A 57,188-nucleotide genomic window follows, 5' to 3' on the forward strand; every position below is an offset into this window, starting at 1 on the left:
TTTGTGGATCAGGTTGGTGTTCATCGCGTAGCGCCGGGCAACCTGCGCAACCGAGACCCCAGGAACCCCCGCCTGCGTGCAAATCGACCGCTTCTCTTCGTCCGACCAAACCCGCTTCTTCTGGCCTTTCTTGCCCGCCATCGCTCACCTCAAGATGTCCACTATCGATGGTGGACATCTAGCAGGCACTCCATCACGCCGTCAGAGCGGGGACACCGGACGGATACGAAGAGATCTTCATTTATCATGTCTCGAAAGACATGTGGAACAACCCGGGTCATCGTTGCCTCCTGCTCACCAACGAGGGTTATTTTCCCAGATGGCAGCATATCTCGAAGGCAAGCAAGATGCGCAGCCTTGGTGTAAGTTCTCTTCACCATAATTCCGTTGAAACTGCCGCGAAAATCACGATTGGTCTCTTGGAAGCAAAAATACCCATTGCGGATTTCGTCCAACAGCTGCCGCCTCTCCAGAGAGTGCCGCAGCTTTTCCTGAACGCCGTCTGGGATAGGAGTGATGTTGTTCGGGTCAGCTTCAAAGGACTTCAGAACCCGGCTCGAAAACACGCGCCATTGGCTTTCTGCGCTGGCAAACAATGCTGCTTCGTCAAAGCGACCGCTTGGCCGCTGAAAATGTAGGAGTGGCGCCGTGAAAGTCTTCCCTGACTTCTGGACATACTCTTTGCGGAGATTTTTCAACTCTCCGTCTTCAGACATGTAGTTTTCTTCAAAGAACTGGACCGGATCCACCCGCGGATCGAAGTTGGCATCCATCCTAAACACATACCCCGAACGAATGTCAGCGCTGACCGAGCATTGAAGGCCTGTCAGACGCTTGTCCTCGCGGCTCTCCCAATTGACATTGATCATTATGTCATCATGCGCAACGCGCATATGACGGAACTCTCCTGCGGCCTCCTGCTTGGCCTTCCATTCTCTGAGCTTGGCGCGCTCAAATGCAAGCAAAGTCTTTTCCAGCCAGAAAATTCGATTGTATACGCGACTGACGCCGCAGAGCTTTCCAGTGTCGGGGTCTGCCAACAACCTGCGCAAGCCGACGATGCTGGCGTCATTGACCAGCGCACGCAGCAGGCGAACATTGTCGTGTTGATTTTTCTGGTTCTGGTGATCGAGAGAAACCGACAGTCTCGCTCCAGGCTTTCCCTTGCAGGGCTGATGGATGATCCGAAACGCGGCAGGTTTCGGTTTTCTGCGGTTCCCTCCGACAGGTATCTTGCCATGAGTGCCGTTGAAGATGAACTCCTCCGGGTGCTCCAAGTATCGTGTCCCACAATTCCCACAAACCGGCCCCTCAAGCTTCCCGCTTTGGGTTTCTAAGCGGTCGAACTCTTCCTCGAAGTGTGAATTGGACAGAAGGTTGAATGAAATCTCGCAAGTGCGGTTTCTCTTCTTGTGATGGCAAATCAATTGCCGGCCATCGTCCCATTGCGCTGGATCATCCTTGTATTCGAAGGCTTGGGAAACACGTTGGTTCCTGTCATCAGCGCTGAGCGTGTAGTTTCCGGCCCCACTGACGAGCGCAGGAATTTTGGTGGATGCGACGAGTTTTCGCTGTGCCGCGTTCGGCCCTTTGAAGACTGGGATGGAGAAATCCGGCCCAACACCATAGTTGCCGCAATCGGGATCGGCACAGGTATTGAGGTTGATTTTTGATCCGGCTGGAGGATACACTACCTCCAACGAGAGTTGTGGAATAAACTTGACCACGAGAGAGCCCTTTTTCCTCTTTCGTTCTGACAAGACGGCCTCCACGAGCCAACAGAGACATTGGCCAAAAGTTGCAAAACCAAAGTCTCGATTTCATTTTTCTGCGATATGTTGCTCCGGGACAAAACTCCCACAAAGCTGCTGATCGCTTATCAAATTTTCTCATTAAAAATCAAACCCCTGCCGAGGAAAATCTCAACAGGGGTCAGCTTTGTGTCCCAAAACCCGGAATGCTTCAGCGTGATGCACCGGGGTCCCTTTTGATCAGACGCCGCACCCCACGTGGGGCGATCTGACCCAAGTTACAGCTGTCGCGCCAAGGCCAGCGCGGCCAAAGCCGGCAGGGTCAAGACCTCTTGCGCCAGTGCAACCTTTTGCGGTGTGTAGAACTGCTCTTCGTGCAGGATATTGATCGTCGCGATCAGCTCCCCCTTGTTGAGGATCGGCAGGTTCACCACCGAACCGCAGCCCAGTTCCCCGATCAGCTCATAATCACCGAACACTTTAGAAATATCCTCTAAGGTGTTGGCAACAAACGTCTCATGCCGTTTGTGGACCGATTGAAACCAGTCATCAAAAACGATCGGCTTGGTGCCCGATGTTGGGTAGGCATTCGGCCGGTTGGTATAGGCGCGCCGGGCCAGCAGCGCCTCCATATCCACGGTCATAATGGTAAACAGCTTCACCCCAACGGTCGCGGCTGTCAGCGCGGACAGGGCGTCATAGGCTTCGGCCTCAGTGGTCGCTCTGCTGAGGTTTTCGGTAAATGTCGCAAGGGCTGCGGTGATCTCAGGGGTACTCATTTCACGTCCTTCATACGGCCTCTGCGCCGCTGGCGGCATAGAGTTCACGGGTATAGTCATGTGAGAAGTCGCCGCTATGCAATTGTTTTGCATCCGCAATTTCGACAATCTCACCTTTGTTCATCACAGCCATACGGTCACACATGAAGCTGACCACAGGCAGGTTGTGGGTGACCATCAGATAGGTCAGCCCCTGTTCAGCGCGCAGGCGTTTCAACAGGTTCAGGATTTCCGCCTGCACCGAAACATCCAGGGCGGAGGTCGGCTCATCCAGCAGCATCACCTTGGGTTCCAGCATCAGCGCGCGGGCAATCGCCACCCGTTGACGCTGACCACCGGACAGCTGATGCGGAAACCGGAAGCGGAAGCGCTGGTCCAGCCCAACGGCATTCAGCACCTCAGCAATGCGGGCATCGCGGTTGCCCAGCCCGTGCACTTTCAGCGGTTCCCGCAGCACGGCATCCACCACTTTGCGCGGATGGAGGGAGCCATAGGGATCCTGAAACACCATCTGACAGGTCTTGGCAAACCCGCTGTCCGGCCCGTGGCCGCGCGGCTGGCCCAGCACCGATATCTGACCGGTCCAATCGGGCGCAAGCCCGGCGATGGCCTTCAACACCGTTGATTTGCCCGAACCGCTTTCGCCAACAAGTGCAAAGCTTTCGCCTTCGGCGACAGACAGGTTCACATCGCGCACCACCTTGGTGGAGCCATAGGAAATATCCAGATCTTTCAGCAGTATAGCCGGATTACCCATCTCAAGTGCCCCCCCATTGGCTGCGGTCCAGCACGGGCAGAACCTCACGGGTTTCTTTCATTTGTGGCACCGCCGCCAGCAGGCCACGTGTGTAAGGATGCTGCGCTTTATGCAGATCCTTGGCCGCGCAGGTTTCCACCACCTGGCCCGCGTGCATCACCATGATCCGGTCGCAATAACGCGCCACCAGATTGAGGTCATGGCTGATCAGGATCAGCCCCATGCCCTTTTCACGCACCAGCTCATCAATCAGATCCAGCACCTGCCCCTGCACCGACACATCCAAGGCCGAGGTAGGTTCATCCGCGATCAGCAGATCGGGCCGTGGGATCAGCATCATGGCGATCATGATCCGCTGCCCCATCCCGCCCGAGACCTGATGCGGGTACATCTGCGCCACCTGTTCAGGATCGTTAATGCGCACCGCCTGCAGCATCTCAATCACCCGCGCCTGCACGTCGCGCCGGCTGAGGTTTTCATGGGCTTTCAGCGCTTCGGCAATCTGGTAGCCGATAGTCATCACCGGATTGAGCGAAAACTTTGGGTCCTGCATGATCATCGAAATCCGCGCCCCGCGCAGATCACGCATCTTGCGTTCGCTCAACCCCTGCAGCTCAACCCCGTCGAAGGCCAGCCGATCCGCGGTCATCTTGCCGGGTTTGCGGATCAGACGCAGGATGGCACGGCCGGTCATCGACTTGCCCGATCCACTTTCTCCAACAATCCCAAGGCGTTCCCGGCCAAGGCTCAGGTTCAGACCTTTCACAACCTCCACCGGTCCTGTCGGTGTGGGGAAGCTGACGCGCAGATTTTCAACATCCAACAAAGGTTTTGTCGCAGTCATGATTTGCCCCCCTGTTTCGGGTCCAGCACATCGCGCAGCCCGTCGCCCAAGAAACAGAAGCCAAGGCTGACCAGGATGATGGCAAAGCCCGGCATTGTGGCCACCCACCATTGATCCAGAATAAAGGTCCGACCGCGGGAAATCATCGCCCCCCATTCCGGCAGTGGCGGCTGCGCCCCAAGGCCAAGGAAGCCAAGCCCAGCCGCGGTCAGAATGATCCCGGCCATATCCAGCGTCACCCGGATGATCATCGATGAGGTACACAGCGGCAGCACATGCTGCACGATGATCCGGCTGTGGGAGGCCCCCAGAAGGCGGGTGGCGGCGATGAACTCGGAATTGCGGAAGGTCAGCGTTTCCGCCCGCGCTATCCGCGCATAGGCCGGCCATGCGGTGATGGCAATCGCGATGATCGCGTTTTCAATACCCGGCCCCAGCGCGGCCACAAAAGCCAGCGCAAGGATCAGCTTGGGCATCGACAGGAACACATCAGTCAGCCCCATCAGCACCTTATCGGTCCAGCCACCAAAGTAGCCCGAAACCGCCCCGATGATCAGGCCCAGCGGCGCGGAAATCAGCGCGACCAGCGCCACGATCACCAGTGTGATACGGGCGCCATAGACCACCCGGCTGAAGATATCGCGACCCAACTCATCCGTGCCCATCCAATGTTCGGCCGATGGCGGCAGCAGGCGGGCCTCCAGATTTTGGCCCAGCGGGCTTTCCGGTGCGATCCAGGGGGCGAAGGCCGCGGCAAAGATCAGGGTCAGGATGATGATCCCGCCGATCACCGCCAGCGGGTTGCGCATCAGGGCACGCAGCATGCGATAGGCCCGCCCGGCATTGGCCTGCAGCCGTGACGTAGGCGAGTCAGCGAGAAGCCAGTCAATCGTCGTCATGATTTGCTCCGCGGGTCGAGGACGCGGTAAAGCACGTCCGAGATTTTGTTGATGAAGATGAACACAGCCCCGATCACCAGCGTGGCGCCCAGCACGGCATTCATATCCGCGTTCAGCAGCGCGTGGGTCAGGTAGTTGCCAATGCCCGGCCAGCTGAACACCGTCTCAATCATGACGGAGCCTTCAAGCAGCGCCGCATAAGACAGGCCGATCACGGTGATCAGTGGCACCCGGATCGGTTTGAACCCGTGGGACCAGATCACCTTCCATTCCGAAACGCCCTTGACACGGGCGGTGGTGATGAACTCCTGCCCCAGCTGGTCCAGCATGAAACTACGGGTCATCCGCGCGATATAGGCAAGGCTGAAGAAGCCAAGGATCAGCGACGGCAGCACCAAATGCGACAGGGCGTTCCAGAACACCTCGGTGTCGCCAATGAGCAGCACATCGATCAGCAAAACGCCTGAAACTGGATCGACCAGGCCCTCGTAATAGATATCCACCCGGCCCGGTCCCGCGACCCAGCCAAGGCCTGCGTAAAACACCGCCAGCCCCACCAGACCCAGCCAGAAGGCCGGCACCGAATAGCCGAGCAGCGCAAAGACACGGATGATCTGATCCACCCAGGTGCCCTGTTTGGCAGCCGCCCAAACACCGGTCGGCACCCCCAGCACAACACCGATGATGATTCCCAGGGTGGCCATCTCCAGCGTGGCGGGAAAGACGCGGGCCAGATCCTCAGCCACCGGGCGGTTGGTGGAAATCGACATGCCGAAATCACCGCGCGCCACATCTGTCACATAGGTCAGAAACTGCCGCCACAGGGGCTGATCCAGCCCCATCGCAATGCGCGCCGCATCATATTGTTCCTGCGTGGCGCGATCACCGACCACCGAAAGCACCGGATCGATTGGCACCACGCGACCAATAAAGAAAGTGATCGCAAGCAGGCCAAGAAACGTCAGCACCACCACAAAGGCGAAACCGGCGATTCCCGTCAGCAGGCTCAGCAGCTTACTTTTGGAATTTCCATTGTTGGACAAGAGGTTCTCTCCTCTGATCTGTCTTGTCGACGGGCACGCCCTGCCCTGCAGGATGCATCATTTTCTGCGCCGTCCATAAAGTTCTTTGCAAAGTTTGGCAAAAAATTTTTGCATCACAAAAATTTTTTTACTAACCTCTGAGTCGAGACGGAGGACCCCATGGCAGAGCAAGACCCAAAAGCGACCCCACAAGCGACACCTCAGGCGCCGGGCAGCAAAGCCGCGAAAACCGGCCCCAAGCTGGGTGCGTTGATCCGCAAGCGGCGCAAACAGATGGGGCTGACCCTGCAGGCGCTGTGCAATTCGGCGGGGCTGTCGGTGGGCTATCTCAGCCAGGTGGAACGCGACAATGCCACACCGACGCTGGGCACGCTGGCGCAGATCGCCGCCGCGCTGGAGGTTGATCTGGAATATTTCGTGGCGACCCCGAAACCCTCTGACGCGCTGACCCGCCACGACACCCGGCCGCGGTTCAATGTGCCGGGGTCTGACACCACCTATGAGGCGCTGAATGCCGAATTCCCCGGTGCCGAGCTGCAAAGCTACATCCTGCATGTGCCCGCAGGGTTCGCATCAGAAGTGGTCAGCCATGAGGGCGAAGAAATCATCTATGTGCTGGACGGCGAAATTGAGCAGATGCTGGACGGCCAGACCTTCCGCCTGCGCGCCGGCGACAGCCTGCATTACAGCGGCCAGACGCCCCACGCCTGGTCCAACCCCACCGCCCGCGATGCCCGGATCCTATGGACCGGCACCTTGAGCGTCCTGAAAGGCAAATCACGCATGGACCTGCCGGAACTGGCAACCAGCGACGCCAAACCCTGAATAAGCCCGCCCTGATGCCGCAGCACCTTCGCGGCCTCAGGCGCCAACAAAACATAACGAACACCCTGGAGGAGAAAGACATGAAACTGTTGAAGTCTGCCCTTTTGGCTTCGGTCATGGCGATGCCGATGGCTGGCGCTGCCCTGGCTGACACGCCACCCAATGCGCTGATTGTGGCGCAGAACATTGACGACATCGTCGCCATAGACCCGGCTCAGGCCTATGAGTTCACCTCGGGCGAGCTGGTCACCAACATGTATGACCGTCTGGTGCAATATGACGCTGAAGACCCGACCGTACTGGCCGCCGGCATCGCCAGCGACTGGCAGATGGATGCAGCAAGCCGCACCATCACCTTCACCATCCGCGAAGATGCCACCTTCCATTCCGGCAACCCGGTCACCCCGGCTGATGTGGTTTATTCGCTGGGTCGTGTGATCAAGCTGAACTTGACCCCGGCCTTCATTCTGGCCCAGCTGGGCTGGACCCCGGAAAATGTGGACCAGATGGTCACCGCCGAAGGCAATGTGGTCACCGTGAAATACGAAGGTGACTTCTCACCGGCGTTTGTTCTGAACGTTCTGGCGGCGCGCCCGGCCTCGATCGTGGACATGAAAACCGTCATGGCCAACGAAGTTGACGGCGACATGGGCAACGCCTGGCTGAACGCAAACGCTGCGGGTTCTGGCCCGTTCAAACTGGACGCCTACCGCCCGGCACAGCTGGTGCGGATGTCGGCCCATGGCGACTACTTCAAAGGCGCCCCCAAGATGGACAGCGTCATCATCCGCCACGTCGCCGAGAGCGCCACGCAGGAGCTGATGCTGGAAAGCGGTGACATCGATCTGGCCCGTAACCTGACCCCGGATCAGATCGCCGGCCTCGACGCCAGCGCAATCAAAGTGGATACCTTCCCGCAGGCAGCGGTACACTTCCTGTCGTTCAACCAGAAAACCGACAGCCTGACCGACCCCGCCGTTTGGGAGGCCGCGCGCTACCTGGTTGACTACAAAGGCATGACCAACTCGATCATCAAAGGTCAGATGGAAGTGCACCAGGCCTTCTGGCCCAAAGGCTTCCCCGGCTCCTACGATGAGACTCCGTTCAGCTATGATCCTGCCAAAGCCAAGGCCATCCTGGCCGAAGCGGGCATCGAAACACCGATCAAGGTGGAACTGGATGTGATCAACGCAGCACCTTTCACCGATATGGCGCAGTCGCTACAGGCCAGCTTTGCTGATGCGGGCATTTCCTTTGAAATCCTGCCCGGCACCGGCAGCCAGGTGATCACCAAATACCGCGAACGCACCCATGAGGCGATGCTGCTCTATTGGGGCCCGGACTTCATGGATCCGCATTCCAACGCCAAGGCCTTTGCCTATAACTCCGACAACTCGGACGGCTCCTATGCGGCGACCACCACCTGGCGCAATGCCTGGGCGGTGCCGGATGAGCTGAACAAGAAGACCAAGATGGCACTGACCGAAAGCGATCCGGCAAAACGTCTGGAGATCTACCGCGATCTGCAGGCCGAGGTTCAGAAGGAATCGCCCATCGTCATCATGTTCCAGGCCGCCTATCAGGTTGCTATGGACACAAATGTCAGCGGCTACGTGAACGGCGCCACCTCTGACTTTGTGTTCTACCGTCTGGTAGACAAAGACTAACCGACATAAGCTCCCCGTCGGCAGGGTCGCTTGGGGAAACCCTTGCGGCCCTTTTTCCATTTCGCTCAAGAGGACAATCTGATGAGCCTTTATGATGACCGCCTCGCCCGCCTGCGGGCCCGCATGGCAGAAACCAACACCGATCTGGTCGCGCTGGGGCCGTCGAGCCATATGATGTGGCTGTCCGGCGTGAACCCGCATGGCGATGAACGCCCGGTGATGCTGCTTGTCAGCCAGAGCCACGCCGGTTTCCTGATGCCCGCGCTGAACGCGGATGCTGCCCGGCAGGCGACGGATCTTCCGTTTGAACCCTGGTCCGATGCCGAAGGTCCGGCAGCGGCGCTTGACCGTCTGCTAGAGGCATGCGGTGCCACAAGCGCCGGCCTCAGCGTGGTGCTGGACGAAACGATGCGGGCGGATTTTGCCCTGCGTCTGCTGGATGCCATGGACAGCCCCAGCCGCCGCTTCACCGAAGATACGGTGGGCCGGTTGCGCGCAATGAAAGATGACGCGGAATACGACGCCATCAAAGCCGCGCATCTGCTGAATGATGAGGCCGTAAAAGCCGCCTTTGCCAGCCTGAAAGCCGGGATGAGCGAGCGCGATGTGCAAAACGTCATTCGCGATCACTACAAGGCGCATGGCGCCACGCCCGAATTCACCATCGTCGGCTTTGGCGCCAATGGCGCCTTCCCGCATCACCACACGAGCGACGCCACCCTCAGCGACGGTATGGCCGTGCTGATCGACACCGGCTGCCGGTTGAACGGCTATCCCTCGGACATGACGCGCTGCGGCTTCTTCGGCACACCCGATGCGGCCTATAAGGAGGTCTTCGACACCGTGGAGGCTGCGGTGCAGGCCGCTCTGGCCGCCGCCAAACCCGGGGCTACTGCGGGCGATATCGACAAGGCCGCCCGCGATGTGATCACCGACGCAGGCTACGGCCCGCAGTTCCTGCATCGCACCGGCCACGGTCTGGGGATCGATGTGCATGAACCGCCCTATATCAGCGGTGGCTCTGATCATGTGCTGGAGGCGGGCAATGTCTTCTCAATCGAGCCGGGGATCTACATCAACGGCAAGTTTGGGGTCCGTCTGGAAGAGATTGTGATCCTGCGCGACGGCGGCAATCAGATCTTTTCGGAACTGCCGCGTGACATGTTCTGACGAAGACATCACCGAAAATGAAAAAGGGCGCCGCATGGCGCCCTTTCTTTATCAGCCGTTGACCCGGATGGTTTCGTTTTTTGGATCATAGGGGCTGTCACAGGTGACCGTGGCATCCCACAGCTTATCCTGAATTTTCACCTTCAGCTTGGTGCCTTCCACCGCCAGTTCCGGCGTGACGTAGCCCATGCCGATCGATTTCTCAAAGGCCACCGAATAGCCGCCCGAGGTCAGGCGCCCAACGCGGGTGCCATCCTCGGCGTAAAGCGCCTCGCGGCCCCAAGGGTCGGCATCCTCTGGCCCGTCGATCAGCAGGGTGCAGCATTTCACCCGCACACCTTTTTCCAGCATCGCCTCTTTGCCGTGGAAGTCTTTTTCCAGATCGATGAAGCGCGGCAGATCAGCCTCAGCAGGCGTCGCATCACGCCCCAACTCGGTGCCGAAGGCGCGGTAGGATTTTTCCTGACGCAGCCAGTTTTGCGCCCGCGCGCCCACCAGTTTCATACCGTGCTTCTCACCGGCTTTTTCCAGCAGGTCGAACAGGTAGTTCTGCATCTCAATCGGGTGATGCAGCTCCCAACCCAGTTCACCCGTGTAGGCCACACGGATCGCATTCACCGGACACATGCCCAGTTCGATCTGGCGCGCCGACAGCCAGGGGAACCGCTTGTTACTGAGCGCGGTTTCGGGGTCTGCATCGACGATTACTTCTTTCAGCACGTCGCGGGCCTTGGGGCCTGCGATGGCGAAAACGCCCCACTGGGTGGTGACATCCTGGATCTCAATGTAGCCGAACTCTTCCATCTTGTCTTCGGCCGCTTTGCGCAGGAAATCGGCGTCATATTCCGTCCAGGCCCCTGCGGAGACGAGGTAATAGTTATTCTCGCCATTGCGCACGATGGTGTATTCAGTGCGGGTGGTGCCGTGGCTGGTCAGCGCATAAGTCAGGTTAATGCGGCCGATCTTCGGCAGTTTGTTACAGGTGAACCAGTCCAGGAACTGGGTGGCACCGGGGCCTTTGACCACATGTTTGGTGAAGGCGGTGGCGTCGATCAGGCCCACACCTTCGCGGATCGCTTTGGCCTCTTCCACGGCATATTGCCACCATTTGCCACGGCGGAAGCTGCGGCTTTCCTCATCGAAGTTTTCTGGCGCATTGAGCGGGCCGTAGTAGTTCGGACGTTCCCAGCCGTTGACCCAGCCAAACTGCGCGCCGCGTTCTTTCTGACGATCATAGGCCGGCGAAGTCCGCAAAGGCCGGGCAGCAGGGCGCTCCTCATCCGGGTGGTGCAGGATGTAGACGTGCTCATAGCACTCTTCGTTTTTGCGCGCGGCAAATTCGGTGGTCATCCAGTTGGAGGAGTAGCGTTTCGGGTCAAGCGAGGCCATGTCGATCTCAGCCTCCCCGTCCACCATCATCTGGGCGAGGTAATAGCCGGTGCCGCCCGCCGCGGTGATCCCGAAGCTGAAACCTTCGGCCAGCCACATGTTTCGCAGGCCCGGAGCCGGACCCACCAGCGGGTTGCCATCCGGGGTGTAGCAGATCGGGCCGTTGAAATCGTCTTTCAGGCCGGATTCCGCGCAGGACGGCACCCGTTCGGTCATCTTCATGTACTGTTCGGCAATCCGGTCCAGATCCAGCGGGAACAGATCGGCGCGGAAGCTATCGGGCACACCGTGTTCAAACCGAGCTGGCGCGTCTTTCTCATAGATACCCAGAATCCAGCCGCCCCGTTCCTCACGGGCGTAGGACTGCGCATCCGCATCACGCACAACGGGGTGTTCGGCATTGCCCGCTTCGCGCCATTTGACCAGCTCAGGATCCTGATCCATCACGATGAAGGTGTGTTCCACCGGGATCGCCGGCATCTTGATGCCCAGCATCTTGGCGGTGCGCTGCGCGTGGTTGCCCGAAGCGGTTACGACGTGTTCTGCGGTGATCACAACCTTTTCGTCGGATTCCACCAGGTTGCCACCCTTTTCCACCATCTTGGTGCAGGTGACCTCCCAATGGGTGCCGGTCCAATGAAAATCATCGGCCTGCATCTTGCGGTGGATCTCCACCCCGCGCTGACGGGCGCCTTTGGCCATCGCCTGTGTCACGTCAGCCGGGTTAATGTAGCCATCTTCAGTGTGATAGATCGCGCCCTTCAGATCAGAGGTCTCAATCAGCGGCCAGCGTTCCTTGATCTGATCGGGGCTCAGCCATTCGTATTTCACGCCACAGGTCTCGGCGGTGGAGGCGTAAAGCATATACTCATCCATCCGCTCCTGCGTCTGCGCCATCCGCAGGTTGCCCACCACGGCAAAACCGGCGTTCAGCCCGGTCTCTTCCTCCAGCGTCTTGTAGAAATCCACCGAATACTGGTGAATGTGGGTGGTGGCATAGGACATGTTGAACAGCGGCAACAGGCCCGCAGCGTGCCAGGTCGACCCCGAAGTCAGCTCATCGCGTTCGATCAGCATAACGTCATCCCACCCGGCCTTGGCCAGGTGATAGGCGATCGAGGTGCCAACGGCGCCACCGCCGACAACAAGAGCTTTGACTTGGGTTTTCATAGGCGGGCCCCTCCGATGGACACAGCTGTGCAATTTGATTTTCCGCGATCATGCCGCGTTCTGGCAAGCCGCGCCTGACCCAGCCGACCTCTGATCGTGCGAAACCGACACGCGCTTGCAAAGTGCGGTCGCAAACAGGCAGCGATCCCCATTGCGAAACCCAATTGCAAAATGCGACGTAACGTCCGCCCCCTTGCCGCGCCGCAGCAAGCACCGTAAATATACGGTAAATCCAATCGGGGGAGATTGGAGAGGATCAAAGGGGGGCGTGGCGTGAAGATCTGCCGCACAGTCGAAGAAACCCGCGCCGCCGTTGCCGCGCTGAAAACCGGCGGCAAGCGGTTGGGATTTGTGCCGACCATGGGCGCCTTGCACGACGGGCATATGTCGTTGGTGACCCTCGCCCGTGAGGTGACAGATTTTGTCGCAGTGTCTATTTTCGTCAATCCCACCCAATTCGGTGAAGACACAGACCTGCAAAACTACCCCCGAAATGAAGCCCGCGATCTGGCGATGCTGCAAGCGGCCGGCGTCGACGTGGTGTTCCTGCCCGAGGTGGAAACGATCTACCCGCCGGGCCATGAAACCATCGTCGAAACCACCCGCCTGGCCAATATCCTGCACGGCGCGGTCCGTCCCGGCCATTTTCGCGGCGTGACTTCCGTGGTGACGCGTCTGTTCAATATCGTGCAGCCCGATGTCGCTGTGTTTGGCGAAAAGGACTACCAGCAACTGCAGGTCATCAAACGCATGGTCGCGGATCTGCATGTGCCCGTCACGATCCTTGGCGGCCCCACCCGGCGCGAGGCCGATGGGCTGGCCATGTCGTCGCGCAACGCACGCCTCACCGATGCTGACCGCGCCGCTGCGGTTGTGTTGAGCAAAGCACTGAACGCCGCCGCGGATCTGGCCCAGACCGGCACCAGCGTCGCGGCGATCCGCGCTTTGATTGAGGCGATCATCGCCTCTGAGCCACGCGCCAGCCTCAAGGGCCTCGACACGGTTACACCCGACACATTGGAGCCGGTCGAAGGCCCCCTTACCCAGCCGCTGGCGGTGATGCTGTCGGTGCAGTTTTCAGATATCCTCCTGATCGATCAAAAGGTGATCCAGCCATGAGCAGCCAAACCCCTATTCGCCGCACCACCGTCCCGCAGATCAGCGCCCGCAAAGGCGGCGAACCGATTGTCTCCCTCACTTCCTATCACGCCCATACGGCGGCGATTGTCGACAAATACGCCGATTTCATCCTGGTTGGTGACAGCCTGGGGATGGTGATGCACGGCATGGAAAGCACCGTCGGTGTGCCGCTCGATCTGATGATCATGCATGGCAAGGCGGTGGTGCGCGGCACCCAGAAAGCACTGGTGGTGGTCGATATGCCCTTTGGCACCTACGAGGAAAGCCCCGCCGTCGCCTTCCGAAACGCCGCCCGCATCATGAAGGAAACCGGCTGCGGCGCGGTGAAACTGGAGGGCGGTGCCCGCATGGCCGAAACCATCCGCTTTCTCACCGAACGTGGCATTCCGGTGATGGCCCATATCGGCCTGACCCCGCAGTCCAGCCACGTCATGGGCGGGTTCAAAACCCAAGGCCGCGAAGAAGACAGCTGGCCCCAGCACGAAGCTGACGCTGCAGCCGTGACCGAGGCAGGCGCCTTCGCGCTGGTGCTCGAAGGCATGGTGGAGCCGCTGGCGGCCAAGATCACCAAACAGGTCGCGATCCCAACCATCGGCATCGGCGCCTCTGCCGAATGTGACGGTCAGATCCTGGTGCTGGAGGACATGCTGGGCCTCAACGCCTGGACACCGAAGTTTGTTAAACAATATGGCGATCTGGGCCCCGCCATTGACCGCGCCGTGTCAGACTACGCTGATGAGGTCAAAACCCGCGCCTTCCCCGGACCGGAACACACATACAAGTAAACCCAATCAGCGGCGCATGGGGCGCTGCCCCGCCCGACTACATCGGCCTCCCCGGAGTATTTTCGGCAAGATGAACCGCCCTTTCATCGTTCCCTAAATACTCCCGCCGGAGGCCCCCCGAGGCCCCACAAGGGCCGAGAGATCCAGCGCGCCGCAGGCGCACAATTGACCTGCGCATTAACGCACAGACTCGGTGGAGAAACGGGGATTTGTCACCCGGCGCATCAGGGCCATATCCTTGGCAAAGCTAAGGAGACAGCCCATGACCTTCAGACCCGTTGTAGCCACCTCGAAGTCCCAGCCCGCCATGGAAGGCGCCGGCGTGCATTTGCACCGCGTTTTTGGCTTTGATGATCCCAGCCTGACCGACCCTTTCCTGATGATGGATGACTTCCGCAATGATGATCCGCGGCTGTATTCCAAAGGCTTCCCCTGGCACCCGCATCGCGGCATTGAAACCATCACCTATGTCCTTGAGGGGGAGGTGGAACATGCCGACAGCCTGGGCAACAAGGGCATTCTTGGCCCTGGCTCCATCCAGTGGATGACCGCAGGCTCTGGCATTGTGCATCAGGAAATGCCGATGGGGGATGCCAAGGGGCAAATGCATGGGTTTCAGCTCTGGGCCAATCTGCCGCGTGATCTGAAAATGACCACACCGCGGTATCAGGACATCGGTGCCAGTGATCTGCCAGTGGAGGTGGATGATGACGGCACCGTTGTGAAGGTGCTGATCGGATCGTTCTGGGGCAAGAAAAGCCCGGTGGATGGCATCGCTGCCAACCCGATGTTGCTGGATATCTCGGTCCCTGCGGGTCGGCGCAAGACATTCAAGGTCGACACCCGCGCCAATGCGCTGGCCTATGTCTTTGCCGGATCGGGCCGGTTCCGCGATGCCTCCGATCCCATCGGTATTCAGGTGGAGAAGGAATATCAGGGGCAGGAACTGGCCTTCCGCGATCAAAGCGGCAACCGGACGCTGGTGCGCTTTGGTTCCGGCGATGAAATCACCGTGCAGGCCGGCGATGAGGGGCTGCGCTTCCTTTTGATGACAGGGCGCCCCATTCAGGAGCCTGTGGCCTGGCACGGCCCCATTGTGATGAACACACAAGCCGAGCTGATGCAGGCCTTTGATGAATTGAACAAAGGCACCTTCATCAAACATGACGCCGGGGCGTGAAGGCCCTGACGCCACTTCTTGTCTGGTCCGGGTTTAATTCCGGGCCAGATGCTCCAGCACCGCTACATAAGCGCGATCCCGGCCATTGGCGATTTCCTCAGGAATGACCGGCGCCGCGATGTCCACCGGCACGCCCTGCCCTTCGAAATTCTGCCCGGCTGCGTTCAGGTAACGCTCGTTTGACAGGGACGCTGCCCAGCCGTTTGGCAGGGCCAGAAAGGACATGTCAGACAGGATGCCATTGCTGGGGGTGCCCACCACAGTCACATTGTCAAAATGCGACAACGCGAGGGCAAAGGTTTCTGCGGCGGATATCGTCACGCCGCTGGTCAGCAGATAGACAGGCCCATCCCAGATCGCCCCTTCTTGCCCCGGCTCAATCCGCAGCGCGGTGTCTGCCAGCCAGTGTCCGTCTTGCCAGACGGCTTTGCTGCCAATTTCCACTGGTTTTTGGGTCAACTGCGCCGCCAGGGCATAGCCCGCCAGATCGCTGCCGCCGAAATTGACCCGGGTGTCGATCACCAGGGCCTTCATGTCGGGATGGTTGGCCAGGAAGTCCCCCATGATCGACGCCATCGACAGATCACCTGCCACCAGCGCCTCATCAAAATTGATCAGCGTCATGTAACCTAAGCCATCCGCCGTCATCCCCAGCCCCATAGAATCCGCGGGCCTGCTGTCCTCGGGCACATGCAGCGCAAAGGCGTTTCGCATGACATCCACCATGCCCTGCGCGCCGAGGCCCTCGGCCCAGTCGGGCAACACATCATCGGCGATCTGACCCTCAGGGGTGATCAGCGACACATGACCATCGCGCAGCGGCCCCAGCATCTGGATGAAGATGTTGAGCAGGGTTTCCGGATCCGTCTCGGCTGTGACATGCGGCCGGTAGGTTGCACGCATCTGATCCCAATCCACACCGCGCAAGTCGAAATAGGCGTAATGTTCCTGAAACCCGTGCCAGAGCATGTCAAAACTGGCCAGGGCATCCGTGCTCAGCGGCGTATCGCAGCTGGCAGGCAAGGCCTCTTGCCGGGTGAAGGGGATGTGATTGGTCTTGGCCAGATCCAGCAGCAGAATGTCGCCCTGTAAGGCCAGTCCGCCCTGCAGGGGCCCCAGCAGCGCCCCCGCGCCGCTGACGACGATGTCATGCAAATCCGCGGTCAGACCGTCGCGGTGCATCGCGCCAATTTCAGCCATTTCAACGCAGCCCGCCGCGGTGACCTGATGCAGCTGTGCCTGATCGCCCGCAAGGCTCAGCCAGAAGCCGTAGCCTTCGGATTTCCAGATGCCATCAAGGGTATCGGTTGCAAAAGCCGGCTGCACCATAGCCAGGGTTGCCGTCACAACGGCAGGAAAAACACGCGTCATCAAATCACTCCGCAGAAATGCAATCTGTGCGTGAGATAGGCACGCGAACCGGGGCACATCAAGTGAAAACGGGGCGACAGTTTCCTGTCACCCCGTTTCAGCACTCATTGATTTTTGGAAAGGCCAGATCAGTCCAGCAAGATCAGTCCAGCGCTTGCAGCACCAGATCCGGCGGACGGTGGCCATCCGCAAAGGTTTTCACGTTGATGATGACTTTTTCACCCATCTCAACCCGGCCCTCTTCGGTGGCCGAGCCCATATGCGGCAGCATCACCACATTCGGCATGGCGCGCAGATCCGGGTTCGCTTCGGAACCATGTTCATACACATCCAGACCTGCGCCGGCCAAAGCCCCCGATTTCAGCTGACGGGTCAGCGCGTTTTCATCAATCACCTCCCCACGCGAGGTGTTCACGATCACCGCCGAAGGCTTCATCAGCTTCAGACGACGTGCGTTCATCAGGTGGAAGGTCGAGGGCGTGTGCGGGCAATTGATCGACAGGACATCCATCCGCGCCACCATCTGATCCAGGCTCTCCCAATAGGTGGCCTCCAGCGCTGCCTCGGTCTCTTCGCGCAGGCGGTGGCGGTTGTGGTAATGAACCTGCATGCCAAAGGCGCGGGCCCGGCGGGCAACGGCCTGACCGATACGCCCCATGCCAAGGATGCCCAGACGGCGCCCGGCCACCCGGCCACCAAGGAACGCCGTGGGCGCCCAGCCATCCCATTCACCGGTCTGCATCGCCGCCAGACCTTCGGGAATACGGCGAGTGACCGCAAGGATCAGCGCCATGGTCATATCAGCGGTGTCATCAGTCAGCACGCCGGGGGTGTTGGTCACCTGGATCCCGCGCTGACGGGCGGTGGCCACATCGATGTGGTCCACACCGGCACCATAGTTGGCAATCATGCGCAATTGCGGCCCGGCCTGAGAAATCAGGCTGTTGTCAATGCGGTCGTTCAGCGTGGGAATCAACACATCCGCCTCTCGCAGGGCGGCAGCGATTTCATCACGGCTCATGGGGGTGTCATCGGCGCGCAATTTGACGTCGAACAGCTCCATCAACCTTGTTTCTACCACGTCGGGCAAGCGTCGCGTCACAACAACACTCAGACGTCCAGATGCCATCTTGGCCTTCCCCTTCTTCAAAAACCGGCGCGTTGATGGCACAGTGCGGGATAACGCGCCCGGCCACAAGGGGGGCGCAATAATATTTCACGAGCAGTCGAGGCGATCGCAACAATGCGCTGCCGCCTCGCCCAAAATGAGGACAGATCTGCGATGTTTCGCCGTTCCCTGGTGTCCGCCCTGTTGGGCGCTGTTATGCTGTCTGGTCTGCCTACACTGGGCGGCGCGCAAGAGCGTGGACCGGTGACCAACCTGCCACTGCCGCGCTATGTTTCGGTCAAGGCGGCGGAGGCCAATGTGCGCCGCGGCCCGTCGCTGAGCCACCGAATTGACTGGGTGTTCACCCGCCGCAACATGCCGGTTGAGATCACCGCCGAATATGGCCACTGGCGGCGTGTGCGGGACCGTGATGGGGCTGGCGGCTGGGTGCATTACGCGCTGCTGTCCGGCATGCGCCATGTGATCGTGGATCAGGACATGCTGGCGCTGCATGTCCGCCCGGACGCCAAGACCGCCATTTCCGCCCGGCTGGAACTGGGCGTGATCGCCCGGCTGGAAAAATGCGGCCCCGAATGGTGCCGCCTCAGCGCCGGGGGCTATCGCGGCTGGGCGAAGAAAAACGCCATGTGGGGCGTCGGACCGGAAGAGCTGAAAGAGTAATCGCGCCAGGCTCAGGACCCATTAATGTTTCTGCACCGGCGCCAAAATCGCAAAATATCAATGGTTTGAGGTGCGCTGGAAAGAGTGGCTCTCTTTTCAAGCACCTCACGCCCTTGAGAGTGAGGGGGCAAGCGCCACTGGTCCGAGCACGCGCCCGAACCGATTTTGACGTCTTCGATTTCGCGGGTTTTCGAACTTAGCGGCGTCATATGGACTTGAAATAGATCACTATTCCTACGGCCATATTCCTTGTCAGGTTAAAAATCTGCCAAACCGGTGTTGGAACATTAATGGGTCCTGAGCCTAAGGTCGCAGACGATCTAGGCTTGCCACGCAATAAGGCGCCCGCTTAGGCTGGCGCCATATTTTTCCTGCTTGCCCCACTTGGCTGATTGATCTGATGACTGCGCTATTTCGTTTACTGGCTGCTCTGGCCTGTCTTGCTACCGTTTCACTGACCGCCCCCACATCCGCTGTTGCCCAAAGCGGCAGCGCCCCGGTGGCCGATCAACCCTCCGGCCCGATCTCAGTCGAAGACAGCGCTACTCAGGACGCGGCAATCGCGGTGCGGATCCGGGATATTCTGGGGGAGCTTGACGGCTATGAGGATGTCACCGTCACAGTCACCTCAGGCATCGTCACGTTGAAGGGCACCACCCTCAGCAGCGATCTGGCCGAGGCGCTGAGTGAGCTGGTCACCCGCGTCGACGGCGTAGTCGCCATCCGCAACGACGTGGTGGAGACCACCGATGTGGCCGAACGGCTGAGCCCGGCGATGGAGCGGTTCCGCCAGCGCATGGGACAGGTTGTGGCCTACCTGCCGCTGCTGGCTGTGGCGGTGCTGGCCTTTGCGCTGATCTTTGGTCTGGGTCTGTTGATCGCGCGGGTGCGCCAACCCTGGGACCGGCTGGCGCCAAACGCTTTTATCGCCGATATCTACCGCACGGTTGTGCGGCTGGGTTTCCTGATTGCGGGCCTAGTGCTGGCGCTGGACATTCTGGGTGCCACAGCACTGCTCTCAACCATTCTGGGTGCTGCCGGGATCATCGGTCTGGCGATTGGTTTTGCGGTACGTGACACGGTGGAGAACTTCATCGCCTCCATCATGCTGTCGATCCGCCAGCCGTTCCGCCCCAACGACACGATTGAGATCAACGGAGATGAGGGCAAGGTCATCCGCCTGACCAGCCGCGCCACCATCCTGCTGAGTTATGATGGCAACCACATCCGCATTCCAAACGCGACCGTGTTCAAATCCCGTATCGTCAATTTCACCCGCAACGCGGAACGCCGGTTCCTGTTTGACGTGGGCGTCGCACCGGACAGCGATCTGGCACTGGCCCTGCGACTGGCCGAGGACAGCCTGGCCGCCCTGCCCTTCACTCTGCAGACGCCCGCCCCTTCGGCCTGGATCCAGGAAATCGGCGACAGCACCGTCACTCTGCGCATGACCGCCTGGATCGATCAGCGCGAAAGTGGCCTGCTGGCGGCAAAATCCGAATCCATCCGATTGATTCTAAACCGATTCACAGAATCCGGCATTGCCATGCCCGAACCCACCTACCGGGTGATTGACCTGGCCGGCTCCAGCCCAGACACGGCATCTGATTCCGCCGCCGATTCCGCCAAATCCCCCGTGGCGCCCCCGCCTGCCGCAACGGTTAAGGAAGATTTGCGCGATGTGCATGCCCACGATCAGGACGCGCTGTCCCAGATGGTGGCGGAGGAAAGGCAAGAAACATTGGGGGATGATCTGCTGGAGAAACACGCACCAAGCGAGTGAGAAAAAAACTGTCACGTTTTCTTAAAAGAGGTCTTGCGCCTCCACGCTGCCTTCCTTAAATACCGGCTCACAAGTTGGGGTGTAGCCAAGTGGTAAGGCACCTGTTTTTGGTACAGCGCATCGTAGGTTCGAATCCTACCACCCCAGCCAACTTCCTCCTCTCAGACTGAATTGTGCCGCATACGATGGCTGTTGCTGTTGGTTAACGTAAGCAGCGCATGTGCATTATTCGGCCTTTGGCCTCTCAGGCCCGGATCAAGATAGTTCACTGAACCGAACCACTATCTCCACATCCCCCCTTGCACCTGCCTCCAAGGTTCCTTAAACACCGCCGCACGTTGGGGTGTAGCCAAGTGGTAAGGCACCTGTTTTTGGTACAGCGCATCGTAGGTTCGAATCCTACCACCCCAGCCAACGTCCCCTTGAAGCTCAATGCATTACGCCGCGCCTTACGCGGGCTGAGCGGGCACATTCGGCGCTTGGTGCGTTGCTGCACAGGCGGCTGATCATCGCATTTGTTGGACATCTTTGCGCATCGGTGTAGAGCGGATTCATGCGCGATATTGATCTGACACGCGGCCCGATCTCGGGCCATTTCCGAACCCTGGCTGTCCCTGCGGCGATGGGGATGCTGTTTTCCACCCTCTATAACGTTGTTGACGTCTATTTCGCCGGTCAGATTTCGACCGATGCGCAGGCAGGGATGGCGATTGGGTTTCAGGCCTTCTTCATCATGATGTCGATGGGCTTTGGCATCGGGTCGGCAATGGGGGCCCTGGTGGGCAACGCCCGCGGTCGCAAAGACGATGCGGAATCGCGCCAATTCATCATGCAGGGCCTGTCCTTTGCCACGGTGACCACGGTGTTGCTGATTGGGATCGGTGCCCTGATCGGGCCCTATCTGATCCAGCTGGTGTCTGAACCCGGCGCCTACCGCGATGCGGGCACGGGGTATTTCTATTGGCTGCTGGCGGCCCTGCCCGGGTTCCTGCTGGCGTTTTCCGGCAACGGGATCCTGCAGGCCCATGGTGACAGCGTGACCATGCAGCGGGCGATGATGGGGGCGTTTTTTGCCAATATCGGGCTTAATCCCCTGTTTATCTACGGCATTCCCGGTCTGATCCCGGGCATGGGGTTCAACGGTATCGCGCTGGCCACCATCCTGTCGCAAACCGGCGTCATGCTGTTTGTGCTGCGCGGGGTGCTGCGGGTGCGGGTGATGCAGGCGGCCCGCCTGTCCGAGCTGCGGCCCAATAGGGCGGCCTACCGGGCGATTCTGGCGCAGATGGCGCCAACCTCCCTGTCCTTCACGGTGTTGTTCTTTTCAGGCTTTGTGGTGCAATTCGCGCTCAGCCAGTTTGGCGGGCAAGCCATCGCGGCCTATGGCATCGCCCTCAGGATTGAACAGATCCTGCTGCTGCCGGTGCTGGGTATGACAGGCGCGCTGCTGCCCATCGCGGCGCAGAACTTTGGTGCTGCTGATCATGACCGCGTGCGCGAGGCCGTGTGGTTCTGTTGGAAGACCGGGATCCTGATGACCGTTGGGGCGGCGCCCATCCTGTGGTTCGGCGGCGGGCTGGCCATGTCTGTCTTCACCGATGATGCTGAGGTCATTGCCATCGGCCACAGCTATCTGCGCGTCGATAGCTTCCTGTTTGTGGTCTATATGATGCTGTTTTCAATCAACTCTTTCCTGCAGGCGATGAAACGCCCGATCTGGACGCTGTGGATTTCGATCTACCGGCAGGGGTTTGGCGTTGCCTTCTTCAGCTGGCTGCTGATCGCTGTCTTCGGCATGGATGTCTGGGGCGTCTGGCTGGGCATCGGTATTGCGGTCAGCACCGGGTGGCTGATCGCCCTGGCCATCACCCTACGGGTGGCACGTCAGGAAATCGGTGGCCTGCGCGCAGCGAAGGCATAAGCCGCCGACCTCAATCACAGCACCCTACGAAAAAACCCTCCCCGATCCGGGGAGGGTTTTGTGTTTCAGACCTCTAAACGGGGTTTAGAAGTGCATCGACTTGGCGCCAGCAGGAACCTGCAGAGGCGGTGCAAATTTAGTCAGGTCGATGCCTTCCACCGCAGCTTTGTACTCTTCCAGGGTCGGGGTGCGGCCCAGAATGGCAGAGAGCACAACCAGCGGCGTGGAGGCCAGCAGCGACTCACCTTTTTTCTCTGGCAGGTCGCCTACAACACGGCCCTGGAACAGGCGGGTCGAGGTGGCCAGAACAGTGTCACCTTTGGCGGCTTTTTCCTGGTTCCCCATGCAGAGGTTACAGCCGGGACGCTCAAGATAGAGGATGTTCTCATACTCGGTGCGGGCCTTTTCCTTCGGGAACATGTCGTCAAAGGTGAAGCCGGAGTAACGCTCCAGGATTTCCCAGTCGCCCTCTTCCTTCATCTCATCGATGATGTTGTAGGTCGGCGCGGCCACAACCAGAGGAGCCTTGAACTCGACTTTGCCGTTGGCTTTTTCAAGGTTCTTCAGCATCTGAGCAACAATTTTCATGTCGCCCTTGTGCACCATGCAGGAGCCTACAAAGCCCAGATCCACTTTCTTTTCAGCGTTGTAGTAGCTGATTGGTCGGATGGTGTCGTGAGTGTAGCGTTTGGATACGTCGTCGTTGTTCACGTCCGGGTCGGCGATCATCGGCTCAACAATCTGATCCAGATCCACCACCACTTCGGCGAAGTACTTGGCATCCGCATCGGGTTTCAGCGCCGGGTTGGCGCCGGATTTGATGTCGGCAATCCGCGCGTCGGCCTTTTCAATCAAGCCCTTCAGCAGCGCTGCCTCGTTGTCCATGCCTTTATCGATCATCACCTGAATACGGCTCTTCGCCAGCTCCAGCGAGCCGATCAGCGTCTCATCGTTGGAGATACAGACGGAGGCCTTCGCCTTCATCTCGGCGGTCCAGTCGGTGAAGGTGAAGGCTTGGTCGGCCAGCAGGGTGCCGATGTGTACTTCGATCACGCGGCCCTGGAACACGTTGTCACCGTGCTGATCCAGCATCTGTGCCTGCGTGGCGTGTACCACGTCACGGAAGTCCATGTGGTCAGCCATCTGACCTTTGAAGGTCACCTTGACCGACTCAGGGATCGGCATTGCCGCTTCACCGGTTGCCAGTGCCAGCGCCACGGTGCCCGAGTCTGCACCAAAGGCCACGCCTTTGGACATACGGGTGTGGCTGTCGCCGCCCACGATGATGTCCCAGTCATCCACGGTGATGTCGTTCAGCACCTTGTGGATCACGTCAGTCATCGCGTGGTATTCGCCCTTCGGATCACGCGCGGTGATCAGGCCGAAGTCATTCATGAACTTCATCAGTTTCGGGATGTTGGCCTGTGCCTTCTTGTCCCAAACCGATGCAGTGTGACAGCCCGACTGATAGCCCACGTCCACCGACGGGGAGATCACGGTGGCCGCCATCGCTTCCAGTTCCTGTGCGGTCATCGGACCGGTGGTGTCCTGCGAGCCAACAACGTTCACCTTAACGCGCACGTCCGAACCGGCGTGCAGCGTGGCGCCCGGGGTGGTGCCCAGCGCGTTGCGGTTGAAGATCTTCTCAACCGCGGTCAAGCCCTGACCTTCGACCGAAACCTCTTTCGACGGCGCATAGGCGGATTTCAGGTCCTGACCCAGTGCGGCGGCCGCAAATGTCTGCAGTTTCTTACCAAAGACCACCGCGTAGGACCCGCCGGCCTTCATGAACTCAACCTTCTGCGGGGTGAACGCGGCCGAAACGTCTTTCAGAACGTTGCCGTCTGAATCCTGCAGGGTTTTGGTTTTGGTGTTGATGGTCAGCACGGTGCCGGTGGCGACCGAATAGGCCTCTTCCAGCACGGCTTCGCCATCTTCATCCACAACCACGTTACCGTCGGCGTCGGTTTTCTTGACCCAGTTGTCCAGATCGATACCGATGCCGCCGGTCACACCAACGGTGGTCAGGAAGATCGGCGAAATGCCGTTGGTGCCGGCCACAACAGGGGCAATGTTGATGAAGGGCACATAGGGCGATGCTTTCTTACCGGTCCACAGCGCGACGTTGTTCACACCCGACATACGGGACGAGCCCACACCCATGGTGCCTTTTTCGGCGATCAGCATCACGCGGGCATCGGGGTGCTGTTTCTGCAGTTCCTGAATGGCCACCTGATCTTCGGGCGAGCACATGCATTTGCCGTGCAGTTCACGGTCCGCGCGGCTGTGTGCCTCGGCACCGGGCGACAGAAGGTCAGTCGAGATATCACCGATACCGGCAATATAAGTGACAACTTTGATCTCTTCTTCGACCTCTGGCAGCTTGGTGAAGAACTCGGCCTTGGCGTAGCTTTCCAGCAGATCTTTGGCGACGGCATTGCCAGCCTTGAAGGCGGCGTCCAGACGATCGGTATCCGCTTCATAGAGGAACACCTGCGTTTTCAGAACTTCGGCAGCATCGGCAGCAATCGCTGCATCCTCGCCCAGCGCCAGATCCAGCAGAACCTCAACCGAGGGGCCACCTTTCATGTGCGACAGCAGTTCAAACGCAAAGGTCGGGGTGATCTCTGCGACCGAGGCCCCACCCAGAATGATCTCTTTCAGAAAAGCGGCCTTAACACCCGCAGCACTCGTGGTGCCCGGCAGGGTGTTGTAGATGAAAAAGTTCAGTGAGTCGGCGCGGTGTTCGTTGCCCAGATCTTTGATCTGCGCGATGAGCTCACTTACAAGGGCGCCATCATCGATGGGTTTGGGGTTCAAACCTTGCTCTTTACGAGTGGCAATCTCATTCAGGTAGTCGGTGTACAAGCTCATGACGTTCCTAGCGATTTGAAGTTAGCGTAAGCCCAATCCACAAGGGTCCGAAAACCCTGTGGCAAGCTGGGGGCAGGCTTATTGTATGCCGCTGTATACCAAATACTTCCGAAGTGCAAACGCTTCGACCACCAGATCTGCCAAATCACTACAAAAAAGGCGCGGTCATCGTCGGGACCGGATACAGGCACCGGACATGCATCTGGCCCCAAAAGGGTACAGGCTGCGTGCTGTTAGCCGAGTTTATCACGTTCCCAAAGAAGACAAAACGCCTCAACACTTCTATTGCGGCGCTTTCTGGTCTTGTGAGGATGGATTTCGCCAAAAGGCTTAGCTGTGATTCCAATCGTCCGGATCAGCAGAATTGTTCGGCGACAGGCCCAGCACATCCCCTTTGGTCGAACAGCCCAGACCCAGAACCGTGCGGTTGGCGTAGCTGAAATAGGCGCTGACCTGATTGATCTCCAGAATCTCGCCATCGGACCAGCCTGCATCGCGCAGGGCGATGACACTGTCTTCTTGCAGACCACCGGGATCGCGCGTCAGCGCCCGCGCATAATGCATTGCCGCGATTTGGCGTGCATCCAGCGGGGCCTGTGCGGGATCGCGCGCCTCAATCGCCGCCCGAATGGCCAGCCCGCGTGGTTCATCCGCCAGCAGGCGCTGCAAACCGGCAAAGTGATGTTCAACACAATAGTCGCAATCGTTCAGCCGGCTGACCCAGACCCCCAGCACCTCCAGAAACCATTTAGGGATCGTATTGCCCGAATGATGCAGCACGTATTTATAGATCGCCATATGCCCCTCCATCGAATGGGGCCGCAGCGAGTGCATCATCATGATATTATCAACGTTATCATCCGGTCCTTTGACCCGATCATAAAGTCGCTTCAGCTTGCTGTCGGCCTCTTCATAGGCAACTGTCTTGATCCAAGCCATGGTCCCTCTCCCTTCGCTCGCGTGGCGGTCAGGCTAGCGGCGACAGGGGCGGTGTCGATCCTCAGCAGTGAGGAGAGGTTAGGCCCATCGCGACGGGCCCAACCAGCAGCATCCAAACGCAGCCTTACTTGGCCGCAACCACGATCACTTCAACCAGATAGTCCGGTGTGGCCAGCTTGGATTCGCCAGTGGCGCGCGCCGGGGCGTGGCCTTCCGGCACCCAGGCGTCCCAGACCGCGTTCATCTCAGAGAAATCCGCCATATCGGCCATCCAGATGGTGGTCGACAGGATCTTGGTCTTGTCCGAGCCTGCTTCGGCCAGCAGCGCATCCACCTTATCCAAGCAATCCTGGGTCTGCTGCGCGACCGAAGCCCCCGCGGTGCCGACCTGACCGGCCAGGTAAATGGTATCGCCATGGATCACCATCTGGCTCATGCGGGCGCCGGTGTGTTTGCGAATGATTTCAGCCATGTGAAAGCCTCTCCGTTAGTCTTTGATAAATCTATGCGGCGTCAGCGCCGACAGGATGGGCGCAGCTAACCCGGGATCAGACCCGGTGACAAGCGCCTCTGTCAGCGCCGCCAAGGCCGGGGCGGTCTGCACGCCATATCCGCCCTGACCGGCCAGCCAGAACAGCCCGTCTGCCTGTGGATCAAAGCCCACAACGGGGCTGCGATCCGGCACGAATGTGCGCATGCCCGCCCAGCTGTGCTCCACCCGCGTGACCTCCAGCGTGACCATCCGCTCAAACCGATGGATCCCTTCGGCCAGCACCATGTCTTCAGCCCAGACATCATGCGGTTCAACCGGGTCCTCATCCGCTGGGGAGACCATCAACTTGCCCGCCTCGGGCTTGGCATACCAGGTCTCACTGGCGGAACAGACCATCGGCCAGGCCATGACATCCGCTCCCACCGGCCCCGGCACAATCGCGGCGGAGCGCCGGTAAGGCGTCAAAGGCACCGCAACCCCGCCGGCCATATGCCCAATCGCGCCAGCCCAGCCGCCTGCAGCGTTCACCACCACCGGGGCCTGATAGCGCTGTCCGCCAGCCGTCACCGTCCAGACACCACCCGCGCGGCGCATTTCCCCAACCCGCGCTTTGGTCACCAGGGACCCTGCAGCATGGCGAAGCTGACGCAGATAGCCTGACAGCATTCGGTCCACATCAATGTCCTGCGCATCCCATTCGATCATCGCCCCCGCAATCCGGTCGGGACGCATCATTGGGATCAGCTCCACCACCTGCTGCGCGCTTAACCGCTCCAACCCGTCCGATCCCGCCATATAGTCCTCAAACACAGGCAGTTCTTCATCGGTGGCGACCATCACCTCACCGCGCGGCGACAAGAGGCTGCTGTCAGAAATCCCGTCGGGTGCTTCCAACACCGGGGCCGAGGCCGCGTTCAGCGCACGCAGGGTCTCATTGCCATAGTTGCGCACAAATATCGCGGCAGAGCGCCCGGTGGAGTGGTAGCCATGCTGCGCCTCAGCCTCCAGCACCACAACCGTGCCATGGCGCGCCAAATGGGCCGCCGCCGAAATCCCGGCAATGCCGCCGCCGATCACAATAAAATCCTTAACGTGCATAGCGCCCTCCCTATTCGCGCCACTGGAACGCGGCCCGCGCCAAAAGTAAAGAGCGCCCCGCAGCCGGGACGCCCTTTCATCTTGCCCAAAATACTCTGGGGGTGAGGGCGGTAGCCCGAGGGGGCAACGCCCCCGCCCCGATCAGATCAGATCATACGGCTTCCAAGGCGATCGCGATGCCCTGCCCCACGCCAATACACATGGTCGCCAGCGCCCGCTTGCCGCCTGTCAGCTGCATCTCCAGCGCAGCCGATCCGGTGATCCGGGCACCCGACATGCCCAAGGGGTGGCCCAGTGCAATTGCACCACCATTGGGGTTCACGCGCGGATCATCATCGGCAATGCCCAGATCGCGCAGCGTCGCCAGACCCTGGCTGGCAAAGGCTTCGTTCAGCTCGATCACGTCGAAATCTTCCTGCGTCAGGCCCAGACGGTCCATCAGCTTCTTCGACGCCGGCGCAGGGCCAAAGCCCATGATGCGCGGGGCCAGACCAACCGAGGCGCCACCAAGGACCTTGGCAATCGGTTTCAGCCCGTGTTTTTCAACCGCTTCGGCTGAGGCAATGATCAGCGCCGCCGCCCCGTCGTTTACGCCCGAGGCATTGCCCGCCGTGACCGAGCCGCCTTCACGGAATGGCGCGCGCAGCTTGGCGAGGTTTTCAACCGTGGTCGCGGGGCGCGGATGTTCATCCCTGTCCACCACCACATCGTCGCCTTTGCGCTGCGGGATCACAACGGGGGTGATTTCCTTGGCCAACCGGCCGTTTTCCATCGCAGCACCTGCCTTTTGCTGCGACCGTACGGCGAAGGCATCCTGATCTTCGCGTGAAACGTTGAAATCCTCAGCCACGTTTTCCGCCGTCTCCGGCATGGAATCGATACCGTATTGTTTCTTCATCAGCGGGTTCACGAAGCGCCAGCCGATGGTGGTGTCAAAAACCTCATTGGCACGGCTGAAGGCGGTGGAGGCTTTAGGCATCACGAAAGGCGCGCGCGTCATGCTTTCAACACCGCCGGCAATGATCAGATCGGCCTCACCACATTTGATCGCGCGGGCAGCGGCAATCACCGCATCCATGCCCGAGCCACAAAGGCGGTTCATCGTGGTGCCTGGCACGGTTTCCGGCAGACCTGCCAGCAGGGCCGCCATCCGCGCCACATTGCGGTTGTCTTCGCCAGCCTGGTTGGCACAGCCGTAGATCACCTCATCCACGGCGGACCAGTCGATGTCATGACGGCCCATCAGCGCCTTGATCGGCACAGCGCCCAGATCATCAGCCCGGACCGAGGCCAAAGCCCCACCGAAACGACCAATCGGAGTGCGCACGTAATCGCAAATATAGGCTTCCTGCATGTCTCTCTTCCCTTGTGTTACAGATCCGGCGCGATCAAATCGCCCACCGGCCCGTTCGTTGTCAGCTCTGCCCCCGTGAGGGCCTGTAAGTTTTCCATGGTGATGACGGGGAGTTTTTCGCGCAGGACAAATCGCCCGGCTTCGACGTCCACCACCGCCAGTGAGGTGTAAATCCGTGTCACGCAGCCGACGCCCGTCAGCGGCATGGTGCAGCTGGCCACCAGTTTGGGATCGCCTTTCTTGGTCACATGGTCGGTCAGCACGGCGACCCGTTTCGCCCCATGCACCAGATCCATTGCCCCCCCTACCGCGGGCACGCCGCCACGCCCGGTAGACCAATTGGCCAGATCGCCGTTTTCCGCCACCTGATAGGCGCCCAGAATGGCCACATCCAGATGACCACCGCGCACCATGGCAAAACTATCGGCATGGTGGAAGAAGGCCGAACCGGGCTTCAGCGTGATCGCCTTTTTGCCAGCGTTGATCAGATCCCAGTCTTCCTCACCCGCCGCCGGGGCCTCACCAAAGCCCAGCACCCCGTTTTCGGTGTGAAAGATCGCTTCGCGCCCCTCGGGCTGGAACTTCGCCACCATCTCGGGAAAGCCGATGCCGAGGTTCACATAGGCGCCGTCTTCGATATCCTGCGCCGCGCGCCAGGCGATCTGGGCGTTGCTCAACTTAATTTCGGCCAATTGTTCCATCGTCATCTTGCTCATGGGTAAACGGCCTCCGCCCGGTTCAACGCTTCTTCCTGTGCGGGCTCTGCCACCGCGACCACGGAATTCACAAAGATGCCTGGGGTCACCACCTGTTCCGGATCGATGCCGCCCAGGGGCACCACACGCGAAACCTGCGCAATTGTGTGGGTCGCTGCCGTCGCCATCAAAGGATTGAAGTTCCGCGCCGCCATCCGGTAGCTGAGGTTGCCCATCGCATCGCCCAGCTCGGCCTTGATGAGGGCATAATCCGCCTTCAGCCAGCGTTCCTGCACATAAGGCTTGCCATCAAATTCGGCGGTCGGTTTGCCCGCCGCCAGCTCGGTGCCATAAGACGTAGGCGTGTAAAAGGCCGGGATGCCCGCGCCACCGGCACGGATCCGTTCGGCCAGCGTGCCCTGCGGCACCAGCTCCAGCTCAATCTCACCGGCCAGGTACATTTCGGTAAAGACCCGCGGATCGGCTGAGCGTGGGAAGGAACAGATCAGCTTCTTCACCCGTTTCTGTTCGATCAACGCCGCCAGCCCGACATGGCCGTTGCCTGCGTTGTTGTTCACTACGGTCAGATCCCGCGCGCCACTGTCGATCAGCGCATGGATCAGCTCAATTGGCGCGCCGGAGCCGCCAAAGCCGCCAATCATCACGCTGGCCCCATCGGGAATGCCTGCGACCGCTTCGGCCAGAGTTGCAACCTGTTTATCCATAGAATGTCCTTAGATCCGTTTGCCCGCGATAGACCAGAGCTAAACCGACCCCATGGTCGGTTTCCAACAGATTTGTGCGCATCTTGACATTTGTTCACATCACGTGAATTTCTGTGCGCATGGTGAACAAACCAACCGATACCATCGCCTCTTTCGCCAAAGGCTTGCGCGTGATCGAAGCCTTTAGCGCCGATGCCCCGCGTCTGACCATCACAGAGGTGGCAGCCCAAACCGGGCTGGACCGCGCAACCGCGCGGCGCTGCCTGTTGACGCTGCATCACGAAGGCTATGCCGATTATGACGGCAAGTTCTTTGCCCTGACCCCGCGTGTTCTGCGCCTTGGTCTGGCGGCGCTGTCCTCCATGCCGCTGCCACAGGTGGTTCAACCCTGGCTGGATCAATTGTCCGAACAGATTGGTCACAGCTGCTCCGTCTCAATCCTTGAAGGGGATGAGATTGTCTATATCGCGCGGGCAGCGCAGAAACGGCTGATGTCCATTGGTCTGATGCCGGGCTCACGGCTGCCGGCCCATTGCACCTCCATGGGGCGGGTGCTCCTGGCTGCCCTGCCTGAGGCCGAGGCCCGCACGCTGCTCGAGCAGACAGACCTCAGCCCGCGCACACCACAAAGCCTGGCCGACATTCCCAGCCTGCTGCAGGAATGCGCCAGAATACGTCATCAGGGCTACGCATTGGTTGATCAGGAGGTGGAGCCGGGCCTGCGGTCGCTTGCCGTGCCGGTGCTGAACCACCGCGATCAGACCATTGCCGCGCTGAACATCGGCACGGCCGCCACCTCACCAGACCAGCAGGAAATTGTGCGCGCCTACCTGCCGGCCCTGCTGAAGGTGCAGGACAGTCTGAAACGGGTTCTGAACTGATCCGCTCACCCGGCCAGCAAGGCCCGGCCCGCCATATAGACCAGCCGCAGCGCCACCAGCGCCAGAACCACGCTGAGCACCCGGTGAAACCCGCGGTCACTCATCCGGCTGAGGATCAGCTTGCCAGCCCAGGTGCCTGCAACACCGGACAGAACCAGCGCTAGGATGAAGCCGATCCACGGCGCCAGCGCAAAACCCAAAATGCCGAACATCGCCACCTTCAGCCCATGCTGAAAGGTCATGAACATCGCATGGGTCGCCACCTGATCATGCCGCGCCATTTTGCGTGGCTTCAGGTAGGCCGCCACAAACGGGCCGGTGGCACCGAAGAACATCGTCAGAAAGCTGGACACCAACCCGCTCAGCCAACCGGCATAGCGCAGCCAGCGTGGCGGCGTTGCGACAAGCGTCCAGAGGGTAAACAGCCCCACGGCCAACTGCATGTAGGCGGGAGGCAGGCTGACCACGATCTGCCCGCCCAGTGCCACACCGGCCACGGTTCCGATCACAAACCCCGGCACCAACGCCCACTGAATGTTGCGCCACATCATGGCAGCCCGTGCCACGTTTGAGCCCAGCTGAACCCAGCCATGCACCGGGATCAGCGCCGCCGGCGGCAGGGTTGCTGCCAATAGGGCCAGCATCACCAGCCCGCCCCCCAGCCCGAAGGCCGCGGAAATGGCTGAGGTGACAAAGCTCGACGCGACCAGCACCCCTGCCGTCCAAAGCGACAGGTCCGCAGGCAATAGGGTCAACAGCAGGTCTGGCATCGCAAAAGCTCGATCTTTGAAGATTGGTATACCTTTGCATACCCAATCACAGACATACCCGCAACATCGGCAATACGTTACACCTTCAAGCTCCATCATCACAAAAGGTAACATTTTTCTTGCCTCGAATCGTCGCCCGTACTATCCCTAACCGTACGGTCAGCTTTGCCCGAACAACGGCACCGCGACCAAAAGACAATCATATCGGCCCCAAAGGCCATTCTGGGAGGTCCCTGCCATGTACGCGCAAATGGTCAAATCCACCGGCTCCGGCGCTAAGTCGCGCGAAGAGATGACGCCTGACGAGGCGGCCTTTCAGGACAAAATTGATGCTGACATCAAAATTGAGCCGCGCGATTGGATGCCCGAGGGCTATCGCAAAACCCTGATCCGCCAGATCGGTCAGCACGCACATTCCGAAATCGTCGGCCAGCTGCCCGAGGGCAACTGGATCACCCGCGCGCCCACGCTGGAGCGTAAGGCGATCCTTTTGGCCAAGGTGCAGGATGAGGCGGGCCATGGCCTTTACCTCTATTCCGCCGCCGAAACCCTGGGCATCACCCGTGATGAGATGACCGAACAGCTGCTGGACGGGCGCGCCAAATACTCCTCGATCTTCAACTATCCCACGCTGAACTGGGCCGATATCGGTGCCGTAGGCTGGCTGGTCGATGGGGCCGCGATCATGAACCAGGTGCCGCTGCAGCGGACCTCTTACGGTCCCTATTCCCGCGCGATGATCCGCATCTGTAAGGAAGAGAGCTTCCACCAGCGTCAGGGCTACGACATCGTGATGAAGATGGCGCAGGGCTCCCCTGAGCAGAGGAAGATGGCGCAGGATGCGTTGAACCGCCTGTGGTACCCGTCGCTGATGATGTTCGGCCCCTCGGACAAGGACTCGGTCCATTCGGCGCAGTCGATGGCGTGGAAGATCAAGATCAATACCAACGATGAGCTGCGCCAGAAGTTTGTGGACCAGACCGTGCCGCAGGCCGAATTCCTGGGCCTGACCATTCCGGATGAGAACCTCAAATGGAATGAAGAAAAAGGCGGCTACGACTTCTCCGAACCCGATTGGGGCGAGTTCTTTGACGTGCTGAAAGGCAACGGCCCCTGCAACCAGGACCGCATGGCGACCCGCAACAAGGCCTGGGACGATGGCGCCTGGGTCCGTGAAGGCCTGATGGCACACGCCGAGAAAAAACGCGCCGCCAAATTGGCTGCACAGCAAGCGGCTGAGTAAGCCGCCCTTACCGATATATCCAGCCACCCCACCAGATGCGCTGCGGGTGTGCGAGACAGGAGGACAGAACATGTCACAGGAATGGCCCCTCTGGGAGATTTTCATCCGCGGCCAGCACGGCCTCAGCCACCGTCACGTCGGCAGCCTGCATGCGCCGGACGCCGAAATGGCGATCAAAAACGCTCGCGACGTCTACACCCGCCGCAACGAAGGTGTGTCGATCTGGGTTGTCGAGGCGAAACACATCTCGGCCACCGCGCCGGGCGAAAAAGGCCCGCTGTTTGAACCTAGCGAGAGCAAGGTCTACCGCCACCCGTCGTTCTTCGACATCCCCGAAGAAGCGGGGCACATGTGATGGGCGCGGCAGAGAAACTGGCTGAGATGACGCAGGAGCAGCTGGTGCAATACCTGCTGCGTCTGGGCGACAACACCTTGGTGCTGGGTCACCGCGTCAGTGAATGGTGCGGCAAATCACCGGTGCTGGAAGAGGACATCGCGCTGGCCAACACCGCGCTGGACCTGCTGGGCCAGACCCAGCTGTGGTTGGGCCGTGCGGCCGATGTGCAGGGAGAAGGCAAATCAGCCGATGATCTGGCCTTCCTGCGCGACGTCTGGGATTTTCGCAATGTACTACTGGTAGAACTGCCGAACGGTGACTTTGGCCAGACCCTGATGCGCCAGTTACTGTTTGATGCCTATCATGCGGTGCTGCTGGCGGAGCTGGTAAACTCCACCGATGCCACCATTTCGGCGATTGCCGAAAAGGCCAGCAAAGAGGTTGCCTACCATCTGGAACGGTCCCGCGACACGGTGATTGGTCTGGGCGACGGCACTGAGGAAAGCCACAACCGGATGCAGGCAGCGCTGGATCTGCTCTGGCCCTATGTGGGTGAGATGTTCCATTCTGACGCTGTGGATGCCGCTGCCGTTGCCGCGGGTATTGGCCCCGATCCAGCCAGCCTGCGCCCGGGTTTTGACGCCATCGTCACAGCCGCGCTGGCAGAGGCGACACTGGTGAAACCCGACAGCGACTTTGCCCATAAGGGCGGCCGCACCGGCGCCATGCACACCGAACATCTGGGCCACATGCTTTGCCAGATGCAGTGGCTGCAACGCGCTTATCCCGGCAATAAGTGGTGATCTAGCGATGCCTTTGCGTTCATCCCTTAAAGGCTGTGCCCGACCGCGGGCGGAAGCAAAGCGCCCGCCCATGGGGGCGGTCGAACGCTGCCCGGCGTGCCGCCGGACGGGAGAATGCACATGACGCTTCCCTCAACAGATCAGGTCTGGGACTGGCTCCATCAGGTGCCGGATCCTGAGATCCCGGTGATTTCCCTCACCGATCTGGGCATCATCCGCGATGTTGCCTTTGAGGGCGAAACCTGCGTGGTCACCGTGACCCCCACCTATTCCGGCTGTCCGGCCACTTCGATCATCAATCTGGATATCGAAACCGCCCTGCGGGACCATGGCCTGCGCGATATTGAACTGCGCCGCCAGCTGTCACCCGCCTGGACCACCGACTGGATGACCCAAGAAGGCCGCGACAAGCTGGCCGCCTATGGCATCGCACCGCCGCAACCCGCCGGGGGGCCGGACAAATGCCCCCATTGCGGCAGTCATCATGTGGAGCGGCTGAGCCAGTTCGGCTCAACCCCCTGCAAGGCGCAATGGCGCTGCACCGACTGCCTGGAACCCTTTGACTACTTCAAGTGCATCTGACGGAGCCCGATCATGCCACGTTTCCACGATCTGGAAGTCACCGACATTCACAAAACCATCCGCGACGCCGTAGTCGTGACCCTGAAACCGGTGAACGGTTCGGCGGCGGAGTTTGACTTCACCCAAGGCCAATATCTGACCTTCCGCCGTGATTTTGACGGGCAAGAACTGCGCCGCAGCTATTCGATCTGTGCAGGCAAAAACGACGGTGTGCTGCAGGTCGGCATCAAAAAGGTCGATGGCGGTGCCTTTTCAACCTGGGCCAATGAAGACCTGCGCGTTGGTGACCGTCTGCAGGCCATGCCGCCGATGGGCAACTTCTTCACCGCGCTGACACCTGAGGCAGATAACAGCTACCTTGGTTTTGCAGGTGGCTCTGGCATCACCCCGGTCCTGTCGATCATCAAAACCACGTTGGAGGCCGAACCCAACGCCCGTTTCACGCTTGTCTATGCCAACAAAGGTGTGAACACGATCATGTTCCGCGAGGAGCTGGAAGATCTGAAAAACACCTATCTGGGCCGGTTCAGCGTCATCCACATTCTGGAAAGCGACGCGCAGGAGATCGACCTGTTCACCGGCCTGGTGACACCTGAAAAATGTGCCGAGCTGTTCGGCTCGGGCTGGGTGGATGTGAAAGCCGCCAAAACCGCCTTTATCTGCGGGCCGGAGCCGATGATGCTGGGCATCGCACAGGCGCTGAAAGATCACGGGATGGATGAGGCGCAGATCAAGTTTGAACTGTTTGCCGGCAATCAACCGGGCCGCGCCCCCCAACGGGCCGCCGCCGCAGCTGCAACCGGTGCCGCCAAAACCGCAACCATCACGCTGGATGGCGCCACCCGCACGGTGGAGATGGACGCCGGCAAAACCGTTCTGCAGGCCGCGCTCGACAACAATCTGGACGCGCCCTACGCCTGTAGCGCCGGTGTCTGTTCGACCTGCCGCTGCCGGGTTCTGGAAGGTGAAGTGGAAATGGCCACCAACCACGCGCTGGAAGATTACGAGATCGAAAAAGGCTATGTGCTGTCGTGCCAGGCCTTTGCCATCTCGGACAAGGTGGTTGTCGACTACGACCAATAAAGCGATATGTTTCAATGAGCTAAACGCGCCTGAGGAGGGTGGGATATGACCAGCGACACGATGAGTATCGAGCGGTATCTGGCAGAGGGTGGCAAGCTGAGCGCACCCGAAAACACCCCACCCCGCTACCGGGCGGAGCTGATGAAACTGATGGCAAGCTTTGTTGACAGCTCGCTGGCGGGGGCTGCGGGTTTTGCCGATGTGATCAACGCAGGCCCCGGCATCAAAGAACGTATCGCCGCCGCCAAAATCGTGCTGGAAAAAATCGACAACGCCGACAAGGTGCTGCGGGTCATGGCCGATTTCGGCACCGATACCGCACGTTATGCCAATGCCCACCCCTGGGCCGCGCGCCTGCCGCGTGACTCCGATATTGGCGCAAAACGCACCGATCAGGACATGCGGCTGGCCGTCTTTAACTACCCGTTGCAGGGCTGGGGTGACGCTGTGGTGATGAACCTGTTGATGGGGTTGGCCGTGGGCGTGCAGCTGGAAGAGCTGTGCCGCGTTTCCTACCAACCGCTTGGCGATGCCTTTCGTGAGATTGCGCCGATTGAACGGCACCATGTGGATCTGGCGATTGAGGGAATGGAACGGTTGACCGACAGCGCGGATCGGGCCGAACTGCAGGCCTCGCTCAGCTATTGGCGGCCCAGGGTGGCGGCCTCATTCGGGCAGGAGCAGTCAGATAAATTCGCCCGTCTGCAAAGCCTTGGCCTGCGCCATCAGGACAATGCCAGTCTGCGTCAGATCTGGCAGACCCGCACCGATGAAACGCTGGCTGCCCTGGGCCTAACTGCATGAGCCTTGATGACACCCCCCTATCGCCCTTGATGGCGCCGCTGTTAACCGCTGGACCGCTGAAGGTCTGGTCGGTCGCGGTCACTATTTTGGGGGATGCCTGCCAGACGCCGCAGGATTTCATTCTGGGCCGGGGTCTGGATCAGCTGATGCGCCCCTTGGGGATCACCAATCAGGCGCTGCGCGTTGCGCTGCACCGGCTGAAACGTGACGGCTGGGTCGAAGCAGAAAAACAGGGCCGCAGTTCGGCCTATCGGCTGACGCAGCAGGGCTGGGCCTCCACCGAAGGGGTGCGGCCCCGGATCTATGGCGCCGATGTGCCTGCACAACCGGTCTGGATGGCGCTGGCCCCGCCTGACCTCAACAGCGCCGAGATGGAAGATCTGCTGCCCGCTGACGCGCTGCGCCTCAGCCCGCGCAGTGCAATCCTGGCCGGGCAACCTGAGGGTTTGGAAGAGTGGGTGCTGACCCCGATGCAAGCCACGCCGCCCAAATGGCTGTATGAGGCTTTGGTGCCGCAAGAATTGGCGCAGGATTATCAAACGCTTGCCGCCGCTTGCCCCGACCTGATGGCGGCGCAGGCCCTGCCTGAGGAGACACAAGCCGTCTTGCGGCTGTTGATCCTGCACCATTGGCGTCGCCTGCGGCTGCGTCACGGGGCCTTGCCGGATCTGATGTTGGGCCGGGACTGGCCGGGGGCTGAGGCTGCGCAGCGGATCATGCCGCTGCTGACCGCCCTACCCCGCGCGGATCTAAACCGCCTGAACGCAGCTTAAGCGCCTTAGCCACAGCAACCGCTGGTGCAGGTCTTCTCAACCGGTTTCAGGTCATCCTCAATCAGTGGCAATTCGCCTGTCAGCGCCTGCACCGGGATCTGCAGCACATGGGCCATCCGGTCCAGCGCCAGTTCAGACACGGCAACTGGTACCTTGGCGGTTTCCAGCTTGGTCAGCTGGCGCTCCGTCAGCCGCGTGCCCTTGGCCAGCTTCGCCCGGCCAACTTTGCGCGCTTTGCGGACGGTTTTCAGACGCTGCGGGTCAATCAAAACTTCGGTCATTCTATGTCCTTCACGGGCCAGGGGTTGCAGCATCGGATAGTATGTCGCGTCACAAATGCCAAGCAGACCCGATCTGATATTCTGGGTATGACAAAATGAAAAAGCCGCCCAACAAGGGGCGGCTTTTGATCTTTGCTAACGCTCAGCCTTAGCCGTCGATGATCGCGTTCAGTGTGGCCGAGGGGCGCATCACTTTGGCTTTCAGCTCAACGCTGGGGCGGTAGTAGCCGCCGATTTCGGCTGCTGGGCCTTGGGCCGCTGCCAGCTCGGCCAGGATAGCCTCTTCACCGTCCGCCAGTGCTTTGGCAACTGGGGCAAACTCAGCCGCCAGATCAGCATCGTCAGACTGTGCCGCCAGCGCCTCAGCCCAGTAACGTGCAAACCAGTAGTGGCTGTCACGGTTGTCCGGCTGACCTACCTTGCGCGAGGGGCTGCGGTTGTCGTCCAGGATGCCTTGGGTCGCGGCCTCAGCTGCGACACCCAGCACGCCGGCTTTGGCGTTGCCTTTGACGTCGGCGAGGAAGTTCAGCGATTCACCCAGTGCACAGAACTCACCCATCGAGTCCCAACGCAGGTGGTTTTCTTCCACCAGCTGCTGCACGTGTTTCGGCGCCGAGCCACCCGCGCCGGTCTCAAACAGACCACCGCCCTGCATCAGCTTCACGATCGACAGCATCTTGGCCGAGGTACCCAGTTCCAGGATCGGGAACAGGTCGGTCAGGTAGTCACGCAGCACGTTGCCGGTGATGGCAATGCTGTCGTTGCCTGCGGTGATGGTTTTCAGCGACTGAGCCGTCGCTTCACGCGGCGCCATGATCTGGAAAAGGTCTGCCTTGCCAGCAGCTTCCAGTGCGGGCTTCACGTATTTGATCAGCTCAGCATCATGAGCGCGGTTTTCGTCCAGCCAGAAGATCGCTTCGGAACCGGTCAGGCGCTGACGGTCCATCGCCAGTTCGATCCAGTTCTCAATCGGGGCTTTCTTTACGGTGCAGGAGCGCCAGATGTCGCCGGTTTCCACCTCGTGGCTGTGCAGCGTCTCACCGTTGGCCAGAACCACACGGATGGTGCCGTCTGCCGGGGCTTCAAAGGTGGTCGGGTGCGAACCGTATTCTTCGGCTTTCTGAGCCATCAAACCAACGTTGGCCACCGAACCCGCCTTGGTCACGTCCAGCGCGCCGTTCGCTTTGAAGAAGTTGATGCTTTCGTCATAGATCGAGGCGTAGCAACGATCCGGGATCACACAGTTGGTGTCACCTTTTTTGCCTTCGCCGTCCCAGCCTTTGCCGCCTGCGCGGATCACAGCCGGCATCGAGGCGTCGATGATCACATCGGACGGCACATGCAGGTTGGTGATGCCCTTGTCGCTGTCGACCATATACATGGCCGGACGGTCAGCGTTCACAGCGTCGATGGCGGCCATGATGTCGGCGTTGCCCGCAACACGATCCAGCAGATCACCCATGCCCGAGTTGGGGTTCACACCCAGCGCGGCCATTTCGTCACCGAACTTTTCAAACACTGGCGCCAGCCATGCCTTGACCGCGTGACCAAAGATGATCGGGTCCGAAACCTTCATCATGGTCGCCTTCATGTGCAGCGAGAACATGGTGCCATCTGCTTTGGTGTCTTCGATTGCCTCAGCCAGGAAGGCCCCCAGTGCTTTGGCGGACATGAATGTCGCGTCAGCAACGGTGCCCTCGGCCAGCGGCCAGGCGTCTTTCAGAACGGTCACGGCGCCGTCTTTGCCAACAAATTCGATCTTCGCGTCACCGGCCTGCGCTGCAGTGATGGTGGCGGAGACTTCGTTGGCGTAGAAATCGTTGCCCGGCATGCTCGACACTTTGGTCTTGCTGTCCGAAACCCATTCCCCCATCGAATGCGGGTTGTTCTGGGCGAAGTTCTTTACCGCTTTGGCCGAACGACGGTCCGAGTTGCCTTCGCGCAGAACCGGGTTCACCGCCGAGCCTTTGATGGCGTCATAGCGGGCACGCACGGCCTTTTCTTCGTCGGTCGACGGCTCTTCCGGGTAGTTCGGCAGATCGTAGCCCTGGCCCTGCAGTTCGGTAATCGCGGCCACCAGCTGCGGCACCGAGGCCGAGATGTTGGGCAGTTTGATGACGTTGGCGTCCGGGGTTTTCACCAGCTCACCCAGAGCGGCCAGATCGTCGGACTGGCGCTGTGCGTCGGTCAGGTTCTCAGGGAAGGTCGCGATGATGCGGCCAGCCAGCGAAATGTCAGGGGTACCCACGGTGATACCGGCCGAGGAAACGAACTTGCGGATGATCGGCAGGAACGAAGCGGAGGCCAGCTCGGGCGCTTCGTCTACAATTGTATACAGAATGTCGGGCGACTTGTTTTCAGCCATGGGTCTACCTTTCTTTTTTGACAGGGTAGCTGGTTGACGAAGAGCAGCAGCGCTGCAATCACAGGATGCGACGGCACAAACATTGCCCAAACAGGCAATTTCATGCGGTTCCCGTTCCCCATAGAACAGGCAGCGCGAAAGATCAATTCGCCAATGACCAATTGCCCGATGTTTGCGCAGCCATTGGCCGAGACCTGATGTCGCGCCCGCCCCGCCAGTGCTGTGATCTGAAGGTTCAGCTGTTAGGCGGTGACTACCGGCAGACGGATCCACACACGGGCACCGTCACCATAGGAGGCATCGATCCCGACATGGCCCGCCATCGCCTCAATCTGCGCGCGGACCAGCGACAGCCCCACACCGGACCCGCTGATTTCCCCCATGGCATGGCCCAGCCGTTCAAACGGATCAAACGCCCGGTCTTCACGGCCTATCGGAAATCCCGGCCCATCATCACAGACGGCGATTTCAACAAAACCGACTTTTGCCTCCGCGCCTGCCTCAACCCAGATGGTGCCGCCACGCGGGCAAAACTTCAGCGCGTTTTCAATCAACTGCCGCAAGGCGACCGCCAGATACGCCGGATCCGCCACAAGGGAAAGGTCATCAGGCAGGCGGTTTTCCAAGGTAAGCCCCGCGGCCTCACAGCGCGGTGCCAGTTCCTGCAACAGATCCGCCATCAGCGCCTGCACCCTTACCGTTTCGGGCTTCACGTCAAAGCCTTCGCCCGACAGCGCCGCCAGGCTGATGCCACGGTCAATCATATCCAGCAGCTCATGGCTGGCCGCCAGAACATGGGTGCTGCGGGCCTGCACCACATCTGCGGGCACCGGTTCACCTGCATGCGCAGCATCGACCAGCATATCGGTGTAGCCCGTGATCGTGTGCAACGGCGTGCGCATGTCATGGGTCAGGGAACGCAAAAACCGATCTTTGGAGGCATTCGCCTGATCTGAGGCGCGCTTTGCGGCCTCCAGATCGGCCACCTGCGACTGACGTAGCCGGTCATAATAGGCAAATTCAAACAACAGGATCGCAAAGACCGATATGCCGGTCAGCGGGGCAAAGAACCGCTGCGCCAGATCTTCGCCAATTTCAAAGTCTGCCAGCACCTGAAACCCGACCCACCAGGTGGCAAACCAGATCAAAATCGGGGTCATCACCAGCCCCCAACGCAAGAGCCGCGGCTCTTTCGGGGAAAAGACCGAGATCGGAATGGTGGCGCGGAACACCAGCAGAAAGGCCGTGTAACTGTCCGGGTGAGTGGCGATGGTGGCCAGAAACATCCCCAGATCTGTCGTCAACAGCCAGATGCTGCGCAGCCAGAGCGACGGGATACGCCGTTCAAACAGGATCGCGAAGACAAACCCAAGCGAGGCAATGGTCGCCCCAAGTGCGGACACATAAGCACCCAGAAAGAGGCTGAGCAATGCCCAGGCCGCAGAGAACGGCAGCAGGAAACGCACCAGCCCGCTGGCGTGCTCCAATCGTCTGCGATGATCTGCGTCCAAACTCATTCAACACCTAGTTTACCTGCGCTTAGCAGTGCTCAGGCTACCGTTAAGCCATTCAAACGGTCTCAGCAAAACAGAAGAAAATCCAATGGGAAAGCATCAATGGGTGAATATACACCCTATCGTAAGCTACGCCAAACCCGCCTCAACCATAAGGGCGCAGGACCATGCCCGCGCCCCTAGATTAGCGTTTTGCAGCCATGTCGATCAGGCAGCTTTGGTGTTTGACGGGGTGAAATCGACCTCATCATCACCGTCAAAATCATCCAGCGACAGATCGATGGAGATCGTCTCTTCCGCCACCTCAGCGACCTCGGCCTCCTCCGCAACACTCTCAGCGGCGTCGGAACCTTCGGCCTGCTCTTCCGCTGGCTGGCTGAGGCGTTCGGCTAGATCGCCCTCCTCATCCTTTTCCAGCTGGAAGTAACGGACCGTGTCGGTCAGGCTCTGCGCCTGTGCGGCCAGTTCTTCGGCGGTGGCTGACATTTCCTCAGAGGCTGCGTTGTTCTCCTGGGTCACATCATCCAGGCTGGTGATCGCATGGTTGATCTGGCTCATTCCTTGCGAAATCTCGCTGTTGGCATTCGAGATGTTCGAAACCAGCTCGGCGGTGCGTTCGATGTTCGGCACAAGGCCTTCCAGCATCTTCATCGCCTTCTCAGCCGCGCCCTGCGTGCCCGAGGACAGCGCCGAGATCTCACCGGCCGCCTCTTGCGAGCGTTCGGCCAGCTTGCGCACTTCCGATGCCACCACCGAGAAGCCACGGCCATGTTCGCCGGCGCGCGCCGCCTCAACCGCGGCGTTCAGCGCCAGGAGGTCGGTCTGACGGGCGATTTCCTGCACCACATTGATGCGGTCGATGATGGTGTTCAGGCTGGTCATCGCCTCTTTCACCGCATCGCCCGAGTTGCGCGCTTCTTCGGCCGAGGAAAGCGCCATCTTCTCAGTTTCAATTGCGTTTTCAGCGGTCTGGCTGATGTTGGCGGTCATTTCCTCAACCGAGGCCGAAACATCTTCGGTGGCACCTGCCTGTTTGGAACCGCCATCCGCGATCCCGACCGAGGCTTCGGCCATCTGGCTGGCACCGGTCGAAACATAACGCGCGCCTTCAGACACGTTCGAGACAACGCCACGCAGGTTGGTGACCATATCATTCAGGTTGTCCAGCAGATCGCCCAACTCATTGCGTTGCTTATGCTCCACCGTGTGGCTCAGATCGCCATTGGCAACTTCGCTTGACAGTTTGATCGCTTGTTTCATGCCACGGCTCAATGCATTCACAATGCCTTGGCCCATGATGATTGCGATCAGAACACCAATACCGATAGAGGCAAGCAGGATCTGCTGGGTCGTTTTGTAGGCGGCCTCTGCCTCAGCCAGAGCTTTCTTCAGCAGCGCCTTTTCCTTCACGACAGTGTCATCCACCAAGGCGCTCATACGTGTATAGTTCTTGGCGTTGTCTTCACGCAGCAGGTTGGCCGCGATAGAAGCACCGCCAACCCCTAGCATCTGCATCACGTTGCGGTTCACGCGGTCAATCTTTTTCGAGATCGCGGAATACTCTTTCAAGAAGGCCAGCATTGCCAGCTCATGCTCTGCTTTGACGCTGGTCGTGCCCTCTGCATGGTCGGCAGATTTGTCGCCAACATTTGCAATCTGTTCTTCAGTGATCCCGTCAGCCAGCGCAAAACCTTGATGCAGTTCGGTTGCCGTGGCGACCTGGTCTTTGCGTGATTGCGTGATTTCCTTGAGTTCCGTTTTGATCGCCTTGCGATCTTTGCGCCCTTCGACCAACAGATAGTCGCGGATCCGTGTTTGGATACGCTCATGCACGTTGGCCAGTTCTTCGACTTCCAGCAGGGCCTGGAAGTTGCGCGCAACGATCTGCTGTTTGGCTTCGTTCATTTTGCGCATTTCAACAACGGACAGCAGGCCAACCCCGGCGATAACGACCGTCAGTGCCATCAAAGTCAGCGAAAGCCGCGTCTTAATTGTTACCTTCATACTCATACACTCTCTACTGGGGACTCTGAGTCATTACAGATGGCCCGAATACTGGATTGCGCATTGATATTATTATTATAATTTTACAATGCCGGGCCGCTTCTCGAAGCCCAGGTTTGACGCTCGTCACTCTCTTCCAACGTCATGCAAAGGCGCCATTTTATACCGAGCAGAAAGTTTCCCGGTAGAAAACCAAAAACCGCGACCCCATTCGGGGGCCGCGGAAAGCCATCGGGCTGTTAGGCCGCTTTGTCTTTGCTCGGGATGAAGTCAGCGTCATCATCCCCGTCAAAGTCATCCAGCGACAGATCGATCACCGGCTCATCGGCAACAGGTGCTGCCTCTTCTGCCGGGGCGTCAGCCACAGGAGCAGCCTCAACCTCTTTGGCAACCGAGACCTTTTCAGCGCTGTCGCTGTCCAGACGGAAGGCACCCACAGTATCCGAGAGAGTCTGCGCCTGTGCGGCCAGTTCTTCGGCGGTGGCTGACATTTCCTCAGAGGCTGCGTTGTTCTCCTGGGTCACATCATCCAGGCTGGTGATCGCATGGTTGATCTGGCTCATGCCTTGCGAAATCTCGCTGTTGGCGTTGGAGATGTTCGAAACCAGCTCGGCGGTGCGCTCGATGTTCGGCACCAGGCCTTCCAGCATCTTCATCGCCTTCTCAGCCGCGCCCTGCGTGCCCGAGGACAGCGCCGAGATCTCACCGGCCGCCTCTTGCGAGCGTTCGGCCAGCTTGCGCACTTCCGATGCCACCACCGAGAAGCCACGGCCATGTTCACCGGCACGCGCCGCCTCAACCGCAGCGTTCAGCGCCAAGAGGTCGGTCTGACGGGCAATTTCCTGCACCACGTTGATGCGGTCGATGATGGTGTTCAGGCTGGTCATCGCCTCTTTCACCGCATCGCCCGAGTTGCGCGCTTCTTCGGCCGAGGAAAGCGCCATCTTCTCAGTTTCAATTGCGTTTTCAGCGGTCTGGCTGATGTTGGCGGTCATTTCCTCAACCGAGGCTGAGACATCTTCGGTGGCACCTGCCTGCTTGGAACCGCCATCCGCGATCCCAACCGAGGCTTCGGCCATCTGGCTGGCACCGGTGGAGACGTAGCGCGCCCCTTCGGAGACGTTGGATACAACGCCACGCAGGTTGGTGACCATATCGTTCAGGTTATCCAGCAGATCCGCCAGTTCGCCTTTTTCCTTGTGCTCAGCAGTTTTGGACAGGTTACCATCCGCCACGTCTTTGCTAAGACCAATCGCCAGTTTGAAGCCACGGCTCAATGCCGACAGGATACCCCAGGCTGCGATCAGGCTGATCACCAGAGCGGCGGCAATCATCGCGGAGATCATCATAAACGCCTGGTCGTAGATCGCCTGGGATTCCACAATATCTTCTGCCATTGCGGCGTTCTTTTCAGCTTCCACCTTGGTCAGAATTTCGGTCATGCTGGCGTCCACCTTGGCGGCTTCGTTCACCAGAATGGTGGCCGCCATGTCCTTGGAGCCGAACATAAGAACGTTCATCACCTTCTTGTTCACCCGCTCGGACTCCGATTTCAGCTCAACGTAGCGGGTCAGGAATTCAGCCATAACAGCGTCTTTCGGCTCCACAACGGCCGTCTCTTCTGCGGCGGCTTCGCCTTCTGCCGGGGCTGCGTCGGTGGCCGCTTCGGCCGCACCCGCTTCGGCAGCCAGGTCTTCGGGGCTGCCGTAGGCCACAACATTGGCGTCCTCAATCAGCTGTTGCTGAGTCTTTTTCAACTCAGCCAGCTCAGCCTTCAAGGTTTTGCGGAGATCTTTGTCACCCACCAGCATGTAATTGCGGATGCTGGTTTGGATTTTCGCCTGCACATCGGCAAGGCTATCAATTTTCTGCAGCGTGGCAACATCGTGCTTGACGATCTGCTCACCACGCATCTGGACCTGACGGAGTTCATAAAGCGCCAGCGCACCGATACCGATGAACAGGGCGGACAACAGAACAAAAGTCAGAGAAAGACGGGATTTGATGGTCATACTCTTGGCCTTCACTCGTACGGGTTTCTGGGGTGGTTCGAGGGGGTCCTCGCGGCGCACAATACGGGCCACCCCTGGGGGCGGAACAGCTCTGCGACATTGGGTCGGTTCATCTGATCCTTGGCTTTCAACGCACGCCTCATAGTTTTGGACAAGAAGGGGAACGACCGCCCGGTCTATCGTTTAAGGCGCAAAAGTCGCACCCAGCCCCGCAAAGCCGCGCGCAAAGGGATAGGGTCGGAAATCTGGGTGGTTTCAGATCTGAACAGCAATCAGGTAAAGTTGTTGTGCAATCCCTTAAAAACAGCGGCATACCGGGAAATCACGGTAAAATCTGCTAACACGATACACCTCAAAGTTGGCCGCGCAGTTTTTAGAAATTTTTTTGTCCCCCGCCGCAAACCCCTTGTTTCCACCCAACAAAAAGGATGGGTCCCGCCTGCGCTTTGGAAGGTTTTCCCCGCCATAGGGCAATAAACTAAGGCCGGGACACAGTCCTGTTGATGCGCTCGAAAAAGGCCATCGCTGAGCTTTAGAACGCAGTCTCGACACAGGAGGTATGCTAGGCAGGGCTATTCGCCCTGCGAGCGAGACACCCAGTCTAAAGCAATGACCATCCACGACCACACTCAAGCCAAAACCGCTGTGGTCAACATTCAGGGAGTTGAGCGCCGACTTCTTGCCGACAGGCCGCGAAAAAGAAATTTCTGTTTTGCAGCTGACCAGCTCAAGCGGCGAAACATCAATGAATGGCAGCTTGGTTCCCCCGACACCCAACGCGCGGACGTCGTTTCAAAAAAGAGGTTGATTGGGGCTTCTGAGCGCGACCGCGCGCCCAGTCGGTTTCAAAAAAACACGCTCAGATTTGCAGCCCAAGTCGAGTCGCGCTATTGACTCCCGCAAACAACCTTGTGACGTTTTGATATTTGCAAAACAACAAGAGGTTAAAATGAAGTATTTGGCGGCAATCGCAGCTTCGCTTTCCGTTGCGGCAAGCGCGGCCTACTCGGAAGAGTGCAAAACAATTGAAAATGATTTGGATCGCTTGGCTTGCTACGACAAGGAGTCTGGACGTACAGCAATACCGGAAGTCACAATTAACGAGGACGCAATTTGGAGCGTTTCGACTTCCAAATCTGAATTCAAAGACACCACCGATGTAATAATGAGAGTGGTTAGTGACAACGCCCTTGGCTGTTCTCGTTACGGTGAAACTGACTCCGCTGTTCTGATTATCCGGTGTTCCGAAAACACCACAGCAATGTACATCGTCACTGGCTGCCACCTGACCTCCGGCCATGGCGGTTACGGAAAGGTCGAGTATCGATTTGACGAAAAACCAGCAGGCTCGCGGAATTTTAATGCAAGCACAGACAATCGGGCCTTGGGACTGTGGAGCGGGAGCCGTTCCATTGGCCTTGTGAAGCAGATGTTTAACGCGGACAAAGCGTTGTTCCGCTTCACTCCATTTAACGAAAACTCGGTCACGGCACGCTTTACAATCACTGGTCTTGAGGAGGCCATCAAACCCTTGCGTAAAGAGTGCGGATGGTGACTCTGCGGGCGGCAGGCTCATTCTGTCGCCCCTCCAAATTCGCGCCCCAAGTGCGCGCACCCGTCCAAACGAGTCGATAGCCTCGACAATCTCTACAAAGGAAAAGTGGTAGGCCCGGCAGGATTTGAACCCGCAACCAAAGCGTTATGAGCGCTCTGCTCTAACCGTTGAGCTACAGGCCCCCGTGGGTCCTGATTAGGGGGGGCTGGCGCGATGGTCAAGCCACTTCCCCCTGCGGGCCGGCGCGAGGACGCGCAAGCTGCCGCTGCGTCACAATTTGGAAATGACGCGGCGTCTTAACGCCCGGTTTCTGGACAAACCCCTGCCCTTTGTTTCACGTCATCGAAAACGACACATATGTCATCAGGAGGAGGATCCGATGCTTGGTTCCATGATGCATCAGCAGCTGACCATCAGCTCACTTATCAGCCATGCCGCCCGTTACCACGCCGCAACTGAGGTGGTTTCTGTGGAAACCACGGGCGAGATTGCCCGCAGCACCTGGGGTGAGGTTGAAGGCAATGCCCGCCGGGTGGCCGCCGCGCTGGAGGCGCTGGGTCTGGAGCAAGGCGCGCGCTGCGCGACCATTGCATGGAACAACCGCCGCCATCTGGAGATTTACTTTGGCGTCGCCGGTGCCGGCATGGTCTGCCACACGATCAACCCGCGTCTGTTCCCTGAACAGCTGATCTACATCATCAACCATGCCGAAGATCAGGTCCTGTTCCTTGATCGCACCTTCCTGCCGGTTGCGGCGAAACTGGGCGCGCATCTGAAAACCGTGAAACATGTGGTGCTGATGGGGCCACGTGATGAAGAGGCTGCAGCGCAAATCCCGGGTCTGAAATTCTATGATGAGCTGATCGCCGATGCGGATGCCGATTACGTCTGGCCGGCGCTTGAGGAAACCACGCCCTCCTCGCTCTGCTATACCTCTGGCACCACGGGCCATCCCAAGGGCGTTCTTTACACCCACCGCTCAACCGTTCTGCATTCGATTGGCGGCAACCAGCCCGATGGTCTGGCGATTTCGGCACGGGACAGTGTGATGCCTGTGGTTCCGATGTTCCACGTCAACGCCTGGGGCGTTCCCTATATTGCCGCGGCCACCGGCGCCAAACTGGTGCTGCCCGGTCCAAATCTGGATGGTGACAGCCTGGCGGGGCTGATTGACGGCGAAGCGATCACGCTGGCGCTGGGTGTGCCGACCATTTGGATGGGGCTTCTACAGGCGCTTGAGGCGCGCGGGTCCAAAGCTGAAAGTCTGGAACGCACCGTGATCGGTGGCTCGGCCTGCCCGCCCTCGATGATCGAAACCTTCCGGGAAAAATACGCCACCACCGTGGTACATGCCTGGGGCATGACGGAAACCAGCCCGCTGGGCACCCTGAACAACCTGCTGCAGAAACACAGCGACCTCAGCGTGGCCGAGCAGAACAAGATCCGCGAAGGCCAGGGCCGCCCGCCCTATGGGGTGGAGCTGCGTCTGGTCGATGAGGAGGGCAACACTCTGCCCAACGACGGCGAAACCCACGGTGAGTTGCAGATCCGCGGCCATTGGATCGTTGACAGCTACTTCATGATGGAAGACAGCGCCCTGACCGCAGATGGCTGGTTTGACACCGGCGACGTGGCCACGATTGATCCGGATGGCTACATGATCATCCGCGACCGCTCAAAGGACATCATCAAGTCCGGTGGCGAATGGATCTCAACCGTGGAGCTGGAAAACATCGCCGTGGGTCACCCCGCGGTTGCCAATGCCGCCGCCATCGCCGCCCGGCATGAGAAATGGGACGAGCGCCCGGTTCTGGTTGTGCTGCTGGCCGAAGGCGCCACGGTCAGCGAAGACGAGCTGCTGGCCTTCTATGACGGCAAAATCGCCAAGTGGCAGATTCCTGACAAGGTGGTCTTCACCGATGCGCTGCCGATCGGCGGCACCGGCAAGGTTCTGAAAAACAAGCTGCGCGAGCAGTTCGGCGAGGTGCTGATCAACAGCTGATCTCAGATTGAGGTCTGACATCACCTTGCACGCCGGGGTGGCCTCCCCCGCCCCGGCACCCGACTTTGGTCGCAAAGCGCGCCTAACCTTTTGCCTATCTCCTGTCCGAATGGCGCAGCAAAATGGGCCTTTGCGCGCCTGAAATTCGTCACAATTTTACGTAATCTTTCTATTAGGCCCGAGCGATACTTCGTGCCCAAGGATGCACTGGATAAACGCCCGGACCTCCCTTTTAGAAAGGAGGCCCCAGATGGCCCAGATCGTAAAACCCAAGTCGAAAGCAACGCCGCCGCAGGCCGGTGCCACGCCGAAAGCGCCTGCTCATGACAAGCGCACCCATCATCCGCGTTTTGTGTTCACTGACTTTGCGATGATCTAAAGACCTCTTCTGACAGCCCCCTGTCAGGAGAGAAGAATGCGCGCGTGACCTGATGCGCGCCACGGGGTACACCGGGGCCATGACTGCCAACATGCCCTCCAAACCCTCCCCCGTGAGCACGATCCGAAACCTCGGCCCCAAGAGCGACGAAGTCTTTGCCAGGGCGGGGATCACCACAGCTGATGCCCTGCGTGAGATGGGCGCCGATGCGGCCTATAAACGGCTACTGGAAACCGGCAGCAAACCCCATTTCATCGGTTATTACGCCCTGGTTATGGGGCTACAGGGACGGCCCTGGAATGACTGTCAGGGTGATGAGAAAAAGGCCCTGCGCAAGCGGTTTGATGCGTTGAAAACAGACGTGCGGCCCAAAGATCCCAATGCTGAGATTGAAAAGATCCTAAACGAAATCGGCGTGATCCCTCGCTGATCGCCGCCGACTGATGCGTAGGTTGGGTCAAGGGACGGCCTGCATCTCCTCATGCAGGGTTTGGGCGAACCCGTCGAGCTCGGGCCGTGCCCCTTGCATCCGTTGATAAAGCGCAATGCCGATACCGCCCAGTTCTGGCAACCCCTCTTCATTCCCCAGCCTCCGCAGCGGTGCGACGATGGCCCGTGAGGGCAAAACTGTTGCCGCCAGATCCGCCACCACAAAGGATCGCACCCCCATCGGATGGGGGCTGGAATGCGCGATGGTGCCGCGCCGGCCAATCCGGTCCAGCGCCGCAAAGGCATAGGCCCGCAGATCGCGCCCGTCGCTCAGAAACACCAGCGGCACCTCCTGATCGGGCTGTAGGGTGAACCCCGGCCCCGCCACCCAGATCAGCTGATCATGTTCGACAAACACGCGATCTGCCCGTTTGCCCTGATCCATCATCAGTGCCAGATCAATCTCCCCTGCTTCCAGTTTGGGCAACAGCGCGTCCGAGCGATCGCAGAGAATCTCGATCTTCACATTTGGGTTTTCAGGCGCAAAGCCTTTCAGCGCCCGTGCCACCACGGACATGGCCAGGGTCACATTGGTCCCCAACCGGATGACCCGCTGTTCCTTCGGCGCCTGCATCATCGCCATCGCCTCATCCGAAAGGTTCAGGATCCGCTGCGCATAGGCCAGAAACGCCCGCCCCTCAGCGGTCAGTGACATCGCCTGCCCACGGCCGCGATCAATCAGGCGCTGGCCCAGCTGCTCCTCCAGTTTGCGGATCTGCGCACTGATGGCCGATTGCACCGTGTTGCGCCGGGCGGCGGCCTCGGAAAAGTTCAGGGTTTCTGCTGCGACAACAAAACTGTCCAGCGCGCGTGGATCCAGCATAAAATCTCCAATTGCGATTTATTAAACCATTATAAATCATTTCAAAGATTTCATCCAAGCCCCTATCTGCAGGGTATCGAAAGGATCCTCCCGATGCTCACCACCCTGCCCACCGCCTTCTTCTTCGTCGCTGCCTTGACGGTTGTTCTGACCGGCATCTCCAAAAGCGGCTTTGCCGGTGGGCTGGGGGTGATGCAGGTGCCGATCCTGTCGCTGTTTGTCACGCCGCAATTTGCCGCCGCGGTGGTGATGCCGATCCTGCTGATCATGGACATCTGGATTGTCTGGCACTATCGGCGCCACTGGCAGGGGCGGGTTGTCGCGATGATGTTGCCCGGGGCTTTTGCCGGGCTGGCACTGGGGGCTATCGGGTTTTCCTGGATGTCGGCCGAGGTGATCCGCCTGGCCGTGGGGATGATGGCCCTTATGCTGGTGGCCGGTTTCGTCCTGTTGGGACCACCCGCCGCCCGCAGCCGAGCCACCCCTGCCCCAGTGGTGTTTTCCCTTGGCGCGGTCTCCGGCTTTACCAGCTTTATCGCCCATGCGGGCGGCCCGCCGGTCAAAGGCTACCTGCTGAGCCAGAATATGGAAAAATCACAGTTTGTCGGCACCAATACGATGTTCTTCTTCGTGCTAAATGCCATCAAAACAGCCGCTTATGCCGGGATGGGGCAGCTGAGCTGGGGCAGTCTGCAGGTCAGCGCCATCATCGCACCAATGCTGGTGGTTGGGATTTTCCTGGGCACCTACCTGCACGGCCGATTGGACCAAAGCAGCTTTGTAAAGCTGGTCTATGGCTTTCTGGCCCTCACGGGGGTGAAGCTGATATGGGACAGCGCACCAATGCTGCTAGGCGCCTAACCCACCCCTCTCACGCAGCATCTGGCTGATAGCGACATCCCGCCAGCCGGGCGAACCGCGTCAGCTCCGCCTCCAGCTTGGCCTGACGCGCCGCTGACCATTTCACACCCGCCTCCGGCCAAACCTGACCCAGAGCTAACGTACCGGATTTGCGATCAGCGGTGACCTCCGCCCGGCCGACAAAGCGCGCGCCTTCCAAGAGCGGATAGACATAGTAGCCATATTTGCGTTTGGCGGCTGGCACGAACATCTCAACCCGGTAATCCATACCAAAGAGGCGCAGCAACCGGTCCCGGTCCCGAATGGCCGGGTCAAAGGGGTTCAGGATGCGCAAACGCGTGCTGGGTTTGGCCACGTCGACCAGACGTGCCTCAATATCAGGGCAGCCCCAGGCATCGCGCCATTGCCCATCCGCGCCTTGCACCGTGACCGGTACAAGGCCACCCTCCGCGCCAGACAGCCAGGCCCGGCATTCCTTGGCGCTCATCGCCTCCCAGAACTTCTGAATCTCACCAACGGTGGCAAACCCCAACCGTCCCAGCGCCGCCCGACACAACCAATCCACCTGATCCGCATCGGAAACCTCATGGCTGCGCAGCGGCTCGGGGAACACGTGTTCCGGCAGGTTATAATACTTGGTGAAGTTCTCGCGGTAGCAGGTCGCCAACTCGCCCGCGTACCACATGAAATCCAGCGCCATTTTATGCGGGGGTTTGGCCCAGGCGTGTTCCGTGCTTTTGGGCCCGGATTCAAACGCATGGGTCGACAGCGCGCCCTCTTCGGCGATCCGCGCCTTGATCTCGGCCCGTGCCTCCGCATCCGGCAGCCCCTTCCACCAGCCTGCCTTGCCCATCTGTTCCGCTTTGCGGCGGAACTGGCGCTGCCAATGCGGCAGATAGGCCATCGGCAGAACCGAGGCATCATGGGTGTAATGTTCAAACACCGCCCGATCCTTGGCCAAGAGCGGATCAAACATCGCCTCGCGGTAATTCTGATTGCGCGACCACAGGATATGGTGATGCGCCCGCGCCACCACCTGCACCGTGTCCAGCTGCACAAACCCCAATGCTTCGATGATCGCCATCAGATCCAAAGGCCCGGTGGGGGCTTTGGACAACAGATGGCTTTCCAGCCACAGGGCCCGCGCCTGCGGGTTCGAAATCTCCAGTCGCGCCACGCCGTTTACTCGCGCAGCGCTGGCAGGCCGACGCCTGTGCTTTCAAAACCGCCATCCGCCGCCACCACCTGACCGGTGATGTAACTAGCCTCTTCGCTGCAGAGGAAGGTGATAAGGTTGGCGATCTCATCTTCGCTGCCATAGCGGTTCAGCGGGATGGCATCATGATAAGCGGCAATGATCTCAGGACTATGTACCGCCATCGCCAGTTTGGTCCGCACCGGCCCCGGGCAGACGCAATTGGCCCGGATGCCATATTCGCCCAGCTCTGCCGCCTGTTGTTTGGTCAGTTGAATAACCGCCGCCTTGGAGGTGCCATAAGCCACCCGCAGGGTGGAGGCGCGCAACCCGGAAATTGAGGCGATGTTCAACACCGCGCCGCCATGTTCCTTCAGCGCCGGCACCGCCGCCTGCGTGCACAGGAACGGGCCATCCAGATTGGTCGCCATCACCCGCTTCCAGGTGGCAAAATCACAGTCTTCAATTGGGCCGAACTCCGCCACGCCCGCGTTGTTGACCAGCGCATCCAAACGACCAAAGCGCGCTAGAACCGCCGCAATCATTGCCTGCACCTGCACCTCATCACTGACATCACAGTGAAACCCCTGCGCTTCAGACCCCAGTTCCCCACAGGCCAGATCCAGTTCCGCCTGATCCCAGTCAATCAACGCCACCGACCAGCCTTTGGCCAGAAACTGCTTGGCTGTCGCCAGCCCGATCCCGCGCGCCGCACCGGTCACCACTGCCACTTTGCTCATGAAACTCTCCCTTACTTTGGGGCAACGCTACCCGCCCCGCGCCTGACAAGAAACCCCGTAAAACCCCGCCTTTCATCGTTCCTGAAATACTCTAGGGTGAGGCGCGGCGCGCCGAGGGGCAAAGCCCCTCCTGCCCGTCCCCAACACGCGCTCCACCACAAAAGAAAACGCCCGAGGCAATGCCCCGGGCGCGATCCGTCATCTCAAAGCGTCAGAGGGTGGCTTAGCCAACCAGCTCCAGGCCCGAGAAGAAGTATGCGATTTCTTCAGCAGCGGTTTCCGGTGCGTCCGAACCGTGAACCGAGTTTTCGCCGATCGACAAGGCGAACTCTTTACGGATGGTGCCTTCGTCTGCTTCGGCAGGGTTGGTGGCGCCCATGACTTCGCGGTTTTTCGCGATGGCGTCTTCGCCTTCCAGAACCTGAACAACGATCGGCTCGGAGGCCATGAATTCGCACAGTTCGTCGTAGAACGGACGCTCAGCGTGTACCGCGTAGAACACACCAGCCTGAGCTTTGGTCAGGTGGATGCGCTTCTGGGCAACGATGCGCAGGCCAGCGGCTTCGAATTTGGCGTTGATGGCGCCGGTCAGGTTACGCTTGGTGGCGTCGGGTTTGATGATCGAGAAGGTGCGTTGTACAGCCATCGTGATGTCCTCAAGGTCAAAGACCGGACCCAATGCCCGGCCGCGTTTTAATTTCTGGCGCCTGCTAGCACGGCAAAAGGCGTTTGAAAACCCTGTTGCAGAGGCTTCAGGCGGATTGCCGTTCAAGCTGCGCCACCTTCCACGCAGACAGAAGCGCCAGCGCGCCGCAGGCGGCCATCGAAAGCATCAGCATTTCGGCGCCGTTTTCCCCCGCCACAAGGGTGGAAACCAGCGGCGTCAGCACTGCGCCGATCACAACCCCCACAGCCCCCGACAGCCCAGAGGCGGACCCGGCCAGATGGGGCGCAACATTCATCACGCCAACATTTGCGCCGGGCAACGTCAGACCGTTGCCAAGGCCAAGGGCAACCGCACCGGCAAACATCACGCCGGGGTGCAACAGCCCAAGCGCCATCAGCAACGCCGCCAGCAGACAGCCCAGCATCGACAGCCAGCGCCCCCAGAGGATCAGCCGCAGCGAGCCAAACCGCGCCCCCAACCTTGTGGTCACCAGATTGCCCATGAGAAACCCAACCGCCGTAGCCCCCATCATCAGGCCAACCGTCGCGGTGGAGAGGTCAAAGATCTCCTCCCCCACCAGCGGTGCGCCGGCCAGATAGGCGTAGAAGCCACCCAGCGAAAACACCAGTACACCCGAATAGGCCCAGAAAGATCCCGACCGCAGCACCTCAGGATAGGCGCGGAACTGGGCGGCAAAACTGGCCTGTTTCAGCTGGTTCGTCTCGCCAAGATCGGCCCAGCACAGGACAAAAACCGCCGCGCCGCTGAGCGCCAGCAGATAAAACACCGACCGCCAGCCAAACAGGCTGTCAAGGATGCCACCAACCAGCGGGGCAATCAGGGGCGCCAGCGCCATAGCCGCCCCAATCTGGGCGATGCGCTTTGCAGCTTCTTGAGGGGCATAGACGTCACGCACAATTGCCCGGCCCAGCACCATGCCCGACACCACGCCCCCCTGCAGCATGCGAAATCCCAAGAAGGCCCAGACATCCTGCGACAGCGCACATCCAAGTGAGGCAATCACAAAGACAACCAACCCCACCAGCAACACAGGCCGCCGCCCATAGCGGTCGGACAAGGGCCCCATGATCAGCTGCAACACCGCCGAGACCAGTAGAAACGCCGAGATCGACAGCGCAACCAGCGTGTAGCTGACGCCAAATTCTTCCGCGATCCCCCCCAGCGAGGGCAGAAAGATATTGAGCGACATCACCGCGACCGAGGTCAGCAAGATCAAAGTGACCAGATGCGGCTTTGAGGTGGCGGGGGCCATCGGCGTCCTTTCTCAACGATAACACCGATTGATCGCTCGATGATCCTACGGTGATCGTTAACACATGTATGACCCGCCCCTGCTAGCCGCCCCGCGGCACGGGTGCAATACCGTAGCGCCTGCAAATGTGCTGCTCCGTGACGTGCAGATCCGGCAATTGACTTGGGCGCACCGCTCTGGCACTCCGCCCCTCATGCTACGGATCCAAGACATCAGCTACTCCATCGAAGGCCGCCCCCTGTTTGAAGGGGCCAGCGCCACCATTCCCACCGGTCACAAGGTGGGTTTGATTGGCCGCAATGGCGCGGGAAAAACCACCCTTTTCAATCTGATCCGGGGTGATCTGCATCTGGATGGTGGCAGCATCGAACTGCCCTCCCGCGCCCGCATCGGCGGCGTCGCACAGGAGGTGCCGGGCAATGAGGTCTCGCTGATTGACACGGTGCTGGCCGCAGATATCGAACGCGCCGCCCTGATGGCCGAAGCCGAAAGCGCCACCGATCCCAATCGGATCGCTGAGGTGCAGACACGACTTGCCGATATTGACGCCTGGTCGGCGGAGGCGCGGGCCTCCAACATCCTGCGCGGGCTGGGGTTTGATGCTGAAGAGCAGAAAATGCCCTGCTCTGCCTTCTCGGGCGGTTGGCGAATGCGGGTGGCCTTGGCGGCTGTGCTGTTTTCTGAACCCGATCTGCTGCTGCTCGATGAACCGACCAACTACTTGGACCTTGAAGGCGCGCTGTGGTTGGAAAACTACCTGACCAAATACCCCCACACGGTGCTGATCATCAGCCACGACCGCGAATTGCTCAATCGCGCGGTGGGCTCGATCCTGCATCTGGAGGGGCGGCAGCTGACCTATTACACCGGCCCCTATGACCAGTTCGCGGCCCAACGTGCGGCGCAGCGTGCGGTGCAATCCGCCGCGGCCAAGAAACAAGAGGCGCAGCGCGCCCATTTGCAAAGCTTCGTTGACCGTTTCAAAGCCAAGGCAACCAAGGCCAAACAGGCGCAAAGCCGCGTGAAGATGCTGGAAAAGATGGAGATTATTCGCGCCCCCGAAGATGCGGCGCGCACCGTCTTTACCTTCCCGGAACCCGAAACCCTGTCGCCGCCGATCATCTCCACCCAGGATGCATCGGTGGGCTATGACGGCACCGCGGTTCTGAAACGGCTGAATCTGCGCATCGATCAGGACGATCGCATCGCCCTGCTGGGCAAAAACGGTCAGGGCAAATCGACCCTCGCCAAGCTGCTGTCGGACCGTCTGGTGCCGCTGGATGGCGGGATCAGCCGATCCTCAAAGCTGCG

General features: G+C 59.8%; 51 protein-coding genes and 3 tRNA genes (1 of these 54 running past the window's edge). 26 read left to right on the forward strand and 28 right to left on the reverse strand.

Annotated features, from left to right (window positions below; all coding sequences use genetic code 11):
• Positions 1-161: 161 nt before the first annotated feature.
• The 6 genes from TL5118_RS16740 to TL5118_RS16765 all read right to left on the reverse strand — a co-directional run bounded on the left by TL5118_RS16740 (position 162) and on the right by TL5118_RS16765 (position 6,073).
• Positions 162-1,760 (reverse strand): hypothetical protein, encoded by a 1,599-nt coding sequence (locus tag TL5118_RS16740; protein ID WP_179945293.1) that lies wholly within the window; start codon positions 1,758-1,760, stop codon positions 162-164.
• A 269-nt stretch (positions 1,761-2,029) separates the two neighbouring features.
• Positions 2,030-2,530: a GAF domain-containing protein gene (locus TL5118_RS16745; protein WP_058244008.1), complete on the reverse strand. Its 501-nt coding sequence runs from the start codon at positions 2,528-2,530 to the stop codon at positions 2,030-2,032.
• A 10-nt stretch (positions 2,531-2,540) separates the two neighbouring features.
• Positions 2,541-3,287 carry an ABC transporter ATP-binding protein gene (locus TL5118_RS16750; RefSeq protein ID WP_058244009.1) on the reverse strand — a complete coding sequence of 249 codons (747 nt, stop codon included), beginning with the start codon at positions 3,285-3,287 and terminating at the stop codon, positions 2,541-2,543.
• Between the two features lies 1 nt (position 3,288).
• On the reverse strand, positions 3,289-4,131 hold the full coding sequence (locus TL5118_RS16755; protein WP_058244010.1) for an ABC transporter ATP-binding protein: 843 nt from the start codon (positions 4,129-4,131) through the stop codon (positions 3,289-3,291).
• The gene (locus TL5118_RS16760; RefSeq protein WP_058244011.1) at positions 4,128-5,030 is read right to left on the reverse strand and encodes an ABC transporter permease; all 903 of its coding nucleotides are present in this window, start codon (positions 5,028-5,030) and stop codon (positions 4,128-4,130) included. The genes TL5118_RS16755 and TL5118_RS16760 overlap by 4 nt, the downstream gene beginning before the upstream one ends.
• Positions 5,027-6,073 (reverse strand): ABC transporter permease, encoded by a 1,047-nt coding sequence (locus TL5118_RS16765; RefSeq protein WP_179945294.1) that lies wholly within the window; start codon positions 6,071-6,073, stop codon positions 5,027-5,029. The genes TL5118_RS16760 and TL5118_RS16765 overlap by 4 nt, the downstream gene beginning before the upstream one ends.
• Positions 6,074-6,232: 159 nt before the next feature.
• On the opposite strand from TL5118_RS16765, the gene TL5118_RS16770 reads away from it, so the two are divergent.
• The 3 genes from TL5118_RS16770 (at position 6,233) to TL5118_RS16780 (ending at position 9,735) form a co-directional block, all read left to right on the forward strand.
• The gene (locus TL5118_RS16770; protein WP_058244013.1) at positions 6,233-6,898 is read left to right on the forward strand and encodes a helix-turn-helix domain-containing protein; all 666 of its coding nucleotides are present in this window, start codon (positions 6,233-6,235) and stop codon (positions 6,896-6,898) included.
• Between the two features lie 80 nt (positions 6,899-6,978).
• Entirely contained in the window at positions 6,979-8,565 is a 1,587-nt protein-coding gene (locus TL5118_RS16775; RefSeq protein WP_058244014.1) for an ABC transporter substrate-binding protein, read from the forward strand.
• A gap of 81 nt (positions 8,566-8,646) precedes the next feature.
• The gene (locus TL5118_RS16780) at positions 8,647-9,735 is read left to right on the forward strand and encodes a M24 family metallopeptidase (RefSeq protein WP_058244015.1); all 1,089 of its coding nucleotides are present in this window, start codon (positions 8,647-8,649) and stop codon (positions 9,733-9,735) included.
• Positions 9,736-9,786: 51 nt separating this feature from the next.
• Here the strand turns inward: TL5118_RS16780 and TL5118_RS16785 are convergent, their stop codons facing one another.
• The gene (locus TL5118_RS16785; RefSeq protein ID WP_058244016.1) at positions 9,787-12,294 is read right to left on the reverse strand and encodes a GcvT family protein; all 2,508 of its coding nucleotides are present in this window, start codon (positions 12,292-12,294) and stop codon (positions 9,787-9,789) included.
• A 273-nt stretch (positions 12,295-12,567) separates the two neighbouring features.
• Here TL5118_RS16785 and panC point away from each other — a divergent pair, with 273 nt between their 5' ends.
• From panC to TL5118_RS16800, 3 genes are all read left to right on the forward strand, one after another.
• A complete protein-coding gene (panC, locus tag TL5118_RS16790; RefSeq protein ID WP_058244017.1) occupies positions 12,568-13,413 on the forward strand; it encodes a pantoate--beta-alanine ligase in 846 nt (281 codons plus the stop codon).
• Positions 13,410-14,219 (forward strand): 3-methyl-2-oxobutanoate hydroxymethyltransferase, encoded by an 810-nt coding sequence (gene panB, locus TL5118_RS16795; protein ID WP_058244018.1) that lies wholly within the window; start codon positions 13,410-13,412, stop codon positions 14,217-14,219. The genes panC and panB overlap by 4 nt, the downstream gene beginning before the upstream one ends.
• A 262-nt stretch (positions 14,220-14,481) precedes the next feature.
• Positions 14,482-15,399, forward strand: a complete 918-nt coding sequence (locus TL5118_RS16800) for a pirin family protein (RefSeq protein ID WP_058244019.1) — start codon at positions 14,482-14,484, stop codon at positions 15,397-15,399.
• Between the two features lie 33 nt (positions 15,400-15,432).
• Here the strand turns inward: TL5118_RS16800 and TL5118_RS16805 are convergent, their stop codons facing one another.
• A complete protein-coding gene (locus TL5118_RS16805; RefSeq protein WP_058244020.1) occupies positions 15,433-16,770 on the reverse strand; it encodes a S41 family peptidase in 1,338 nt (445 codons plus the stop codon).
• Between the two features lie 142 nt (positions 16,771-16,912).
• Entirely contained in the window at positions 16,913-17,899 is a 987-nt protein-coding gene (locus TL5118_RS16810; protein WP_058244021.1) for a 2-hydroxyacid dehydrogenase, read from the reverse strand.
• A 153-nt stretch (positions 17,900-18,052) separates the two neighbouring features.
• On the opposite strand from TL5118_RS16810, the gene TL5118_RS16815 reads away from it, so the two are divergent.
• The 5 genes from TL5118_RS16815 (at position 18,053) to TL5118_RS16835 (ending at position 22,263) form a co-directional block, all read left to right on the forward strand.
• Positions 18,053-18,559 carry an SH3 domain-containing protein gene (locus tag TL5118_RS16815; protein WP_058244022.1) on the forward strand — a complete coding sequence of 169 codons (507 nt, stop codon included), beginning with the start codon at positions 18,053-18,055 and terminating at the stop codon, positions 18,557-18,559.
• Positions 18,560-18,959: 400 nt separating this feature from the next.
• A complete protein-coding gene (locus tag TL5118_RS16820) occupies positions 18,960-20,342 on the forward strand; it encodes a mechanosensitive ion channel family protein (RefSeq protein WP_058244023.1) in 1,383 nt (460 codons plus the stop codon).
• A 75-nt stretch (positions 20,343-20,417) separates the two neighbouring features.
• Positions 20,418-20,492 (forward strand) — tRNA-Gln (locus TL5118_RS16825).
• A gap of 189 nt (positions 20,493-20,681) precedes the next feature.
• Positions 20,682-20,756 (forward strand) — tRNA-Gln (locus TL5118_RS16830).
• Between the two features lie 139 nt (positions 20,757-20,895).
• Positions 20,896-22,263: an MATE family efflux transporter gene (locus TL5118_RS16835; protein WP_058244024.1), complete on the forward strand. Its 1,368-nt coding sequence runs from the start codon at positions 20,896-20,898 to the stop codon at positions 22,261-22,263.
• A gap of 84 nt (positions 22,264-22,347) precedes the next feature.
• Here TL5118_RS16835 and TL5118_RS16840 read toward each other — a convergent pair whose 3' ends face one another.
• The 7 genes from TL5118_RS16840 to TL5118_RS16870 form a co-directional block, all read right to left on the reverse strand.
• Positions 22,348-25,137 (reverse strand): bifunctional aconitate hydratase 2/2-methylisocitrate dehydratase, encoded by a 2,790-nt coding sequence (locus TL5118_RS16840; protein WP_058244025.1) that lies wholly within the window; start codon positions 25,135-25,137, stop codon positions 22,348-22,350.
• A 330-nt stretch (positions 25,138-25,467) separates the two neighbouring features.
• Positions 25,468-26,076 carry a carboxymuconolactone decarboxylase family protein gene (locus tag TL5118_RS16845; RefSeq protein WP_058244026.1) on the reverse strand — a complete coding sequence of 203 codons (609 nt, stop codon included), beginning with the start codon at positions 26,074-26,076 and terminating at the stop codon, positions 25,468-25,470.
• 124 nt (positions 26,077-26,200) lie between these two features.
• Positions 26,201-26,548 (reverse strand): RidA family protein, encoded by a 348-nt coding sequence (locus tag TL5118_RS16850; RefSeq protein ID WP_058244027.1) that lies wholly within the window; start codon positions 26,546-26,548, stop codon positions 26,201-26,203.
• A gap of 15 nt (positions 26,549-26,563) precedes the next feature.
• The gene (locus TL5118_RS16855; protein WP_058244028.1) at positions 26,564-27,667 is read right to left on the reverse strand and encodes an NAD(P)/FAD-dependent oxidoreductase; all 1,104 of its coding nucleotides are present in this window, start codon (positions 27,665-27,667) and stop codon (positions 26,564-26,566) included.
• A gap of 151 nt (positions 27,668-27,818) precedes the next feature.
• The gene (pcaF, locus tag TL5118_RS16860) at positions 27,819-29,021 is read right to left on the reverse strand and encodes a 3-oxoadipyl-CoA thiolase (RefSeq protein WP_058244029.1); all 1,203 of its coding nucleotides are present in this window, start codon (positions 29,019-29,021) and stop codon (positions 27,819-27,821) included.
• 17 nt (positions 29,022-29,038) lie between these two features.
• Positions 29,039-29,728, reverse strand: a complete 690-nt coding sequence (locus TL5118_RS16865; protein WP_058244326.1) for a 3-oxoacid CoA-transferase subunit B — start codon at positions 29,726-29,728, stop codon at positions 29,039-29,041.
• A 5-nt stretch (positions 29,729-29,733) separates the two neighbouring features.
• Positions 29,734-30,441: a 3-oxoacid CoA-transferase subunit A gene (locus tag TL5118_RS16870; RefSeq protein ID WP_058244030.1), complete on the reverse strand. Its 708-nt coding sequence runs from the start codon at positions 30,439-30,441 to the stop codon at positions 29,734-29,736.
• 119 nt (positions 30,442-30,560) lie between these two features.
• Between TL5118_RS16870 and TL5118_RS16875 the strand changes: the two genes are divergently transcribed.
• Positions 30,561-31,322: an IclR family transcriptional regulator gene (locus TL5118_RS16875; RefSeq protein WP_058244031.1), complete on the forward strand. Its 762-nt coding sequence runs from the start codon at positions 30,561-30,563 to the stop codon at positions 31,320-31,322.
• A 5-nt stretch (positions 31,323-31,327) separates the two neighbouring features.
• On the opposite strand, the gene TL5118_RS16880 is transcribed toward TL5118_RS16875, so the two are convergent.
• Entirely contained in the window at positions 31,328-32,092 is a 765-nt protein-coding gene (locus TL5118_RS16880) for a sulfite exporter TauE/SafE family protein (RefSeq protein ID WP_058244032.1), read from the reverse strand.
• 238 nt (positions 32,093-32,330) lie between these two features.
• On the opposite strand from TL5118_RS16880, the gene paaA reads away from it, so the two are divergent.
• The 7 genes from paaA (at position 32,331) to TL5118_RS16915 (ending at position 37,717) form a co-directional block, all read left to right on the forward strand.
• A complete protein-coding gene (paaA, locus tag TL5118_RS16885) occupies positions 32,331-33,335 on the forward strand; it encodes a 1,2-phenylacetyl-CoA epoxidase subunit PaaA (protein ID WP_058244033.1) in 1,005 nt (334 codons plus the stop codon).
• 70 nt (positions 33,336-33,405) lie between these two features.
• A complete protein-coding gene (gene paaB, locus TL5118_RS16890) occupies positions 33,406-33,690 on the forward strand; it encodes a 1,2-phenylacetyl-CoA epoxidase subunit PaaB (protein ID WP_058244034.1) in 285 nt (94 codons plus the stop codon).
• Positions 33,690-34,475: a 1,2-phenylacetyl-CoA epoxidase subunit PaaC gene (paaC, locus tag TL5118_RS16895; RefSeq protein ID WP_082626321.1), complete on the forward strand. Its 786-nt coding sequence runs from the start codon at positions 33,690-33,692 to the stop codon at positions 34,473-34,475. The genes paaB and paaC overlap by 1 nt, the downstream gene beginning before the upstream one ends.
• 120 nt (positions 34,476-34,595) lie before the next feature.
• Positions 34,596-35,057: a 1,2-phenylacetyl-CoA epoxidase subunit PaaD gene (gene paaD / locus TL5118_RS16900; RefSeq protein WP_278044382.1), complete on the forward strand. Its 462-nt coding sequence runs from the start codon at positions 34,596-34,598 to the stop codon at positions 35,055-35,057.
• Positions 35,058-35,069: 12 nt separating this feature from the next.
• The gene (locus TL5118_RS16905; RefSeq protein ID WP_058244036.1) at positions 35,070-36,140 is read left to right on the forward strand and encodes a 2Fe-2S iron-sulfur cluster-binding protein; all 1,071 of its coding nucleotides are present in this window, start codon (positions 35,070-35,072) and stop codon (positions 36,138-36,140) included.
• Between the two features lie 45 nt (positions 36,141-36,185).
• A complete protein-coding gene (locus tag TL5118_RS16910) occupies positions 36,186-36,944 on the forward strand; it encodes a Phenylacetic acid catabolic protein (protein WP_058244037.1) in 759 nt (252 codons plus the stop codon).
• A complete protein-coding gene (locus tag TL5118_RS16915; protein ID WP_058244038.1) occupies positions 36,941-37,717 on the forward strand; it encodes a PaaX family transcriptional regulator C-terminal domain-containing protein in 777 nt (258 codons plus the stop codon). Before TL5118_RS16910 ends, TL5118_RS16915 begins: the two co-directional genes overlap by 4 nt.
• A gap of 5 nt (positions 37,718-37,722) precedes the next feature.
• Here TL5118_RS16915 and TL5118_RS16920 read toward each other — a convergent pair whose 3' ends face one another.
• From TL5118_RS16920 to TL5118_RS16940, 5 genes are all read right to left on the reverse strand, one after another.
• Positions 37,723-37,998: a helix-turn-helix domain-containing protein gene (locus TL5118_RS16920; protein WP_058244039.1), complete on the reverse strand. Its 276-nt coding sequence runs from the start codon at positions 37,996-37,998 to the stop codon at positions 37,723-37,725.
• A 148-nt stretch (positions 37,999-38,146) separates the two neighbouring features.
• Positions 38,147-40,363 (reverse strand): NADP-dependent isocitrate dehydrogenase, encoded by a 2,217-nt coding sequence (locus TL5118_RS16925; RefSeq protein ID WP_058244040.1) that lies wholly within the window; start codon positions 40,361-40,363, stop codon positions 38,147-38,149.
• Positions 40,364-40,605: 242 nt separating this feature from the next.
• Positions 40,606-41,880, reverse strand: a complete 1,275-nt coding sequence (locus tag TL5118_RS16930) for a sensor histidine kinase (protein ID WP_082626322.1) — start codon at positions 41,878-41,880, stop codon at positions 40,606-40,608.
• A 204-nt stretch (positions 41,881-42,084) separates the two neighbouring features.
• Positions 42,085-43,887: a methyl-accepting chemotaxis protein gene (locus tag TL5118_RS16935; RefSeq protein ID WP_082626323.1), complete on the reverse strand. Its 1,803-nt coding sequence runs from the start codon at positions 43,885-43,887 to the stop codon at positions 42,085-42,087.
• Between the two features lie 233 nt (positions 43,888-44,120).
• Positions 44,121-45,893 carry a methyl-accepting chemotaxis protein gene (locus TL5118_RS16940; RefSeq protein WP_058244043.1) on the reverse strand — a complete coding sequence of 591 codons (1,773 nt, stop codon included), beginning with the start codon at positions 45,891-45,893 and terminating at the stop codon, positions 44,121-44,123.
• 609 nt (positions 45,894-46,502) lie between these two features.
• On the opposite strand from TL5118_RS16940, the gene TL5118_RS16945 reads away from it, so the two are divergent.
• A complete protein-coding gene (locus TL5118_RS16945) occupies positions 46,503-46,787 on the forward strand; it encodes a hypothetical protein (RefSeq protein ID WP_058244044.1) in 285 nt (94 codons plus the stop codon).
• A gap of 55 nt (positions 46,788-46,842) precedes the next feature.
• Entirely contained in the window at positions 46,843-47,448 is a 606-nt protein-coding gene (locus TL5118_RS16950; protein ID WP_058244045.1) for a type VI secretion system-associated protein TagO, read from the forward strand.
• A 106-nt stretch (positions 47,449-47,554) separates the two neighbouring features.
• On the opposite strand, the gene TL5118_RS16955 is transcribed toward TL5118_RS16950, so the two are convergent.
• Positions 47,555-47,630, reverse strand: a tRNA-Ile gene (locus TL5118_RS16955).
• 197 nt (positions 47,631-47,827) lie between these two features.
• Here TL5118_RS16955 and TL5118_RS16960 point away from each other — a divergent pair.
• The 3 genes from TL5118_RS16960 (at position 47,828) to TL5118_RS16965 (ending at position 50,259) form a co-directional block, all read left to right on the forward strand.
• A complete protein-coding gene (locus tag TL5118_RS16960; RefSeq protein ID WP_058244046.1) occupies positions 47,828-49,450 on the forward strand; it encodes a long-chain-fatty-acid--CoA ligase in 1,623 nt (540 codons plus the stop codon).
• A 250-nt stretch (positions 49,451-49,700) separates the two neighbouring features.
• A complete protein-coding gene (locus TL5118_RS21725; protein WP_278044383.1) occupies positions 49,701-49,829 on the forward strand; it encodes a hypothetical protein in 129 nt (42 codons plus the stop codon).
• 79 nt (positions 49,830-49,908) lie between these two features.
• Positions 49,909-50,259 (forward strand): TfoX/Sxy family protein, encoded by a 351-nt coding sequence (locus TL5118_RS16965; RefSeq protein ID WP_242601805.1) that lies wholly within the window; start codon positions 49,909-49,911, stop codon positions 50,257-50,259.
• Positions 50,260-50,286: 27 nt separating this feature from the next.
• Here the strand turns inward: TL5118_RS16965 and TL5118_RS16970 are convergent, their stop codons facing one another.
• Complete coding sequence (locus TL5118_RS16970; protein WP_058244047.1) at positions 50,287-51,141, reverse strand: LysR family transcriptional regulator; 855 nt, start codon at positions 51,139-51,141, stop codon at positions 50,287-50,289.
• Between the two features lie 93 nt (positions 51,142-51,234).
• Between TL5118_RS16970 and TL5118_RS16975 the strand changes: the two genes are divergently transcribed.
• The gene (locus TL5118_RS16975) at positions 51,235-52,002 is read left to right on the forward strand and encodes a sulfite exporter TauE/SafE family protein (protein ID WP_058244048.1); all 768 of its coding nucleotides are present in this window, start codon (positions 51,235-51,237) and stop codon (positions 52,000-52,002) included.
• Positions 52,003-52,012: 10 nt separating this feature from the next.
• Here the strand turns inward: TL5118_RS16975 and TL5118_RS16980 are convergent, their stop codons facing one another.
• The 4 genes from TL5118_RS16980 to TL5118_RS16995 form a co-directional block, all read right to left on the reverse strand.
• Complete coding sequence (locus TL5118_RS16980) at positions 52,013-53,179, reverse strand: winged helix-turn-helix domain-containing protein (RefSeq protein WP_058244049.1); 1,167 nt, start codon at positions 53,177-53,179, stop codon at positions 52,013-52,015.
• A gap of 5 nt (positions 53,180-53,184) precedes the next feature.
• Complete coding sequence (locus TL5118_RS16985) at positions 53,185-53,937, reverse strand: SDR family NAD(P)-dependent oxidoreductase (protein WP_058244050.1); 753 nt, start codon at positions 53,935-53,937, stop codon at positions 53,185-53,187.
• Positions 53,938-54,160: 223 nt separating this feature from the next.
• Complete coding sequence (gene ndk / locus TL5118_RS16990) at positions 54,161-54,583, reverse strand: nucleoside-diphosphate kinase (RefSeq protein WP_058244051.1); 423 nt, start codon at positions 54,581-54,583, stop codon at positions 54,161-54,163.
• Positions 54,584-54,689: 106 nt separating this feature from the next.
• On the reverse strand, positions 54,690-55,877 hold the full coding sequence (locus TL5118_RS16995; RefSeq protein ID WP_058244052.1) for a multidrug effflux MFS transporter: 1,188 nt from the start codon (positions 55,875-55,877) through the stop codon (positions 54,690-54,692).
• 193 nt (positions 55,878-56,070) lie between these two features.
• On the opposite strand from TL5118_RS16995, the gene TL5118_RS17000 reads away from it, so the two are divergent.
• Positions 56,071-57,188 carry the 5' portion of an ABC-F family ATP-binding cassette domain-containing protein gene (locus tag TL5118_RS17000; RefSeq protein ID WP_058244053.1) on the forward strand. Its footprint extends 736 nt past the window's final position, so the window shows 1,118 of its 1,854 coding nt (coding positions 1-1,118); its start codon is at positions 56,071-56,073; its stop codon lies beyond the right edge, outside the window.

It is taken from the genome of Thalassovita autumnalis (genome assembly GCF_001458255.1).
GTDB classification, from domain to species: domain Bacteria; phylum Pseudomonadota; class Alphaproteobacteria; order Rhodobacterales; family Rhodobacteraceae; genus Thalassobius; species Thalassobius autumnalis.

Excerpts from the sequence above, each read along its gene's own strand:
- TL5118_RS16745 (WP_058244008.1), bottom strand. The coding sequence starts at position 2,530 with ATGAGTACCCCTGAGATCACCGCAGCCCTTGCGACATTTACCGAAAAC.
- TL5118_RS16750 (WP_058244009.1), bottom strand. The coding sequence starts at position 3,287 with ATGGGTAATCCGGCTATACTGCTGAAAGATCTGGATATTTCCTATGGC.
- TL5118_RS16755 (WP_058244010.1), bottom strand. The coding sequence starts at position 4,131 with ATGACTGCGACAAAACCTTTGTTGGATGTTGAAAATCTGCGCGTCAGC.
- TL5118_RS16760 (WP_058244011.1), bottom strand. The coding sequence starts at position 5,030 with ATGACGACGATTGACTGGCTTCTCGCTGACTCGCCTACGTCACGGCTG.
- TL5118_RS16770 (WP_058244013.1), top strand. The coding sequence starts at position 6,233 with ATGGCAGAGCAAGACCCAAAAGCGACCCCACAAGCGACACCTCAGGCG.
- TL5118_RS16775 (WP_058244014.1), top strand. The coding sequence starts at position 6,979 with ATGAAACTGTTGAAGTCTGCCCTTTTGGCTTCGGTCATGGCGATGCCG.
- TL5118_RS16780 (WP_058244015.1), top strand. The coding sequence starts at position 8,647 with ATGAGCCTTTATGATGACCGCCTCGCCCGCCTGCGGGCCCGCATGGCA.
- TL5118_RS16785 (WP_058244016.1), bottom strand. The coding sequence starts at position 12,294 with ATGAAAACCCAAGTCAAAGCTCTTGTTGTCGGCGGTGGCGCCGTTGGC.
- panB (WP_058244018.1), top strand. The coding sequence starts at position 13,410 with ATGAGCAGCCAAACCCCTATTCGCCGCACCACCGTCCCGCAGATCAGC.
- TL5118_RS16800 (WP_058244019.1), top strand. The coding sequence starts at position 14,482 with ATGACCTTCAGACCCGTTGTAGCCACCTCGAAGTCCCAGCCCGCCATG.
- TL5118_RS16805 (WP_058244020.1), bottom strand. The coding sequence starts at position 16,770 with ATGACGCGTGTTTTTCCTGCCGTTGTGACGGCAACCCTGGCTATGGTG.
- TL5118_RS16810 (WP_058244021.1), bottom strand. The coding sequence starts at position 17,899 with ATGGCATCTGGACGTCTGAGTGTTGTTGTGACGCGACGCTTGCCCGAC.
- TL5118_RS16815 (WP_058244022.1), top strand. The coding sequence starts at position 18,053 with ATGTTTCGCCGTTCCCTGGTGTCCGCCCTGTTGGGCGCTGTTATGCTG.
- TL5118_RS16820 (WP_058244023.1), top strand. The coding sequence starts at position 18,960 with ATGACTGCGCTATTTCGTTTACTGGCTGCTCTGGCCTGTCTTGCTACC.
- TL5118_RS16835 (WP_058244024.1), top strand. The coding sequence starts at position 20,896 with ATGCGCGATATTGATCTGACACGCGGCCCGATCTCGGGCCATTTCCGA.
- TL5118_RS16840 (WP_058244025.1), bottom strand. The coding sequence starts at position 25,137 with ATGAGCTTGTACACCGACTACCTGAATGAGATTGCCACTCGTAAAGAG.
- TL5118_RS16845 (WP_058244026.1), bottom strand. The coding sequence starts at position 26,076 with ATGGCTTGGATCAAGACAGTTGCCTATGAAGAGGCCGACAGCAAGCTG.
- TL5118_RS16850 (WP_058244027.1), bottom strand. The coding sequence starts at position 26,548 with ATGGCTGAAATCATTCGCAAACACACCGGCGCCCGCATGAGCCAGATG.
- TL5118_RS16855 (WP_058244028.1), bottom strand. The coding sequence starts at position 27,667 with ATGCACGTTAAGGATTTTATTGTGATCGGCGGCGGCATTGCCGGGATT.
- pcaF (WP_058244029.1), bottom strand. The coding sequence starts at position 29,021 with ATGCAGGAAGCCTATATTTGCGATTACGTGCGCACTCCGATTGGTCGT.
- TL5118_RS16865 (WP_058244326.1), bottom strand. The coding sequence starts at position 29,728 with ATGACGATGGAACAATTGGCCGAAATTAAGTTGAGCAACGCCCAGATC.
- TL5118_RS16870 (WP_058244030.1), bottom strand. The coding sequence starts at position 30,441 with ATGGATAAACAGGTTGCAACTCTGGCCGAAGCGGTCGCAGGCATTCCC.
- TL5118_RS16875 (WP_058244031.1), top strand. The coding sequence starts at position 30,561 with ATGGTGAACAAACCAACCGATACCATCGCCTCTTTCGCCAAAGGCTTG.
- TL5118_RS16880 (WP_058244032.1), bottom strand. The coding sequence starts at position 32,092 with ATGCCAGACCTGCTGTTGACCCTATTGCCTGCGGACCTGTCGCTTTGG.
- paaA (WP_058244033.1), top strand. The coding sequence starts at position 32,331 with ATGTACGCGCAAATGGTCAAATCCACCGGCTCCGGCGCTAAGTCGCGC.
- paaB (WP_058244034.1), top strand. The coding sequence starts at position 33,406 with ATGTCACAGGAATGGCCCCTCTGGGAGATTTTCATCCGCGGCCAGCAC.
- paaC (WP_082626321.1), top strand. The coding sequence starts at position 33,690 with ATGGGCGCGGCAGAGAAACTGGCTGAGATGACGCAGGAGCAGCTGGTG.
- paaD (WP_278044382.1), top strand. The coding sequence starts at position 34,596 with ATGACGCTTCCCTCAACAGATCAGGTCTGGGACTGGCTCCATCAGGTG.
- TL5118_RS16905 (WP_058244036.1), top strand. The coding sequence starts at position 35,070 with ATGCCACGTTTCCACGATCTGGAAGTCACCGACATTCACAAAACCATC.
- TL5118_RS16910 (WP_058244037.1), top strand. The coding sequence starts at position 36,186 with ATGACCAGCGACACGATGAGTATCGAGCGGTATCTGGCAGAGGGTGGC.
- TL5118_RS16915 (WP_058244038.1), top strand. The coding sequence starts at position 36,941 with ATGAGCCTTGATGACACCCCCCTATCGCCCTTGATGGCGCCGCTGTTA.
- TL5118_RS16920 (WP_058244039.1), bottom strand. The coding sequence starts at position 37,998 with ATGACCGAAGTTTTGATTGACCCGCAGCGTCTGAAAACCGTCCGCAAA.
- TL5118_RS16925 (WP_058244040.1), bottom strand. The coding sequence starts at position 40,363 with ATGGCTGAAAACAAGTCGCCCGACATTCTGTATACAATTGTAGACGAA.
- TL5118_RS16930 (WP_082626322.1), bottom strand. The coding sequence starts at position 41,880 with ATGAGTTTGGACGCAGATCATCGCAGACGATTGGAGCACGCCAGCGGG.
- TL5118_RS16935 (WP_082626323.1), bottom strand. The coding sequence starts at position 43,887 with ATGAGTATGAAGGTAACAATTAAGACGCGGCTTTCGCTGACTTTGATG.
- TL5118_RS16940 (WP_058244043.1), bottom strand. The coding sequence starts at position 45,893 with ATGACCATCAAATCCCGTCTTTCTCTGACTTTTGTTCTGTTGTCCGCC.
- TL5118_RS16945 (WP_058244044.1), top strand. The coding sequence starts at position 46,503 with ATGACCATCCACGACCACACTCAAGCCAAAACCGCTGTGGTCAACATT.
- TL5118_RS16950 (WP_058244045.1), top strand. The coding sequence starts at position 46,843 with ATGAAGTATTTGGCGGCAATCGCAGCTTCGCTTTCCGTTGCGGCAAGC.
- TL5118_RS16960 (WP_058244046.1), top strand. The coding sequence starts at position 47,828 with ATGCTTGGTTCCATGATGCATCAGCAGCTGACCATCAGCTCACTTATC.
- TL5118_RS21725 (WP_278044383.1), top strand. The coding sequence starts at position 49,701 with ATGGCCCAGATCGTAAAACCCAAGTCGAAAGCAACGCCGCCGCAGGCC.
- TL5118_RS16965 (WP_242601805.1), top strand. The coding sequence starts at position 49,909 with ATGACTGCCAACATGCCCTCCAAACCCTCCCCCGTGAGCACGATCCGA.
- TL5118_RS16970 (WP_058244047.1), bottom strand. The coding sequence starts at position 51,141 with ATGCTGGATCCACGCGCGCTGGACAGTTTTGTTGTCGCAGCAGAAACC.
- TL5118_RS16975 (WP_058244048.1), top strand. The coding sequence starts at position 51,235 with ATGCTCACCACCCTGCCCACCGCCTTCTTCTTCGTCGCTGCCTTGACG.
- TL5118_RS16985 (WP_058244050.1), bottom strand. The coding sequence starts at position 53,937 with ATGAGCAAAGTGGCAGTGGTGACCGGTGCGGCGCGCGGGATCGGGCTG.
- ndk (WP_058244051.1), bottom strand. The coding sequence starts at position 54,583 with ATGGCTGTACAACGCACCTTCTCGATCATCAAACCCGACGCCACCAAG.
- TL5118_RS16995 (WP_058244052.1), bottom strand. The coding sequence starts at position 55,877 with ATGGCCCCCGCCACCTCAAAGCCGCATCTGGTCACTTTGATCTTGCTG.